At 49.6% G+C, this 57,438-nt stretch carries 52 protein-coding genes, 1 tRNA gene and 1 pseudogene (1 of these 54 only partly in view); 39 read left to right on the top strand and 15 right to left on the bottom strand.

The features are described 5' to 3' along the window. The 8 genes from rimI to E6Q52_RS04255 all read left to right on the top strand — a co-directional run. Nucleotides 1-413 carry the 3' portion of a ribosomal protein S18-alanine N-acetyltransferase gene (gene rimI / locus E6Q52_RS04290; protein ID WP_292818920.1) on the top strand. The gene continues 49 nt to the left of window position 1, outside the view, so 413 of the gene's 462 nt are visible here — the last part of the coding sequence; its start codon lies beyond the left edge, outside the window; it ends in the stop codon at nucleotides 411-413. 13 nt (nucleotides 414-426) lie between these two features. After that, nucleotides 427-1,086 carry a hypothetical protein gene (locus E6Q52_RS04285; RefSeq protein WP_292818917.1) on the top strand — a complete coding sequence of 220 codons (660 nt, stop codon included), beginning with the start codon at nucleotides 427-429 and terminating at the stop codon, nucleotides 1,084-1,086. A 77-nt stretch (nucleotides 1,087-1,163) separates the two neighbouring features. Then, nucleotides 1,164-1,760 (top strand): LemA family protein, encoded by a 597-nt coding sequence (locus E6Q52_RS04280; protein ID WP_292818914.1) that lies wholly within the window; start codon nucleotides 1,164-1,166, stop codon nucleotides 1,758-1,760. A gap of 9 nt (nucleotides 1,761-1,769) precedes the next feature. After that, nucleotides 1,770-2,639, top strand: a complete 870-nt coding sequence (locus tag E6Q52_RS04275; protein WP_292818911.1) for a YgcG family protein — start codon at nucleotides 1,770-1,772, stop codon at nucleotides 2,637-2,639. Between the two features lie 17 nt (nucleotides 2,640-2,656). Beyond that, a complete protein-coding gene (locus E6Q52_RS04270) occupies nucleotides 2,657-3,166 on the top strand; it encodes a TPM domain-containing protein (RefSeq protein WP_292818909.1) in 510 nt (169 codons plus the stop codon). Continuing rightward, the gene (locus E6Q52_RS04265; RefSeq protein WP_292818907.1) at nucleotides 3,135-3,806 is read left to right on the top strand and encodes a hypothetical protein; all 672 of its coding nucleotides are present in this window, start codon (nucleotides 3,135-3,137) and stop codon (nucleotides 3,804-3,806) included. The genes E6Q52_RS04270 and E6Q52_RS04265 overlap by 32 nt, the downstream gene beginning before the upstream one ends. Nucleotides 3,807-3,874: 68 nt before the next feature. Continuing rightward, the gene (locus tag E6Q52_RS04260) at nucleotides 3,875-5,581 is read left to right on the top strand and encodes a proline--tRNA ligase (protein ID WP_292818905.1); all 1,707 of its coding nucleotides are present in this window, start codon (nucleotides 3,875-3,877) and stop codon (nucleotides 5,579-5,581) included. Between the two features lie 214 nt (nucleotides 5,582-5,795). Then, nucleotides 5,796-6,437: a lytic transglycosylase domain-containing protein gene (locus E6Q52_RS04255; RefSeq protein ID WP_292818903.1), complete on the top strand. Its 642-nt coding sequence runs from the start codon at nucleotides 5,796-5,798 to the stop codon at nucleotides 6,435-6,437. 72 nt (nucleotides 6,438-6,509) lie between these two features. Here the strand turns inward: E6Q52_RS04255 and E6Q52_RS04250 are convergent, their stop codons facing one another. Both E6Q52_RS04250 and queA read right to left on the bottom strand, forming a co-directional pair. Next, complete coding sequence (locus tag E6Q52_RS04250; RefSeq protein WP_292818901.1) at nucleotides 6,510-7,382, bottom strand: hypothetical protein; 873 nt, start codon at nucleotides 7,380-7,382, stop codon at nucleotides 6,510-6,512. Nucleotides 7,383-7,439: 57 nt separating this feature from the next. Continuing rightward, a complete protein-coding gene (gene queA, locus E6Q52_RS04245) occupies nucleotides 7,440-8,480 on the bottom strand; it encodes a tRNA preQ1(34) S-adenosylmethionine ribosyltransferase-isomerase QueA (RefSeq protein ID WP_292818899.1) in 1,041 nt (346 codons plus the stop codon). A gap of 56 nt (nucleotides 8,481-8,536) precedes the next feature. On the opposite strand from queA, the gene E6Q52_RS04240 reads away from it, so the two are divergent. Then, nucleotides 8,537-8,621 (top strand) — tRNA-Leu (locus tag E6Q52_RS04240). Nucleotides 8,622-8,789: 168 nt separating this feature from the next. On the opposite strand, the pseudogene E6Q52_RS04235 reads toward E6Q52_RS04240, so the two are convergent. The 7 genes and pseudogenes from E6Q52_RS04235 to dnaA all read right to left on the bottom strand — a co-directional run bounded on the left by E6Q52_RS04235 (nucleotide 8,790) and on the right by dnaA (nucleotide 17,260). Continuing rightward, a pseudogene (locus tag E6Q52_RS04235) lies at nucleotides 8,790-9,931 on the bottom strand (IS3 family transposase). Nucleotides 9,932-9,969: 38 nt separating this feature from the next. Continuing rightward, nucleotides 9,970-10,827, bottom strand: coding sequence for an N-6 DNA methylase (locus E6Q52_RS04230; RefSeq protein WP_292818897.1), 858 nt, complete (start codon nucleotides 10,825-10,827; stop codon nucleotides 9,970-9,972). Between the two features lie 8 nt (nucleotides 10,828-10,835). Beyond that, the gene (locus tag E6Q52_RS04225) at nucleotides 10,836-11,699 is read right to left on the bottom strand and encodes a hypothetical protein (protein WP_292818895.1); all 864 of its coding nucleotides are present in this window, start codon (nucleotides 11,697-11,699) and stop codon (nucleotides 10,836-10,838) included. Next, nucleotides 11,686-11,841, bottom strand: a complete 156-nt coding sequence (locus E6Q52_RS04220; protein ID WP_292818893.1) for a hypothetical protein — start codon at nucleotides 11,839-11,841, stop codon at nucleotides 11,686-11,688. Before E6Q52_RS04220 ends, E6Q52_RS04225 begins: the two co-directional genes overlap by 14 nt. Nucleotides 11,842-12,009: 168 nt before the next feature. After that, entirely contained in the window at nucleotides 12,010-14,415 is a 2,406-nt protein-coding gene (gyrB, locus tag E6Q52_RS04215) for a DNA topoisomerase (ATP-hydrolyzing) subunit B (RefSeq protein WP_292818891.1), read from the bottom strand. Nucleotides 14,416-14,484: 69 nt separating this feature from the next. Beyond that, the gene (dnaN, locus tag E6Q52_RS04210; RefSeq protein ID WP_292818889.1) at nucleotides 14,485-15,588 is read right to left on the bottom strand and encodes a DNA polymerase III subunit beta; all 1,104 of its coding nucleotides are present in this window, start codon (nucleotides 15,586-15,588) and stop codon (nucleotides 14,485-14,487) included. 256 nt (nucleotides 15,589-15,844) lie between these two features. Continuing rightward, nucleotides 15,845-17,260 carry a chromosomal replication initiator protein DnaA gene (dnaA, locus tag E6Q52_RS04205; RefSeq protein ID WP_292818887.1) on the bottom strand — a complete coding sequence of 472 codons (1,416 nt, stop codon included), beginning with the start codon at nucleotides 17,258-17,260 and terminating at the stop codon, nucleotides 15,845-15,847. A gap of 326 nt (nucleotides 17,261-17,586) precedes the next feature. On the opposite strand from dnaA, the gene rpmH reads away from it, so the two are divergent. From rpmH to mnmE, 5 genes are read left to right on the top strand one after another with little or no spacing between them, the layout of a single operon-like run. Beyond that, nucleotides 17,587-17,721: a 50S ribosomal protein L34 gene (rpmH, locus tag E6Q52_RS04200; protein WP_018987191.1), complete on the top strand. Its 135-nt coding sequence runs from the start codon at nucleotides 17,587-17,589 to the stop codon at nucleotides 17,719-17,721. 32 nt (nucleotides 17,722-17,753) lie between these two features. After that, nucleotides 17,754-18,098, top strand: a complete 345-nt coding sequence (gene rnpA, locus E6Q52_RS04195) for a ribonuclease P protein component (RefSeq protein WP_292818885.1) — start codon at nucleotides 17,754-17,756, stop codon at nucleotides 18,096-18,098. Between the two features lie 8 nt (nucleotides 18,099-18,106). Further along, nucleotides 18,107-18,316: a membrane protein insertion efficiency factor YidD gene (gene yidD / locus E6Q52_RS04190; protein WP_292818883.1), complete on the top strand. Its 210-nt coding sequence runs from the start codon at nucleotides 18,107-18,109 to the stop codon at nucleotides 18,314-18,316. A gap of 19 nt (nucleotides 18,317-18,335) precedes the next feature. After that, nucleotides 18,336-19,934 (top strand): membrane protein insertase YidC, encoded by a 1,599-nt coding sequence (gene yidC, locus E6Q52_RS04185; protein ID WP_292818881.1) that lies wholly within the window; start codon nucleotides 18,336-18,338, stop codon nucleotides 19,932-19,934. Next, the gene (gene mnmE, locus E6Q52_RS04180) at nucleotides 19,924-21,279 is read left to right on the top strand and encodes a tRNA uridine-5-carboxymethylaminomethyl(34) synthesis GTPase MnmE (RefSeq protein ID WP_292818880.1); all 1,356 of its coding nucleotides are present in this window, start codon (nucleotides 19,924-19,926) and stop codon (nucleotides 21,277-21,279) included. The genes yidC and mnmE overlap by 11 nt, the downstream gene beginning before the upstream one ends. A 10-nt stretch (nucleotides 21,280-21,289) precedes the next feature. Here the strand turns inward: mnmE and E6Q52_RS04175 are convergent, their stop codons facing one another. Together E6Q52_RS04175 and cycA are read right to left on the bottom strand one after the other, a co-directional pair. Beyond that, nucleotides 21,290-21,874, bottom strand: coding sequence for a cytochrome b/b6 domain-containing protein (locus E6Q52_RS04175; protein ID WP_292818879.1), 585 nt, complete (start codon nucleotides 21,872-21,874; stop codon nucleotides 21,290-21,292). Between the two features lie 5 nt (nucleotides 21,875-21,879). Continuing rightward, on the bottom strand, nucleotides 21,880-22,314 hold the full coding sequence (cycA, locus tag E6Q52_RS04170) for a cytochrome c'' (protein ID WP_292818877.1): 435 nt from the start codon (nucleotides 22,312-22,314) through the stop codon (nucleotides 21,880-21,882). A 210-nt stretch (nucleotides 22,315-22,524) separates the two neighbouring features. Here cycA and mnmG point away from each other — a divergent pair, with 210 nt between their 5' ends. From mnmG to glmS, 15 genes are all read left to right on the top strand, one after another. Beyond that, a complete protein-coding gene (gene mnmG, locus E6Q52_RS04165) occupies nucleotides 22,525-24,456 on the top strand; it encodes a tRNA uridine-5-carboxymethylaminomethyl(34) synthesis enzyme MnmG (protein ID WP_292819026.1) in 1,932 nt (643 codons plus the stop codon). Next, nucleotides 24,453-25,079, top strand: a complete 627-nt coding sequence (rsmG, locus tag E6Q52_RS04160) for a 16S rRNA (guanine(527)-N(7))-methyltransferase RsmG (protein ID WP_292818875.1) — start codon at nucleotides 24,453-24,455, stop codon at nucleotides 25,077-25,079. The genes mnmG and rsmG overlap by 4 nt, the downstream gene beginning before the upstream one ends. Then, nucleotides 25,079-25,840 carry an AAA family ATPase gene (locus tag E6Q52_RS04155; protein WP_292818873.1) on the top strand — a complete coding sequence of 254 codons (762 nt, stop codon included), beginning with the start codon at nucleotides 25,079-25,081 and terminating at the stop codon, nucleotides 25,838-25,840. Before rsmG ends, E6Q52_RS04155 begins: the two co-directional genes overlap by 1 nt. Before the next feature lie 47 nt (nucleotides 25,841-25,887). Then, complete coding sequence (locus tag E6Q52_RS04150) at nucleotides 25,888-26,748, top strand: ParB/RepB/Spo0J family partition protein (protein WP_292818872.1); 861 nt, start codon at nucleotides 25,888-25,890, stop codon at nucleotides 26,746-26,748. A gap of 147 nt (nucleotides 26,749-26,895) precedes the next feature. After that, nucleotides 26,896-27,288 carry an ATP synthase subunit I gene (locus tag E6Q52_RS04145; protein ID WP_292818870.1) on the top strand — a complete coding sequence of 131 codons (393 nt, stop codon included), beginning with the start codon at nucleotides 26,896-26,898 and terminating at the stop codon, nucleotides 27,286-27,288. A 29-nt stretch (nucleotides 27,289-27,317) separates the two neighbouring features. Further along, nucleotides 27,318-28,154 carry a F0F1 ATP synthase subunit A gene (gene atpB, locus E6Q52_RS04140; RefSeq protein WP_292818868.1) on the top strand — a complete coding sequence of 279 codons (837 nt, stop codon included), beginning with the start codon at nucleotides 27,318-27,320 and terminating at the stop codon, nucleotides 28,152-28,154. Between the two features lie 47 nt (nucleotides 28,155-28,201). After that, nucleotides 28,202-28,468: a F0F1 ATP synthase subunit C gene (gene atpE / locus E6Q52_RS04135; protein WP_018987204.1), complete on the top strand. Its 267-nt coding sequence runs from the start codon at nucleotides 28,202-28,204 to the stop codon at nucleotides 28,466-28,468. A gap of 78 nt (nucleotides 28,469-28,546) precedes the next feature. Then, nucleotides 28,547-29,017 (top strand): F0F1 ATP synthase subunit B, encoded by a 471-nt coding sequence (locus tag E6Q52_RS04130; RefSeq protein WP_292818865.1) that lies wholly within the window; start codon nucleotides 28,547-28,549, stop codon nucleotides 29,015-29,017. A gap of 17 nt (nucleotides 29,018-29,034) precedes the next feature. After that, nucleotides 29,035-29,571, top strand: coding sequence for a F0F1 ATP synthase subunit delta (locus tag E6Q52_RS04125; protein ID WP_292818862.1), 537 nt, complete (start codon nucleotides 29,035-29,037; stop codon nucleotides 29,569-29,571). A gap of 16 nt (nucleotides 29,572-29,587) precedes the next feature. Next, nucleotides 29,588-31,129, top strand: a complete 1,542-nt coding sequence (gene atpA, locus E6Q52_RS04120) for a F0F1 ATP synthase subunit alpha (RefSeq protein ID WP_024930194.1) — start codon at nucleotides 29,588-29,590, stop codon at nucleotides 31,127-31,129. Between the two features lie 29 nt (nucleotides 31,130-31,158). Continuing rightward, entirely contained in the window at nucleotides 31,159-32,028 is an 870-nt protein-coding gene (gene atpG, locus E6Q52_RS04115) for a F0F1 ATP synthase subunit gamma (protein WP_292818859.1), read from the top strand. Between the two features lie 80 nt (nucleotides 32,029-32,108). Then, nucleotides 32,109-33,545 carry a F0F1 ATP synthase subunit beta gene (gene atpD, locus E6Q52_RS04110; protein WP_292818856.1) on the top strand — a complete coding sequence of 479 codons (1,437 nt, stop codon included), beginning with the start codon at nucleotides 32,109-32,111 and terminating at the stop codon, nucleotides 33,543-33,545. A 72-nt stretch (nucleotides 33,546-33,617) separates the two neighbouring features. Beyond that, on the top strand, nucleotides 33,618-34,043 hold the full coding sequence (locus E6Q52_RS04105) for a F0F1 ATP synthase subunit epsilon (RefSeq protein WP_292818853.1): 426 nt from the start codon (nucleotides 33,618-33,620) through the stop codon (nucleotides 34,041-34,043). Nucleotides 34,044-34,116: 73 nt separating this feature from the next. After that, complete coding sequence (glmU, locus tag E6Q52_RS04100) at nucleotides 34,117-35,487, top strand: bifunctional UDP-N-acetylglucosamine diphosphorylase/glucosamine-1-phosphate N-acetyltransferase GlmU (RefSeq protein ID WP_292818850.1); 1,371 nt, start codon at nucleotides 34,117-34,119, stop codon at nucleotides 35,485-35,487. A gap of 4 nt (nucleotides 35,488-35,491) precedes the next feature. Beyond that, nucleotides 35,492-37,327, top strand: coding sequence for a glutamine--fructose-6-phosphate transaminase (isomerizing) (glmS, locus tag E6Q52_RS04095; protein ID WP_292818847.1), 1,836 nt, complete (start codon nucleotides 35,492-35,494; stop codon nucleotides 37,325-37,327). Between the two features lie 37 nt (nucleotides 37,328-37,364). Here glmS and E6Q52_RS04090 read toward each other — a convergent pair whose 3' ends face one another. Further along, on the bottom strand, nucleotides 37,365-43,853 hold the full coding sequence (locus tag E6Q52_RS04090; protein WP_292818844.1) for a filamentous hemagglutinin N-terminal domain-containing protein: 6,489 nt from the start codon (nucleotides 43,851-43,853) through the stop codon (nucleotides 37,365-37,367). Nucleotides 43,854-44,290: 437 nt separating this feature from the next. On the opposite strand from E6Q52_RS04090, the gene E6Q52_RS04085 reads away from it, so the two are divergent. From E6Q52_RS04085 to E6Q52_RS04070, 4 genes are all read left to right on the top strand, one after another. Beyond that, nucleotides 44,291-45,511: an EAL domain-containing protein gene (locus tag E6Q52_RS04085; RefSeq protein WP_292818841.1), complete on the top strand. Its 1,221-nt coding sequence runs from the start codon at nucleotides 44,291-44,293 to the stop codon at nucleotides 45,509-45,511. A 114-nt stretch (nucleotides 45,512-45,625) separates the two neighbouring features. Beyond that, entirely contained in the window at nucleotides 45,626-46,090 is a 465-nt protein-coding gene (locus E6Q52_RS04080; RefSeq protein ID WP_292818838.1) for an Hsp20 family protein, read from the top strand. A gap of 310 nt (nucleotides 46,091-46,400) precedes the next feature. After that, nucleotides 46,401-48,065, top strand: coding sequence for an energy-dependent translational throttle protein EttA (gene ettA / locus E6Q52_RS04075; protein WP_292818835.1), 1,665 nt, complete (start codon nucleotides 46,401-46,403; stop codon nucleotides 48,063-48,065). 189 nt (nucleotides 48,066-48,254) lie between these two features. Then, nucleotides 48,255-48,590, top strand: coding sequence for a YegP family protein (locus E6Q52_RS04070; RefSeq protein WP_292818832.1), 336 nt, complete (start codon nucleotides 48,255-48,257; stop codon nucleotides 48,588-48,590). A gap of 17 nt (nucleotides 48,591-48,607) precedes the next feature. On the opposite strand, the gene E6Q52_RS04065 is transcribed toward E6Q52_RS04070, so the two are convergent. Further along, nucleotides 48,608-49,426, bottom strand: a complete 819-nt coding sequence (locus tag E6Q52_RS04065) for an SDR family oxidoreductase (RefSeq protein WP_292818829.1) — start codon at nucleotides 49,424-49,426, stop codon at nucleotides 48,608-48,610. A gap of 58 nt (nucleotides 49,427-49,484) precedes the next feature. Here E6Q52_RS04065 and E6Q52_RS04060 point away from each other — a divergent pair, with 58 nt between their 5' ends. After that, on the top strand, nucleotides 49,485-49,859 hold the full coding sequence (locus tag E6Q52_RS04060) for a DUF6394 family protein (RefSeq protein ID WP_292818826.1): 375 nt from the start codon (nucleotides 49,485-49,487) through the stop codon (nucleotides 49,857-49,859). Nucleotides 49,860-49,917: 58 nt separating this feature from the next. Next, nucleotides 49,918-51,576 (top strand): TrkA family potassium uptake protein, encoded by a 1,659-nt coding sequence (locus E6Q52_RS04055; RefSeq protein ID WP_292819023.1) that lies wholly within the window; start codon nucleotides 49,918-49,920, stop codon nucleotides 51,574-51,576. Between the two features lie 712 nt (nucleotides 51,577-52,288). On the opposite strand, the gene folB is transcribed toward E6Q52_RS04055, so the two are convergent. Then, entirely contained in the window at nucleotides 52,289-52,639 is a 351-nt protein-coding gene (gene folB / locus E6Q52_RS04050; RefSeq protein ID WP_292818824.1) for a dihydroneopterin aldolase, read from the bottom strand. A 110-nt stretch (nucleotides 52,640-52,749) separates the two neighbouring features. Here folB and plsY point away from each other — a divergent pair, with 110 nt between their 5' ends. After that, on the top strand, nucleotides 52,750-53,361 hold the full coding sequence (plsY, locus tag E6Q52_RS04045) for a glycerol-3-phosphate 1-O-acyltransferase PlsY (protein ID WP_292818822.1): 612 nt from the start codon (nucleotides 52,750-52,752) through the stop codon (nucleotides 53,359-53,361). A 12-nt stretch (nucleotides 53,362-53,373) separates the two neighbouring features. Here plsY and tsaD read toward each other — a convergent pair whose 3' ends face one another. Continuing rightward, entirely contained in the window at nucleotides 53,374-54,396 is a 1,023-nt protein-coding gene (tsaD, locus tag E6Q52_RS04040; RefSeq protein ID WP_292818820.1) for a tRNA (adenosine(37)-N6)-threonylcarbamoyltransferase complex transferase subunit TsaD, read from the bottom strand. 138 nt (nucleotides 54,397-54,534) lie between these two features. On the opposite strand from tsaD, the gene rpsU reads away from it, so the two are divergent. From rpsU to dnaG, 3 genes are all read left to right on the top strand, one after another. Continuing rightward, nucleotides 54,535-54,747 (top strand): 30S ribosomal protein S21, encoded by a 213-nt coding sequence (gene rpsU, locus E6Q52_RS04035; protein WP_018987466.1) that lies wholly within the window; start codon nucleotides 54,535-54,537, stop codon nucleotides 54,745-54,747. Nucleotides 54,748-54,864: 117 nt separating this feature from the next. Continuing rightward, complete coding sequence (locus tag E6Q52_RS04030) at nucleotides 54,865-55,308, top strand: GatB/YqeY domain-containing protein (protein WP_287033878.1); 444 nt, start codon at nucleotides 54,865-54,867, stop codon at nucleotides 55,306-55,308. Between the two features lie 79 nt (nucleotides 55,309-55,387). Continuing rightward, entirely contained in the window at nucleotides 55,388-57,127 is a 1,740-nt protein-coding gene (gene dnaG / locus E6Q52_RS04025) for a DNA primase (RefSeq protein ID WP_287033877.1), read from the top strand. The last annotated feature ends 311 nt before the right edge of the window (nucleotides 57,128-57,438 follow it).

Genomic DNA, 57,438 nt, shown 5'->3' with positions numbered 1-57,438 from the left:
ACGATCTGGCTGCGATCAGCCGCATCGAGCCGACGATTTATAGCCACCCGTGGACATTGGGCAATTTTAACGATTCACTCAATGCGGGGCATAGTGCCTGGGTGATGGAGATTGCCGGAGAGCTGGTGGGGTACGCCTTGGTGATGATGGTACTGGATGAAGCGCACCTGTTGAACCTGAGTGTGGCCAAGCCGTTTCAGGGGCAGGGCCTTGGGCGCACCTTGCTGGCGCAGATGGTCGATGTTTCGCAGCGCCATCAAGCCGCCAATATGTTTCTTGAAGTCCGCGTCAGCAATACGAAGGCGATTGCCTTGTATGAGTCTATGGGCTTTTGTGAGATGGGTGTACGCCGCAATTATTACCCGACCAAGACTGGCCGCGAGGATGCGGTATTGATGGGGTTGGCATTATGAACAGGAGTGCCTGGTGAGTTTAGGTCGTGAAGACATCTTGCGCGAATTGGAGTTGCTGCCCGTGTGGCGGGTGCGGTCGCCAGCGCCTGCTAGTCTGTCGCCAGTGACGATTACGGCGCCGGTGTCTGTGGTAGAGGCTGAGGTTGAGGTTGTCATTGAGGCTACCACGGCCATTGTTGAGCCTGTGGTCGAAACGGTGTCAGAACCGATGGAGATGGCAGCGCCGATCGTAATGACGCAGCAAACGCCATCAGAGGTGCTGCCAGAATTTGAAGCTGATTCGCCTGCGGTTGCAGTCGAGCCGCTGGTGCAAACACCGTGGCTGCTTTATTGCCCCCAAGCCGATGATGCGCAGAGCCAGCAGTTACTGCAAAACATGATGCGCGCGTTGCAATTACCGCTTGAGGAAGTATCGCTGTATCAACAGCCATTGCAGCTGACGCAAGTAAACACTCGCTTTTGCGTATTGTTTGGTCTGGCACAGGCAAATCAATTTTTAGCGACTGAATATGCGCAAATGGCCGCTGTTCGCGGCCAGATTCTCCCGTATGGCGACATGATGGTCGTCATTACCCATCATCCACAGGCGATGCTCGAAAACCCATTATTAAAGCGCGAAGTCTGGCAAGACTTGTGTTTGTTACTGGCGAAAAATACCGACGTGGCAACTTGAATACGCGTCCGTTCGCCCGCATCTATTGCCTGAATAAAGTAGTATTTGAATTTAATGTTTTTTGACTGGAGTCTGACATGCGTCGATTATTAAATATGCTTTTACTGGTAGCTACCCTGAGCCTTTCTGGCTGTGGTTACAACCAGTTTCAAAGCCTGGATGAAGAAACCAAGGCCAACTGGTCTGAAGTACTTAACCAGTATCAGCGCCGTGCAGATTTGGTGCCTAACCTGGTCTCTACCGTGAAAGGCTATGCCAGCCACGAAGAAAAAGTACTAACTGAAGTGACAGCGGCGCGTGCCAAAGTGGGCAGCATGCAGGTGACGCCTGAGTTGCTCAATGACCCGGATGCCTTTGCTAAATTTCAGGCAGCGCAAGGCCAACTCACCAGCGCGTTGTCACGCTTGATGGTGGTGTCTGAAAACTATCCTAACCTGAAAGCCGATGCCAGCTTCCGTGATTTGCAGGCGCAGCTTGAAGGCACTGAAAACCGTGTGACGGTGGCACGTAACCGCTATATTGAGTCGGTCAAACAATACAATGTGGCCGTGCGTAGTTTCCCGAACAATTTAACTGCCATGATGTTTGGTTATCAGCCCAAACCTTCATTCTCGGTTGAAAACGAAAAAGCGATTTCTACTGCGCCTAAAGTCGATTTTGGTGATAGCAAGTAATTGCTAACTATGGCTGTTCGCTGGAAATCTTTATTGCTTGCCGGGTGCTTGCTGTTTGGCATTGCATCCAGCCAGGCAGCCGATGGTCTGGTCGATATTCCGCCACTGCAAACTGCGGTGACGGATTTGACGCAGACCTTGTCTGCTGAAGAGCAAACCGCACTTAACCAAAAGCTGAGCCAGTTTTCGCAGCAGGCTGGCTCGCAAGTGGCGGTGCTGTTATTGCCTAGCACGCAGCCAGAAGACATTGCACAGTTTGGTATCCGTTTAGCCGACGTCTGGAAAATCGGCCGCGCTAAAGAAGATGACGGCGTGATTATTATCGTCGCCAAAAACGACAGAAAAATGCGTATTGAGGTCGGTTACGGCCTCGAAGGCGCGATCCCCGATGCGATTGCCAAACGGATTATCAGCGAGCAGATCGCGCCTGCTTTCAAGCAAGGACAGTTTTACCAGGGCCTCAACCTGGCGACAGATTCCCTGATTAAACTGATTCAAGGCGAGCAGTTACCAGCCCCCACTAAGCAGGCGCGTCAGGCACATGCTGACGACTGGATGAGCATGCTACCTATTTTAATGTTTGCGGCGATTATCGGCGGCGCGATCTTTAAGGGCATGCTGGGCGATCTTCCGGGGAGTCTGGTCACCGGCGGATTGCTGGGCGGCCTAGCTGGCTGGCTGGGCGCGACAGCATTGATCATGGGTCTGATTGGCCTGGCGGCCTTTGTGTTTACACTGGCCATGGGCGGGCGTGGCGGTGGATCGTATGGGGCTTATCCTGGCGGCTTTGGTGGTTACTCAGGCGGTAGCCGTGGTCCGGACATTTTTAGTGGCGGCGGTGGTGGTTTTGGTGGTGGCGGTGCTTCTGGTGACTGGTAAAAAGGCTTAAACATCGTATGAAACCTGTGCATCCTGTCAAACGCTGGTTCAAACATGCCTGGAGTCATCCACGGCATGTCAAAGCCTTGTTTCCTCAACATTCACTCAAGCAAATCGAACTCACCATCGCGCAGAGCGAACGCCATCATGCCGGTGAGATCCGTGTGGTAATCGAGTCAGGCTTGCCCACCTATGCTATCCTGCGCGGATTGACGCCAAGGCAGCGTGCGATCCATTTATTCGGCCATTTCAATATCTGGGATACCGAACACAACAATGGCGTGCTGATTTATTTGCTGCTGGCTGACCATGATGTTGAAATCGTGGCCGACCGTGGCATACACCGACACGTGGGAGACGCTGGCTGGCAGCAGATCTGCCAGCAAATGGAAGGGATGTTCAGAAGTGAGCAGTTTGAAGCAGGTGTGGTATACGGCATACAAGCGATTGGCGAACAACTGGCTGCGCACTTTCCGCCAGAAGCCGTACCTCGTAATGAACTTTCCAATCGCGTCCTCATTCTCTAGCGCTTGCATACTCAGCTTGTACGCGTGCCTGTTCGTGGGCACGCCAGCACACGCTGACCTGAATGATATCTATCGTATTTACCACACCAAGCCTGCGCTGGCTGCCTTTGAGATTTGCCAGGGAGGTGGCTGTGTACAGTCCGATATCCTGCAACTGACTGAGGCCGAGTGGGACAATGTGGTGCGGATATTTTCGCCGCTGCCAGCCAATGCAGAAGCCGAGCGTGAGGCGATTTCAAAGGCCATCGGTGCGCTCGAAGATATGGTTGGCACCAAAATCGGTACTGCTGCTGACCGCGCTGGCACCTTCAACAATAGCGACTACCTGCATCAGCAAGACTGCAACGACGAAGCCATCAATAGCACCACCTATATGCGCCTGATGCAACAAGCCGGTTTGATCCGTTTTCACGAAATTCTGGATACCCGTACCCGCAAATTCTTTTTTACAGGCTGGCCACACAGTACGGCTGCCATCCGCGAACAAGCCACCAAGGCTGAATACGCCGTTGATAGCTGGTTTTACGATAACGGCTTACCCGCCACAGTCTTACCCATGGCGACATGGAAAGAGGGCTATATCCCGACCGATAGCCCTATCCTGCTACGTCCACAGCAAAAAGAACCCGCCACAGACTAGGCGCGAGTGACGCCGCCCGCGAATAAGGCTAAAATCGCGCTTTCAGATTTTAATTAAAAGTTATTCTTATGCGCGCCTCACAATTTTTCATTGCTACCCAAAAAGAAGCCCCTTCAGACGCTGAGTTGATCAGCCACAAACTGATGGTGCGTGCCGGGCTGATTAAAAAGCTGGGCAGTGGTTTGTATAGCTGGATGCCGTTGGGTTTGCGTGTGTTGCGCAAGGTTGAAAACATTGTGCGCGACGAAATGAACAAAGCAGGTGCGCTGGAATTGCTGATGCCTGCGGTGCAGCCAAAAGAGCTGTGGGAAGAGACTGGCCGCTGGGCGGTGTTTGGCCCACAAATGCTCAAGATTCAAGACCGTCACGAGCGTGATTTCTGTTTTGGCCCCACGCATGAAGAAGTGATTACTGACATCGCACGCAAAGAAATCAGCAGTTACAAACAATTGCCACTCAATTTTTACCAGATTCAGACCAAGTTCCGTGACGAGATTCGCCCGCGTTTTGGCGTGATGCGTGCGCGTGAGTTTTTGATGAAAGATGCGTACTCTTTTCATACCAGTGCCGATTGTCTGGTGAATACCTACAACACCATGCACACGGCTTACAGCAATGTGTTTACGCGTTTGGGTTTGAAGTTTCGCGCAGTGAAGGCTGACTCTGGCGCGATTGGTGGCGATGGCTCGCAAGAGTTTCACGTGCTGGCAGACAGCGGTGAAGACGCACTGGCTTATTGCGAGCAGTCTGATTACGCGGCCAACGTTGAGCTGGCCGAAGCAGTTGCTACGGGTAGCCGTGCGGCAGCGACTGAAACGATGCGCGAAGTGGATACGCCCAAGCAAACCACCTGTGAAGACGTCGCCAAGTTGCTGGAGGTGCCTGTCAGCAAGACCGTAAAATCCGTCGCACTGATGGTGGATGATGTGTTTACGCTGGCCTTGTTGCGTGGCGACCATCAACTCAATGAAGTGAAGTTTGGCAAGGTCGATGGCGTCACTGAGTTCCGCCTGGCGACCGAAGAAGAAATTCGCGCTAACTTGAGCTGCCCACCTGGCTTTATTGGCCCGGTTGGCGTCAACGCTAACGTGCGCGTGGTGGCAGATAGAACCGTTGCCCTCATGAGTGATTTTGTTTGTGGCGCCAATAAGCCTAAGTTTCACCTGGCAGGGGTCAATTTTGGCCGCGATTTGCCAGAGCCAGCCGTGGTGGCCGATATCCGCAATGTGGTGACTGGCGATGCTAGCCCGGACGGCAAAGGCACCTTGAATTTATGCCGCGGCATTGAAGTGGGTCATATTTTCCAATTGCGTACCAAATACTCCGAGGCCATGCAGGCGACTTACCTGGACGAAAATGGTCAGACGCAAGTGATGGAAATGGGCTGTTATGGCATAGGCGTGTCACGGATTGTCGGCGCGGCCATTGAGCAGGGCAATGACGAAAAAGGCATTGTGTTCCCACTAAGCATGGCGCCATTTGCCGTGGTGATTTGCCCGATTGGCCTCGATAAGAGTGAGGCTGTGAAGCAGGCGGCGTTTGATCTCTACGCCCAGTTGCAGCAGGCAGGCGTTGATGTGTTGCTGGATGACCGTGGCGAACGCCCGGGTGTGATGTTTGCTGAAAGCGACCTCATGGGTATTCCACACCGTGTAGTGATTGGCGACCGTGGCTTGGCTGAGGGTAAAGTGGAATACAAAGGCCGCACCGATGCGGAGGCACAAAACTTGCAAGTGACTGAATGTGTGGCGTTTTTGCGTGACAAACTTGTGTAAACTCGAAATAAGTGCGCGAGCGGGATAAGGTGCAAAGCGCCCGGAACGCAAGCGCCGAGACAGTACAAATAGTACGGCGACGCCCTGAGTATTGCGCAACACAGCAATTTGCCCGCGCAGCCACTTAGTCTGGTTTTCATTTGTCAGTAATTAGGGGGATTTCATCCCTTTATTTGGCGCCTTTGGCGGGATGAATTTAACTACAATAGACGCAATGAAAAAAGCATTCTTCTTTTTGTTTGCATTCTTGCTGGCTGGCCTGTGTGCCTGGTCAGCGCCGTCTTTTGCTGGCAACCAAAAAGAAGAGCCCTTGGCCAATAGCGTCAAGGCGCTGATGCAAAAGTCTGTCAGCGATCTCGCCGCGCCGCGCCTGTTATTTGATAACGAGCTCTCAGCACAACAATGGTTGCAGGAGATGTCCGCCCGTTTGGCTAAGCGCATACCTGACGCACAATACCGTGAAGACTTTTTGAAGTCTGTGCACTATGAGGCAACGCGTGCTGGCTTGGATCCACAATTGGTGCTTGGCCTGATTCACGTCGAAAGCGGCTTTAAAAAATATGCAGTGTCTAGCGTCGGTGCCCGTGGTTATATGCAGGTGATGCCGTTTTGGGTAAAGTCTATCGGCACCAACGAGCATAATTTATTTGATATGCGCTTAAACCTGCGTTATGGCTGCACGATTTTGCGTCATTATCTGGATATTGAGCGGGGCGATTATTACCGTGCCCTAGGCCGTTATAACGGCAGTCTGGGCAAGCCTGATTACCCTAACCTGGTAGTGGGTGCCTGGCGCAATCACTGGCATTATGACCCGCTTGCTGCGTCACCCAAACTGAATGTTGCCAGCCAGTAATGGTTGAAATGCAATAAAAAACCGCGCAATCGCGCGGTTTTTTATTATCTGTGACTTATCCAGCGAGTGTCCTTATTTGACCACTTTAAAGCCGTAATAGGTGCCAAACTCACCTTCTGGCTCATGGTAGATAAACATCATGCCGTTGGTATAGCCCAAGCCATTAAAGTGGTTTTGTGAGCGTAGCTTCATGGTCGCAGGCAGCGCGCTTTTGCCGACAAACTGGCCATTCAGGTCAAAAATCAAGACGGCTTTGTGGTCCACGTCCAGCAAGGCCAACTCGTTGCCAGCCACGCCAGTGAACGCAATATAGTGATCGCTGACGTCGTCATGCGCGACTTGGGCTTTGGCAAAGTCGAGTTTGATTTCACGCAGTTTTTCGCGCTGTTTTGCATCGACCACAAATACCAGGTTGCCTCTGTCCTGCTTGGCATAATAATGCTTGCTCACGGGGTCGTAGCTGGGCATGGTGCCTGCATCACCAAACGCAGGGTTAAACTGCGCCACATCCCCCGAGGTCTCCAGCAGCTCGCCTTTGTCACCTACATCCAGACTGTAAATGCCAGTGTTGGGTGAAAAACCTACCGCGCTGGAGATGTTGTAAGTAATGGTTTCCAGCTTGCCGGAGTTTGGGTTGTAATACAGCGAGCGATTGTCGTAGCCAGGTTTGGCCGAGTTGACATAGCTACCGTCTGCGGTAAAAGCGTGCACCTCAGACTTTGAAATTGGCGCCTCGAATTCGCTGCCCATCGGCGCCAGGCCGCCATCGGCAATGTAATAGTGTTGGTTGCTGGGCAAATAAGCCACGGCCATAGGGCGTGTGGTTGGTTTTTTAACCAGGGGGATTTTCACGCCGACTTCTGCCTCAGGCAAAATCTCAGCCTGGGCTGATAACGCCAGGCAAGAAAGTGCCAGTACGCTCAATATTTTTGGGGTGAATTGCATAGCTCCGTCATCCTGTTTTTATGGGTGTTTAATAGACTGTATTTTAACGCGCAAGTTTTAAGATTTCGAGGATGGTGCACGCGTGATTAGCATCGCGTCACCATAACTGAAAAAACGGTAAGACTGATCAATCGCATGCGCATAGGCCTGGCGCAACAAATCATAGCCGCCAAACGCAGAAACCAGCATCATCAAGGTGCTTTTCGGCAGGTGAAAGTTCGTGATCAGTCGATCGACCAACTTGAACTCAAAACCTGGCGTAATAAAAATATCGGTGTCGCCATGATGCGCAAACAGCTTGCCCGCATGTGCAGCGCTTTCCAGCGTGCGTAGCGAAGTCGTGCCTACAGCCGTCACGCGTTTGCCATTGGCGCGGGCATTCAAAATCGTACTAATCGTCTCTTCAGGCAAATGGTAAACCTCGCTATGCATATGGTGCTCGGCAATATTGTCGACTTTCACCGGTTGAAACGTCCCCGCGCCCACATGCAATGTCACGTAGCGCACATGAACGCCTTTATTAATGAGCGCCTGTAACAAGGCTTCATCAAAATGCAGGCCCGCCGTCGGTGCCGCCACCGCGCCTGCGTGTTTGGCAAATACGGTTTGGTAACGCGTGTCATCTGCCGCATCGGCTGTGTGTTCAATGTAAGGTGGCAACGGCAACTGGCCATATTGTTCCAGAAAGTCATACCAGGACTCATCACCCAGCAGGCGGATATGAAACATATCAGCATGCCTGCCTAACACCTCAGCCTGATAGTCGCCGGATAAATGCAGCAAACTGCCTGCTTTGGGCGAGCGCGAAGACTTGATTTGCGCATAAGCCTCTTGCGACGAAAGCACGCGGTCTATCATCACCTCAATCTGGCCGCCGGTAGCCTTTTGCCCAAACAGCCTGGCTTTGATCACCTTAGTGTCATTAAGGACCAGCACATCACCAGCCTCAAAGTGATCGGCAATCTGGCGGAAATAATTATCCCGGATGCTTTGCGCTATTGCATTGACTTCAAGCAGGCGGCTTTCTGAACGGTTGGGCAGCGGATGTTGTGCAATTAAGTGGGCGGGAAGGTAAAAATCGAAATCTAGAGTTTTCATAAATCAAAATTATGGTTATAATAGCTGTCTTTGAGATGTCCAACATTATATCCCATGCCGGGATGGCGGAACTGGTAGACGCACTGGACTCAAAATCCAGCGCCGCAAGGCGTGCCGGTTCGATTCCGGCTCCCGGCACCATGTAATAGTACAAAGAAGTAAGATTAAACCCGTAAATCAATGACTTACGGGTTTTTTTATGTCCAAAATTGTCCAAAGTCGTCGTTTGACATCCAACATTTTTGTGAGTAACGTTGTGAGTAATATAACTTACTCACATTGGACTTCACCCGCTTTACTAGACGATTATCAGGTTCCAATCTGTAACTTTTCAAACTCCATTGGACTCAGCTGATTGAGATGGCTGTGACGCCGTTTTCGATTGTAAAACACTTCGATATATTCAAATATCTCTGATTTAGCTTCCTCTCTTGATGCATAGATTTTTCGCTTCACTCGTTCCTTCTTTAAGCTACTAAAAAAGGATTCTGCCACGGCGTTGTCATAGCAATTACCACGACGGCTCATGCTGGGAATAAGCCGATTGTCTTTGCACCAGCGGGCAAAGTCATCGCTACCAAACTGGCTACCCTGGTCTGAATGAATGATGACCGGTTGTTTTGGTTTACGTCGCCATACAGCCATCAACAAAGCATCCAAGACGATTTCAGTCGCCATTGTTGGCTTCATCGACCAACCCACTACAGTGCGGGAGTAGAGATCTATCACCACAGCAAGATACAGCCAGCCCTCATATGTGCGAATATAGGTAATATCCGTGACCCAGGCTGCATCTGGCTGATTGAATCTAAACTGCTGTTGCAACCTGTTAGGAGAAGCTATCGATGGTTTACCTGAGACATGTCGAGGACGACGGTAGCCACGTATGGATTTAATGTTGGCTTGGCTCATCAAGCGAGCCACTCGCTTTACTCCACAACGAATACCAGCCTCCCGTAAGTCTCGATGAATGCGCGGGCTCCCTTAAATGCCATAACTCTCATCATAGGACTGCTTAATCTCTATCAGTAGCTTTTGGTCATCAATGGCTCGCTGAGATAAAGGGGAAGCTTTCCATGCGTAATAACCACTGCGGTGTACTTTGAGCACACGACACATGCTGCTGACCTTAAATTGGGATTGGTGCTGGTCAATAAATGTGTACTTCACTCGGGCTGGCTGGCAAAGTACACGGCGGCCTTTTTTAGGATATCCCGCTCTTCAGTAGCCCTTTTGAGCGCAGCATTCAACCTAGCAACTTCTTGTTTTAGTGCGACAACATCTGCGCTCACTCCAGGGCGCTTTTGAAGCTCAATTTCATGCCGCCATTTGTAAAGGCTCTTTGTTGATACGCCAAGGCGTTGAGCAACATCCGCGACATCATGACCGCGTTCTGTGATTTGCTTTACAGCTTCGAACTTAAACTCGTCCGTGTATCTGATACCCTTCATGTAACTTACTCCGTTCTGTTTTAGACATTATGATTTGTCTAGCAGAGCGGGTGAAGTCCAGTCTCAACCTTCAAATGCTTATAGGCAAGAGCAATTTGTTCAAATTTTGTTTTTTTATCAATAGTTGTTAGATACCTATAAGCTGTGCCACTTTGGAAAATAATACCTTCTGGTACGATAATGCCTGCCCGTCCTGTAGGTGTTAAGTGCTCATGTATGTAATCAACAAAAAGCACCTCTGAACGCGATGCCGCAATTGAAAACTTCTTGTGAGGTTTGATACCGCCTTTTGGTGACATAAAGGGTGGGTTTGCCAAAATGACATCGTAGTGTTCATTCCATTTGTCTTCTGATGTCAGAGTGTCGTACTCATCAATATGTGGGTCTGTGAAGCCATGCAGGTACATATTAGCGCGTGATAGTCGCACCATGTCTGGTGAAATATCGTAACCATGAATATTGGAGGCCAGTTTTGCTCTTTCTTCTGGTTTAAGTTTGTCGCCTGCTTTATTAGTTTTGTTGTTTTCGAGAATATATTTCCAAGCTGAAATCAGAAAACCCGCCGTGCCACAGGCTGGGTCTAAAATTGACTCTTGTTTTTGTGGGTTAATCACTTTAACAATAAAATCAATAATGTGGCGTGGCGTTCTGAATTGGCCAGCATCGCCTTGGCTACCCAACACAGATAACAAATACTCAAAAGCATCGCCCAATCGTTCTGAGTGGTCGTAGCTAAAGGTATTAATCTCTTTGAGAAATGCACGTAGTGTTTCTGGGTCGCGATAGGGTAAATAGGCATTTTTGAAAATATCCCTGAATAGCACTGGCAAATGGGTATTCTCGGTCATTTTGGTAATGGCTTCTGAATATAAATTAAGCGTGTCTTGTCCGCCCATTTCAGGGGCTAGTAATTTGCTCCATCGTAGTTAAACTTTTCTTCAAAGTATTCGCAGACTGCAAAGAAATCGAATAATTTGAATTGTTTTTTGTCTGGTTCGGTAATCAGTGGTTTGATTGATTCATCAAATAGTTGCTCTAAAAAGTGATGTTTGCGTGTGCCACGACCTTTGATTTGCACAAAATCTGAGGGTGAAAAGATTGGGCGCATCATCGCCAAATTTAATATATCTGGGCAGTCATAACCCGTGGTCATCATACCAACTGTCACACAGACTCTGGCTTTGCTAGTTTTGTAATGCGGATTGAAGTTGGCTGAACCAAGCAAGTTGTTATTGGTAAAGTTGATGGTGAATTGCTGTGCCTCTGGAATACTTGAAGTCACCTGTACGGCAAAGTCTGATTGATATTTACCTGGCCATACTTTATCTGCAAGCGTGTTTAATAATTGCGTGATTTTCTCTGCATGTTTTTGGCTCACTGCAAAGACTATTCCCTTACCAAACTCTTGTGTTACTGGGTCTCGCAGACCGTTTTTAATAAATGTCTCGCAGAAGATAGTGTTTGTAGACTCTGAGAAAAATTTCTTCTCAAAATCTTTTGAAACATAGCTTTGTTCTTGCTGACCATTATCACCGTTGGTGATGGTGACTGCATAACCCTGTTCTGAGATTAACTTGGTTGTTATTTCTGTTCTGGCATCCACCACAATTGGGTTAATCAGAAATCCATCGCGAACACCATCAAGTAATGAATATCTGAATGTTGGCTCACCTGAATCACAGCCAAACGTTTGATAGGTATCCAATAACAAACGTCTTTCTTGTTCTCTAGGGTCTCTTGTGGTTGGCTTGTCTTTAGTAAAAGTCATCTATTTGTGTTTTGGTAAGTTTTACATTCGGCTCTAGAACTACATTTGCCTTGATGTTTTGATCATCAAAGAAGCGCCAACCTGACTCTATGAGTAAGCTGTTAATTTTTATTCTGGCTTGTGCTTCGTTGGTTTTTGACATGGTTTTATGACTTTTCTTACATTTTACCTTGATGAGCATTCTTTCTCACGGATTGATTTTTTTCAATCCACTTGCTTGATTTAATCGAAATAAAAAAGGGCCCTAACGGACCCTTTATGAAGAAAAATGAGAAAAATGAAGTTTTAGGTGAGAACCTACAACAATTCGTTAAATATCAAGTGAGCTGACGCTGAGTGCATTGCTTTCGATAAATGCACGGCGTGGTTCCACGTTATCGCCCATTAATGTGGTGAAGATTTCATCGGCGCCGATGGCATCTTCAATTTGCACTTTGAGTAAGCGACGTACGGTAGGGTCCATGGTGGTTTCCCACAATTGTTCCGGGTTCATCTCGCCCAGGCCTTTATAACGCTGAATATTCAGGTTATGTTTGGCTTCGCCCAGCAACCAGTCCAGCGCCTGTTTAAAGGTGCTGACTTTTTGCTCTTTTTCGCCGCGCTTGATCAATGCGCCTTCGCCTAACAGGTTGTTAACCATGTTTGAGGTGCGGTTGATTTGGCGATAATCGCCACTGCTTAAGAATGCAGCATCAATCACGCAACTTTCGAGGTTACCGTGCACGTATTTGTTCACTTCGAGGCGGTAAGCACTGGTTTCAGTGTCTTGTGCAACGATGACTTCAGAACCGACGGCACCAAGGATAGGACGCAGTTTTTCAGCGGCTGCATTGGCAGCAGACTCTGTGCTCAAATCGAGGTCACCCAAATCTTGAATCGCGCGTAACACGCTTTCATCATAAAGGTTGGCAATACGGCGGATCACGGCTTCTGTCAGCACCATTTGTTTGGCGATACTGGTCAGGGCGTCATCTTTTAGAATGTCGCCGCCTTCTTTAGTCACCAGCACGGCATCACGCAAGGCAGAGTTGAGCAGGTATTCGTCCAGCTCGTGTTCGTCTTTGAGGTAGCGCTCATCGCGGCCTTGTTTGACTTTATAGAGCGGTGGTTGCGCAATGTAGATATGGCCGTTTTCGACCAACTCTGGCATTTGGCGATAAAAAAACGTCAGCAACAAGGTACGGATGTGCGCACCGTCGACGTCCGCATCTGTCATGATGATGATACGGTGATAACGCAGTTTTTCTAGGTTAAAGTCATCTTTGCCAATGCCGGTACCCATGGCTGTGATCAGCGTGGCGATTTCTTGTGAGCCCAGCAGTTTGTCAAAACGTGCTTTTTCTACGTTGAGAATCTTACCCTTGAGCGGCAAAATCGCCTGGAACTTACGGTCACGGCCTTGTTTGGCTGAACCACCCGCTGAGTCACCCTCGACCAGGTAGAGTTCAGACAAGGCTGGATTTTTTTCCTGGCAATCAGCCAGTTTGCCTGGCAGACCCATAGTATCCATCACGCCTTTACGACGTGTAATTTCACGCGCCTTACGCGCAGCTTCTCGTGCACGCGCGGCTTCTACGATCTTGCCGCAAACAATTTTGGCATCGACCGGATTTTCTTCTAAAAACTCAGCCAGTTTAGCTGCCACAATCTCAGACACCACTGGCTGCACTTCGCTAGACACCAGTTTATCTTTGGTTTGTGAGGAGAATTTAGGATCAGGCACCTTGACTGACAACACGCAGGTAATGCCTTCGCGCATATCGTCGCCTGTGGTTTCAACCTTGGCTTTTTTAGCAAATTCGTTTTGCTCGATATACTGGTTCAGCGTGCGTGTCATCGCTGTACGCAAGCCGGTCAAGTGTGTGCCACCATCGCGTTGCGGAATATTATTGGTAAAACACTGTACGGTTTCAGAGTAGCTATCGTTCCATTGCATCGCTACTTCTACCGTCATATTGTCTTTTTCGCTGATGGCGTAAAACACTTTTGGATGCAGCACGGTTTTTGTGCGGTTCATGTACTCGACAAAACCTTTGATGCCTCCGCTAAAGGCAAAGTTTTCAGACTTGCCGGTGCGTTGATCAATCAGCTCAATTTTGACGCCATTATTCAAAAAAGATAATTCGCGGATCCGCTTGGCCAGAATTTCAAAGTGATATTCAACCAGCACAAATGTTTCCACCGAGGCCAGAAAGTGCACTTCTGTGCCTTTTTTGTCTGTGGTGCCGGTGATCGCTAATGGCGCTTGTGGCACACCGCGATGAAATTCCATCTGGTGCACTTTGCCTTTGCGATAAATTTTCAGTTTTAGCCAGTCTGACAAGGCATTGACCACAGACACACCGACGCCATGCAATCCGCCAGAGACTTTGTAAGAGTTTTGGTCAAACTTACCACCGGCATGTAATTCGGTCATGACGATTTCAGCCGCAGAGCGTTTAGGCTCATGTTTGTCGTCGTCTTTAATATCGGTAGGAATACCGCGGCCGTTATCAGAAATACTGATCGAGTTATCCGGGTGGATAATCACTTTAATGTCGTCACAGTGGCCTGCCAGCGCTTCGTCAATCGCATTATCGAGCACTTCGAATACCATATGGTGCAAACCAGAACCATCTGACGTGTCACCAATGTACATGCCGGGACGCTTACGTACGGCGTCCAAACCTTCCAAAATCTTGATACTGTCTGAGTTATATTCTTGTGGCTCTGCCATAACAAAAGTTTCTTTAATTGAGATTAAAAGTCACTGCAGCGTGTTTCACGTGAAACACGAGTGCGTGCATTATATGCGCATTGGCATCACAACGTATTTATAGTTGCTATCGCTGGCAGCAGTAATCAGACAACTGCTATTGGCATCGGCAAAGGCAAACTCAATTTGCTCATCACTTAGGTTATTCAGCACATCGATCAGATACGTCACATTAAAGCCAATATCCAAAGGAACTTGACTGTAGTCGATTTCCACTTCTTCTTCGGCTTCTTCTTGCTCAGTGTTAGTACTAATCAACTTGAGTAAGCCTGCTGTAATCACCATACGAATACTGCGATATTTTTCGTTGGACAAAATTGAAGCACGTTGCAACGCACTTAAAATCGCCACCCGGTTCACCATAAACGTATTTTGGTGACCGGTTGGAATCACGCGGTTGTAGTCCGGAAACTTGCCATCAATCACTTTGCTGATGAGCTGGATATCCCCAAACTCAAAACTCACCTGGCCATTAAGTAAATCAATCACCACCGGAGCTTCTGATTGCTCATCGAGTAACTTGGTCAGTTCCAGCACTGTTTTGCGCGGCAAAATGACCTCTGTTTTTTCAAAGCTTTGGTCGAGTGTAGTGTTGGTGTAACTCAAACGATGGCCATCCGTGCCTACCACGTGTAGCTGGTTGCCATTTACTTCGAGCAACAAACCGTTCAGGTAATAACGGATATCCTGTTGCGCCATGGCGAACTCCACCTGCTTGAGCAAGCGTTTAAGCTCTGATTGCGCCAGGCTAAAACTAATGTTCTGGCCGCTGGCTTTACTCATCAAAGGATAATCAGCCGCAGGCAAGGTTTGCAGGTTAAACCGGCTTTTACCTGCTTTGAGTGTGATGCGATTATCCTGGTTATTCATTTCAATAGACGCGCTATCTGGCAATGAACGACAGATATCCAGCAACTTTTTAGCAGAAATCGTCGTACTCAATTCGCCTTCAATGCCGCTGTTGACCTTGAGTGAAATTTGCATTTCCAGATCAGTGGCTGTCAGATGCATTTCTTGCTGCTTGATGTTCACCAGCAGGTTAGAAAGGATGGGCAGCGTATGTCTGCGCTCTACGATGCCAGTGACACTATTGAGGGGTTTAAGCAAAACCTCACGGTTGATTTTGATTTGCATGGCCTGACCTGATTAATAACTTTATTTCAATATATAAAAGATAAGACTAATAGTAATGTACGACTTTTTTGTGGGTAACTCTAAAAATTAATTTAATTCAAAGACTTACAAACATTTTAGCTTGTGCATAAATTGCGGTTTAAACATGCATGGTTTGTGGCTGATATTGTAAACTGATTTTATCTTGTCTATACGCAATATTTAACCACACCTCATTCTCAACTTATCCACAGCTTGTCTTGCTAAATTTTTTTAGCTAATCGCGAATGACCTGCGTTAGCAAACCGATGTCTCTTGCTAATGTTTGGTCATTTAGGCGTAATTGTTCAATTTCTTCACAGGCGTGCATCACCGTAGTGTGGTGACGACCGCCAAAGGCTTCACCGATCTCCGGGAAGCTATGATTGGTTAATTCACGCGCCAAAGACATAGCCACTTGACGTGGCCTGGCGACATTACGAGAACGTTTTTTGCTAAACATGTCGCTGACTTTAATCTTGTAGTAGTCAGCCACGGTTTTCTGGATGTTTTCAATGGTAATCTGGCGGCCGCGTACCGCAATCAGGTCGCGTAAAGCGTCTTTGGCCAGATGCACATCAATGGCATGGCCGGTAAAGTTGGCCATGGCGATAATACGGTTTAAAGCACCTTCAAGCTCACGGACGCTAGAGCGGATTTGCTTGGCGACAAAAAAAGCCACATCTTCATGCAGGTTTATTTTGAGGTTTTCGGCTTTTTTGCGCAAAATGGCCACACGCATTTCCAGTTCCGGCGGTTCAACCGCCACTGTCAGGCCCCAGCTAAAGCGCGTTCGCAAGCGCTCATCCATGTCAACGATCTCTTTAGGATACGTATCGCATGTGATGACAATCTGTTTTTTTTCTTCAATCAGGCTGTTAAAGGCGTAAAAAAACTCTTCTTGGGTGCGGGTCTTTTTAGCAAAGAACTGAATATCGTCAATCAGTAACAAGTCGAGTGAGTGATATTGTTGCTTAAATTCGTCAAATGCCTTGTTTTCGTAGGCTTTCACCACGTCAGAGACATAACGTTCCGCATGCAGATAACGTATATTGGCCTCTGGTTTGGCTTTTTTGAGTTCGTTGCCGATGGCTTGCAATAAATGGGTTTTACCCAGGCCGACGCCACCATAAATAAACAAGGGGTTATAAGCCTGACCAGGATTGCCTGCGACTTGAATTGCCGCGGCCCGCGCTAACTGGTTGGCACGGCCTGTCACATAGTTATCAAACAGAAAGCTATCATTAAGGCCACTGCTTTTTTCAGACCTGAGATGCTTGGCTGGCGCGCGGTTACTCACCGGTTTTTTATCAATGACTCTTGAAGATTGAGCTTGTGCTGCTGCGACTACTGCTTCTACTGGTGATTGAGGCGGTGCGGCTTTAATCGGGGCTGGGTTTGGTGCGGGTGCGGCTTGTTCACTAGTATCGACAATCAGTTCAACCACCGCACTGGGCGATAATTCGGTGGCGATGGTGGCAATGCGACTAAAAAATTTGCTTTTTACCCATTGCATGACAAATTTATTAGGCGCGACAATCTGCACCGCCTCACCATTGACGCGTGCTTTGAGGGGTTTAATCCAGGTATTGTATTGTTGTGCCGAGAGCTCTTTTTCGAACTTCAGCAAACAATAGGCCCAAAAATTTTCCATTGCTCCAGTGCTTTTTTAAAAGTGTCAGCAAAAACTCAGCCCGTTTCCGTGTTTCAGGCACTGTTTGCGTTTGTTCGTTATAATTGCCAGGAAGAGTGGCAGAAGACGTGGTCGTGTGGCGATAGTCGCCTTGACCTATGGCTGACATTCTAAACGTTTTAATCTGAGTTATCCACAGCCATGATCTATAATAAAATAAAAAAAATCATTGACATAAGGTCTCGATTTGCTGTTTAATTAAGGGTTTTTGGAATCGGCAAATATTCTCTGTTTAATCAGCGTTGCCGGACGACAGTTTAATTGCCACTATTGGCAGGAGTTTAATAATGAAACGTACCTATCAACCATCTAAAACCCGTCGTGCACGTACCCATGGCTTTCTGGTACGCATGAAAACCAAAGGTGGCCGCGCAGTGATTGCTGCTCGTCGCGCCAAAGGTCGTAAACGTCTGGGTCTGTAATCCTTGACGATGCATTGCTTGAAACTCAATGCATGACATTGTACAAGCTAAAAAAAACGGATGAATTTTCATCCGTTTTTAGTTTCAGGAAACGGTTTTATGGTGAGTGGCTGTTTGCCAACATCATGCCTAACCAGCAAGACCATCATCGTTATGGCCTGGTTGTGTCGAAAAAAGTCGCCAAGCTGGCGGTTAAACGCAATTATATGAAGCGCGTCTTGCGTGAATTGTTGCGGGCACAACCCTCTCTGGTCGACCATGGCTTTGATGTCGTGCTACAAGTGCGCAAGGCTTTTCAGCATGATGATTTTCCGGCCATACAACGTGATTTGTCACAATTACTGGCTAGACTAAAAAAAATCGCACCCGTTTCCTAACAATTCTGATGAAAACGATACTGATTACATTAGTAAAATGTTACCAGTGGGGGTTAAGCCCCTGGCTGGGCCGTCAATGTCGTTTCCATCCAACCTGTTCACACTACGCCATTGAGGCATTACAGCACTACGGTGCCTGGCATGGTAGCCTGTTAGCTTTGCGCCGCATTGGCCGCTGCCATCCATGGCATCCCGGTGGTGTGGATCCCCTTCCTTAGACTTGTAAAACGAAACCTTATGGATACTCGCCGTTTAATACTGTTCGTGATTTTCTCCTTTTCAATTATGTTGTTGTGGGATGCGTGGCAACAACAGCATACGCCTGCGCCAGCTGTGCAACAGGCGGCGGTGCAAACCTCGCCTGCGGACAAACCACAAGAAAATGGCTTTAAATTAAGTCAAGGGACACGTATTGCGGTTAAAACAGACCGCTATGCGGCGGTGATTGATACGGTTGGTGGTGATTTGCGTCAGTTATCTTTGCTGGAACATCAGGCCGACGATAATTCAGGCCCTTATGAGCTGATGAGTGACGCCAGTGCAGATAAATTATATGTGGCGCAAACCGGTCTTAAAGGTGATGGTTTGCCTACCCATTATGTGATGTTCACTTCGGCTGAGACTAATTACACCTTGCAAGAAGGCCAGGACACATTAGAAGTGCGTCTAACTGCGCCAGAAACCAATGGCGTGGCTGTGGATAAGGTATATCGCTTTCACCGTGGTCAATATTTGATCGATGTTGTTTACGAGATCAAAAACAATAGCGATAAAGCGATCTCACCTTCTGTGTATTATCAGATTATTCATGATAATGAGTCCAACCAGGGCTCTAAAATGATGCCAACTTTTACTGGCGGTGCTTATTTCACCGAGGCAGACAAATACAATAAGGTCAAATTTGATGAAATGGCCAAAAAAGATGTGTCGATTAATGCCAAAGATGGCTGGGTAGGCTTGGTACAACATTATTTTGTCAGTGCCTGGGTGCCGCAATCGTCGGCTGAGCGCAAGTTCTACACCACTAAATTGAGTGAACATGATTTCTCGATTGGTACTATCTTACCTGTGGGTGAAATCGCCGCCGGAAGCAGCAAAACGGTCGATGCCAAACTGTTTAGTGGTCCGCAAGTGCAAGATGACTTAGCGGCTGCTGCCCCTGGTTTGGAGTATGTGGTTGATTACGGGATTCTGACCGTGATTGCCAAACCGTTAATGTGGTTGTTGACCCATATTCACGACCTGGTAAAAAACTGGGGCATTGCCATCATTGTGCTCACTATTCTGATCAAGGCCGCTTTCTTTAAATTGTCTGCTTCTGGCTACCGTAATATGGCGCATCTGCGTGAAATCGCGCCGCGTATGCAAGCGCTGAAAGACAAATTTGGTGATGATAAGCAAAAGCTGCAGCAAGCCATGATGGAAATGTATCGCACAGAGAAGATCAACCCGATGGGCGGCTGCTTGCCTATCTTGGTGCAGATTCCTGTGTTTATTTCATTGTATTGGGTATTGCTGGGCTCTGTTGAGTTGCGCCATGCGCCGTTCTTTGGCTGGATTCAAGATTTGTCAGCGACAGACCCCTACTTTGTCTTGCCGGTGCTCATGGGTGCGACCATGATTATTCAAACCTTTTTGAATCCGCCACCAACCGACCCGATTCAAGCCAAAGTGATGAAAATCATGCCAGTGGCTTTCAGTATTTTCTTCTTCTTCTTCCCGGCTGGCCTAGTGTTATATTGGCTGGTGAACAACATTCTGTCTATCTGGCAGCAATGGGCGATTAACCGCATGATTCATGCCGAAGCTGTGGCAAAAAAAGGACATGGCAAATAATCAGCCAGCTTTAACAGACACCATTGCCGCCATCGCCACCGCACCAGGTGCGGGCGGCATTGGGGTGGTTAGGGTGTCTGGCCCGTTAGCAGCAGAAATTGCTGCGCAAATTTTAGGCCACTGCCCTGCCCCACGCCATGCGGCTTATCTGCCGTTTTTGCAAGCCGATGCCACGCTCATTGACCGTGGCATTGCCATCTATTTCCCCAACCCACACTCTTACACCGGCGAAGATGTACTGGAGCTGCAGGCACACGGTGGCACAGCGCTGATGCAAATGTTGCTCGCGCGTTGCATCGAATGCGGTGCGCGTCATGCACAAGCTGGCGAGTTTACCCAGCGCGCCTACTTAAACGATAAGCTCGACCTGGCACAGGCAGAAGCTGTTGCTGACCTCATTAATGCCGCCACGGTAGAAGCTGCACGCAGCGCGGTAAGATCGCTCTCGGGTGAGTTTTCACAAGCGATACAGGCCTTGCTGCAACAGTTGGTCGATTTGCGTATGTATGTTGAAGCGTGTCTGGATTTTCCTGAAGAAGAAATTGATTTCATCACACAGGGGCGCGTGCGCGAAAAATTGCAGGCGAACCAAGCAACGTTACAGCATATCTTTGACCAGGCCAAGCAAGGTGTCTTATTACGCGAAGGGATTAATGTTGTATTAATAGGTCAGCCTAATGTAGGTAAGTCTAGTTTGCTGAATGCATTATCTGGCGAAGAGGTGGCGATTGTGACACCGATTGCAGGCACCACACGGGATACGATTAAAAGTGTTATCCAGATTGAAGGTGTGCCGCTGCATGTGATTGATACCGCTGGTCTGCGAGAGACCGAAGATACGGTAGAACAAGTGGGTATTGCGCGCACCTGGAAGGCGATTGAAACCGCGCATGTGGCTTTGTTGTTGGTAGATAGCCAACATGGGGTTGGCGCGCAAGAAACGGCAATTTTGCAAAAGTTGCCGTCAGAGATCAAAAAAGTCTGGGTACATAACAAGATAGATGTTTCACGTGAAACATCGCGCATTGAAAAACGCGAAAATGAGCAACACGTGTTTTTATCGGCCAAGACAGGCGATGGTATTGCCAACCTGAAAAAAACGCTGCTAGAGATTGTGGGATATCAGCCTGGTGGCGAGGGTGTGTTCATGGCGAGGGCGCGACATTTGCAAGCATTGCAAGAAGTTGAGCAACATTTGCATCACGCCATGTTGCAAATGCATGCCGCAGAATTAGTAGCCGAAGAATTGCGTTGCGCACAAGAGGCGCTGGGGTCTATTACTGGTGAATTCACGCCAGATGATTTGTTGGGTGAAATTTTTAGCCGCTTTTGTATTGGCAAATAAAAAACCCGCACTAGCGGGTTTTTTTTCGCGGGAATGGCGTATCACGCTGGTTAAATCGCTCATCAATACTACACACCCGTTTACAGCCGGTAATCATGGCCCAGATCAGATTGTCGTGATTAATAAAGCTTTCAAAAATCACGCCCAATACATGCACGACCACCACTGCTAACCAGGCCCAGGTGACGTAATGGTGTAGTACCTTACTCATTTCATCATCAATCATACCCCAGCCGTTGTTGAACACAATGCAACCAGAGCCAACTGTAATGATGCCGAGACCCAGCATGGCATAAATGGCAATAGAACCGGTTGGGTTATGCCCAATATAATGCCTAGCGGTGCCCTTGAGCAATTTAAAAAGATGTTTCACCGCCCATACCGGGTTCAACGGAAAGCTGTGAAAGCTGGCGTAGCCTGTAGCAATCAGCCCCCATATAATACGAGCGACAATCAATGACCCTGCGACATAACCAGCATACGCATGATGCAATTGCTCCCACATGGAGGCGTGTGTATAGAAAGCATACCCAAACGCCGCCACTAAGGACCAATGAAAGATCCTGATAAAGGGATCCCAAACATACCGTAGCATTTTTATTATTTGCTAGGCTTGGTTTCTGTCAGCAGATAAGCAATAAAGTTGGCTTTTTCTGAAGGTGAGCAATCAGCACCCAGGATGTCATTGCAGTGCTTGGTGAACTCGTCTTCTACTTTATCGATATCAGTAAAGCGCTTGGTATTGACGCGAGGTGCCAATGGTGGAATCTCTTTACCTGTCACCATGTTTTTACCTGCGTTTGCAGGGTTATTAGTGTGGCATGAGGCACAAGCCGCTTCTTTACCGCTAGGTGTTTTGAATTTGCGGTTAAAGAAAATTTTACCGTCTGTAATAGATGGTGCTTCGTACATTGGGTTAGCAGAGTGTGCAATGTTGGTGTATTTGTAGACGAGTTTTTCGGCATTCGTTACATCAGCCGCTGCGTGTACAGAAAATAAAACCCCGAATGCAGCAATCATTGTTTTTAATTTCATGGGTAAGGCTCCTTGGTTGTTATCAAAAAAATTCTATTCTTCTTATGTTAAGTAAATATGGCCTGCTTGTAATTGATTTGTATTAAACCGTAATAAATGTGTATTAAAACATGAAACAAATGAATCAAAGTAGTGAATTAAATGACCATTTGATTAGTTTACGCTAAAATCACAATTCTTTTTAAATCAAACAGTTCAAGATTATTTATGATGGACTTTCCTGATCGATTCGATGTCATTGTGGTGGGTGGTGGCCATGCCGGTACTGAGGCTGCGCTGGCGTCTGCCCGCATGGGGCAGAAAACACTGTTGTTGAGCCACAACATTGAAACCTTGGGGCAAATGTCCTGTAACCCTTCTATTGGCGGTATTGGTAAAGGTCATCTGGTTAAAGAAGTGGATGCACTTGGCGGCGCCATGGCTGCCGCAACCGATGAAGGTGGCATACAATTTCGTATCTTGAACTCAAGCAAAGGCCCTGCTGTACGTGCAACACGTGCACAGGCTGATCGCATCCTCTATAAGGCTGCTATTCGTCACCGCTTGGAAAACCAGCCTAACCTGTGGCTTTTTCAGCAAGCAGTGGATGACATTATTCTGCAAGGCGACAAGGCTGCAGGTGTTGTCACTCAAATTGGTCTGCGTTTTTATGCTAAATCCGTGGTGCTAACTGCAGGCACGTTTTTGGGTGGCTTGGTGCATGTGGGTTTGCAAAATTACAGCGCAGGTCGCGCCGGAGATCCGCCAGCAATCTCGTTGGCTGCGCGCTTACGTGAAATTGGCCTCCCGGCTGGGCGTCTAAAAACCGGCACCCCACCCCGGATCGATGGTCGCACGATTGATTATAGTGTGATGACTGAGCAGCCTGGTGATACGCCAGTGCCGGTGTTTTCATTTTTGGGTAATGTCGCGCAACATCCACAGCAATTGCCTTGCTGGATTACCCATACCAATCAGCAAACGCACGACATTATCAGAAGTGGCCTTGACCGCTCGCCCATGTACACGGGTGTCATCGAGGGGGTTGGGCCGCGCTATTGTCCTTCGGTGGAAGATAAGATTCATCGCTTTGCAGATAAAGAATCACACCAAGTGTTTCTGGAGCCTGAAGGCTTAACCACCCACGAGATTTACCCTAACGGTATTTCGACTAGTTTGCCATTTGATATTCAGTTGGGCTTGGTACGTTCGATTCGTGGTTTGGAGAATGCGCACATTTTGCGCCCCGGATATGCCATTGAATATGACTACTATGACCCAAGAGGCTTGAAGTCGACTCTCGAAACCAAGACCGTCCGTGGCTTGTTTTTTGCTGGACAGATCAATGGCACAACCGGTTATGAAGAGGCTGCAGCGCAGGGCTTGCTGGCGGGGGCAAATGCAGCTTTGTTTGCGCAAGACAAAGAAGGCTGGTGCCCTTCCCGCGAACAAGCCTATCTTGGCGTGTTGGTGGATGACCTGATTACAACGGGAGTGAATGAGCCCTACCGTATGTTTACCAGTCGCGCGGAGTACCGTTTGCAATTACGTGAAGATAATGCAGACATGCGCCTGACTCAAAAAGGTCGTGAGCTGGGATTGGTCGATGATGTACGTTGGGAGGCTTTCTGTAAAAAGCAGGAAGCGGTTGCGCGTGAGCAGGCTCGCTTGAAGCGTACTTTTTTGCAACCGGACAACGATCAGCCCGCAGGTCAACATCCCATTGTTTCACGTGAAACACAGGTGGCCATTTTTGGTAAGCCGTTGGAGCATGAGTATTCATTGTTTGAATTATTGCGTCGACCAGAAATTGCTTATCAATCACTGTTGAATCTTGTGCCTGCGCCGGAAGTGTTGGCGGAAGATGTATTGGAACAAGTGGAAATTGCCGCCAAGTATCAGGGCTATATTGACCGGCAAAATGAAGAGATTGCCCGCCAGAAAAATAGCGAAAGCATCAAGCTGGGTGATGCCATTGATTACAATGATGTGCATGGGCTAAGTAATGAAGCGCGACAAAAGTTGTTAGCGCAACAACCAGAAACGATTGGGCAGGCAAGCCGTATACAAGGCATTACTCCAGCCACGATTTCTTTGTTACTGGTTTATCTGAAACGTAAACACAAAAAACAAAGCCAATCAGGCGATATTGCAGCAGCATGATACATTTGTTGCCGCAATTAACCGCCGGTATAGAGGCGCTTGGTTTACAATCTGTGGTAACTACAGAGATGCAAGAGCAATGCCTTGCATATTTGGCGTTGCTAGAAAAGTGGAATAAGGTTTATAACCTGACCGCGGTGCGTGACCCGCAAGACATGCTGGTATTGCACTTGCTCGATAGCTTGAGTGTGTTGCCTTATATTCAGTCGGGCAGTTTGCTCGATGTGGGCAGTGGTGGTGGCTTACCTGGCTTAGTGGTGGCGATCACGCGACCAGATGTGCAGGTGACTACCATTGATACGGTGCAGAAAAAAGCAATTTTTATGCGCCAGGTAAAGGCGGAGTTGGGTTTGTCAAATGCACAGGTGGTGCACGGCCGCGTGGAGGCTTATCAACCACCCTCGCCTTTTACGCAGGTGATCTCGCGTGCTTTTTCCGATATTGCTTTGTTTAAGCAGTTGACTACGCATTTGATCGCGCCGCATGGCCGCTGGTTGGCAATGAAGGGGGTGGTGCCAACCGATGAGTTACAGCAAGCGGGCGTGTTTCCTAAAGAGGTCATCCGTTTGCAGGTGCCACACCTGCAGGCAGAACGGCATTTAATTGTGTTTGAGAATACATAATGAAAATAATCGCAATCACCAACCAAAAAGGTGGCGTTGGCAAAACGACTACTTGCGTCAATCTGGCGGCTAGCCTGGCCGAACACGGCAAAAAAGTGTTGTTGGTAGATTTGGATCCGCAGGGCAACGCCAGCACCGGTAGTGGCATTGATAAGACACATTTAAAAGACAGTATTTACCAAGTGCTGATTGGTAATAAAACCATGCAAGAGGTGGTGATACATGCGGAGGCGGCCAAGTTTGATGTTGCGCCGTCTAACCGTGACCTGGCCGGCGCTGAGGTGGAGTTGGTGAACGAGATGGCACGTGAAACGCGTTTGAAAAATGCCATTCTCAAGCTGGGGGATGATGCCTATGACTATGTGTTATTGGATTGCCCGCCTTCGCTCAACCTGGTGACAGTGAATGCGCTAACAGCCGCGCATTCGGTGATGATTCCCATGCAGTGTGAGTACTATGCACTCGAGGGGTTATCAGATCTGGTCAATACTGTGAAGAAAGTGCGCGCTCACTTAAACCCGGTGCTTGAGATAGAAGGCTTGCTGCGGACCATGTTTGATAATCGCAATATGCTGGCACAGCAGGTATCGGCACAACTGGTGAGCCATTTTGGCAAAAAGGTGTATCAAACCATCGTGCCGCGCAATGTGCGGCTGGCAGAAGCGCCCAGTTATGGCATGCCGGTATTGTTATACGATCGCTCGTCCAAGGGTGCGCAAGCTTACCTCGAGTTGGCACAAGAAATTATCCAGAAAAATTAATCGTCGAAAATCGACACTTTTAAGACTCATTACAAGGAAGTAGCAGTATGGTGAAGCCCAAAGGACTTGGACGCGGACTAGACGCATTGTTATCAGGCGATACGGAAACGATCACCCAATCAGATAGCTTGCGCACCCTCCCCGTTGGTCAGTTGCAGCCGGGTAAATATCAGCCACGCTCTTATATGAACGAAGAGGCACTGCAGACGCTGGCAGACTCGATCGCGGCACAAGGGATCATGCAGCCTATTCTGGTGCGCGAAATTGCGGCGGACAAATTTGAAATTATTGCCGGTGAACGTCGCTGGCGCGCCTCGCAAAAAGCCGGACTCACTGAGGTGCCGGTCTTAGTGCGCGAAATCGCCGATGAAGCCGCTTTGGCGATGGCCTTGATTGAAAACATCCAGCGTGAAGACCTCAACCCGTTAGAAGAAGCCATGGGCATCAAGCGTTTGATTGATGAGTTTGACATGACGCATGAAAAAGCCGCGGCAGCCGTTGGTCGCTCGCGGGTGGCGGTGTCTAACCTGTTGCGTTTATTAACGCTGACGCCGATGGTGCAAGACATGTTGCTGGATAACCAGATTGATATGGGGCATGCCAGGGCGTTGGTGGGTAGCGAACCCGCGCAGCAAATCTTGCTCGCCAACAAAGTCGTGCAAGAGGGTTTGTCGGTGCGTGAGGTTGAGCGTTTGATTCAATCTGAACCTGCGGCGGGTAAAAAGGCTAAGCAGGCGGTAAATCCCGATGTCGCTTCTTTACAGAATCAGCTGAGCGAGCAATTAGGGGCCGATGTTTCTATCAGCAGTAAAGCCAGTGGTGCTGGTGTGTTAAAGCTGAGCTTTTCAAACCTTGATCAACTTGATGATTGGATAGCGAAACTGACCGATAATCGCCTGAAATCGTAAGCGAAATCGATCAAAGCAACCAGAAACCAGATTTTTCCAGCACATTCAGTCAGTTAACGACTGTTTGGTGCTTGACTTCGGCGAGTGAATAATTCAAAATCTCGCGTCTTTGGTGTATTTTGTCTTGAATTTTAGCGGGTAAACCCCATGAGTGGTCAACAAAACACTGCGGCAGGCATGTCGCTCTATAGCAATATGTTGCGTTGGCAGGTGATGGCGACAACCGCTGTCACATTGATTGCTTATGCTGTAGGTGGTTTACCAGCGGCATTATCCGCTTTGATGGGTGGTGTTTCTGTGGTGATTGGTGCATGGTTTGCAACAAGAATCGCAGAAAAAGGCCGTGAAAAAACAGACCCGACAGCAGTTTTGCTCAATTTACTCAAGGCTGAAGCAGTAAAAATAGTCATCATCGCGATTATCCTGTTTGTGGTTTTCAAGCTGTATCAGGCATTGGTGCCTTTCGCACTGATCGCTGGCTTGGCAGCAGCGGCACTTTTTTCAGGCGCCGCACTGGCAAAATCACAAGTAGATGTGTAGACACGTTAATTTAAAATTAGTTTGAAAATATGACAACCGAACACGCACAAAACGTAGAACTCACCCCTTCTGAATATATCGCGCACCATTTGAGCTTTAATGCCCAGGGTGTGAACGGCAATACTGCCTCTGAAGGTTTCTGGGTGTTGCACTACGACACCTTGTTTACTTCTGTGGTGCTCGGCCTGCTGGTGATGGGCTTGATCTGGTGGGTGGCACGTGGTGCGACCGCAGGCGTGCCAACCAAGCGCCAGGCTTTTGTTGAGTTAGTATTTGGTTTTGTTGATGACCAAGTCAAAAACATTTTCCACGGTGACCGTCATTCATTTATCGCCCCGACTGCCCTGACTGTGTTTATCTGGGTGTTGGCCATGAACTCTATGGACTTCCTGCCAGTCGACTGGATCGCGGGTATCGTCTCATTCTTCGGTGGCGAGCACGCAAAATGGCGTATCGTCCCGACTTCTGATATCAACACCACCTTTGCTTTAGCATTGGCTGTGTGGTTCTTGATGATTTACTTTTCAATCAAAGCTAAAGGCTTGGGTGGCTGGATTCATGAACTGTTCTGTGCCCCATTCGGCAGCAATCCGCTGGTGTGGCCTGCCAACTTCCTGTTCAACCTGATTGAATACGTTTCAAAACCACTTTCTCACTCATTGCGTCTGTTCGGTAACATGTACGCCGGTGAAATCATCTTCTTGCTGTTGGGTATGTGGGCAGCCACCGGCCTGACCGGAACCGTGTTTGGTGCCATTCTGGGAGCTGGCTGGTCTATCTTCCACATCCTGATTGTGGCATTGCAAGCGTTTATTTTCATGATGCTGACTGTGGTGTATTTGGCCATGGCGCATGAGTCGCACTAGTTTTTAACTTTGTCGTTGTTTTAATTCTTTATAAGAGAGGGTATTAAATGGAAGCATTAGCATTGATTCAAGCCTACACAGGCGTTGGTATTGGTTTGATCATTGGTTTGGGTGCCGCTGGCGCTTGTATCGGTATTGGTATCATGTGTGCAAGTTTCCTGGAAGGCGCAGCTCGTCAACCAGAAATGATCCCAGCCCTGCAAGGTAAAGTGTTCCTGCTGTTGGGTCTGATCGACGCATCTTTCATTATCGGTGTTGGTCTGGCAATGATGTTTGCATTTGCAAACCCATTGTTGAGCGTTGTTGCTAAGTAATTTTTACTCGGTAATCTCCGCCCGGTAGGGTTTAAGTGTGACTTAAACCTTTCAACCAATCAGTATGATGGATCCAAAATGAATATTAATTTCACACTCATCGCGCAAGCTATCGCATTTGCAGTGTTGATCTGGTTCACGGTGAAATTCGTTTGGCCACCGCTGTTAAAAGCGATTGAAACACGCCAAAAGGAAATCGCAGATGGTTTGGCTGCTGCCCAAGAAGGGAAAAGTGCCCTGGAAGTGGCTGCCAAAAAATCTGAAACCACACTGAACGAGGCCAAACAAAAGGCAAGTGAGATCATTGGGCAAGCCGAAAAACGCGCCGCTCAAATCATTGATGAAGCCAAGGGTAACGCCAAAGCTGAAGGTGATCGCATTATTGCCGGTGCCAAAGCTGAAATCGATCAGGAAGTGAACCGTGCCAAAGAAGGTCTGCGTGCACAGGTTTCGACATTGGCCGTGGCCGGTGCAGAAAAAATCCTGCGTAAAGAGATTGACGCCAAAGCACACAGCGAAATGTTGGCTAAACTCGCTGCGGAACTATAAGGTAAAAGGGATAAAACATGGCTGAACTCTCAACCATTGCAAGGCCTTATGCTGTCGCTGCTTACAAGCTCGGCAAAGAAAACAAGGCTTTAGCAGCATGGTCTGAAATGTTGGCATTGGCTGCGGCAGTCGCGGCAAATGACCAAATGAAAACCCTGATTGATGACCCTAAACTGAATGCCGCTGATGTTGAAGCCGCATTCCTCAAGGTCTGTGGCGACAAGCTCAACGAACAAGGGCAAAATTTGATCAAAATTTTGGTTGAATATGGCCGTTTATCCTTATTGCCTGCCATTGCTGAAGCTTTTGAGGCTTTAAAAGCGCAAGACGAAGGCACCTTGGACGCTCAAATCATTGCAGCTGCCAAACTGACAGCGACACAAACTAAAGATTTGGTGAAACGTCTGGAAGCTAAGTTCGGCAAGAAAATTGAAGCAAGCGTTTCCGTAGATCCGGAAATCATCGGCGGCATCAAAATTATTGTTGGCGACACCGTTATCGACGCGTCTGTCCAAGGTCAGTTACAAAATTTAGCCTATACGCTCACAGCATAAGGCATAGGAGAATTAAATGCAGTTATCTACATCAGAGATTAGCGAGCTCATTAAGAGCCGTTTGGAAAACTTCTCTACTTCTGCGGAAGCCCGTACACAGGGTACCGTGATTTCCGTAACAGACGGCATTGTGCGTATCCATGGGCTGTCTAACGTGATGTCCGGCGAGATGATTGAGTTTCCAGGCAACACTTTCGGTCTGGCATTGAACCTGGAGCGTGACTCCGTCGGTGCTGTGGTTTTGGGTGACTACGAACACATTACAGAAGGCGATACCTGTAAATGTACCGGCCGTATTCTGGAAGTGCCAGTCGGTCCTGAACTGATTGGTCGCGTGGTGAACGCATTGGGTCAGCCTATCGATGGCAAAGGTCCAGTCAACGCCAAGCTGACAGACAAAATTGAAAAAATTGCGCCAGGTGTGATTGCACGTAAATCCGTGTCTCAACCTGTGCAAACTGGCCTGAAGTCTATCGACTCTATGGTACCGGTTGGCCGTGGTCAACGTGAGTTGATCATTGGTGACCGTCAAACGGGTAAAACGGCTGTAGCGGTTGATGCGATTATCAACCAAAAAGGTCAGAACATGACTTGTATCTACGTTGCGGTTGGCCAAAAGGCTTCTACCATTGCCAACGTAGTACGTAAGTTGGAAGAGCACGGCGCGATGGCTTACACCATTATCGTGGCTGCTTCAGCGTCTGATTCTGCTGCCCTGCAATTCCTGGCACCTTATGCCGGTTGTACCATGGGTGAATACTTCCGTGACCGTGGCCAAGATGCATTGATCGTTTACGATGACTTGTCCAAACAAGCGGTTGCTTACCGTCAGATTTCTCTGTTGCTGCGCCGCCCACCAGGCCGCGAAGCTTACCCAGGTGACGTGTTCTACATCCACTCACGTTTGTTAGAGCGTGCTGCTCGCGTGAACGAAGAGTATGTTGAAAAATTCACTAACGGTGAAGTGAAAGGTAAAACAGGTTCATTGACTGCATTGCCAGTGATTGAAACACAAGCCGGTGACGTGTCTGCATTCGTTCCAACCAACGTGATTTCGATTACCGATGGTCAGATCTTCTTGGAAACTGACTTGTTTAACGCGGGTGTACGTCCTGCGATTAACGCCGGTATTTCAGTATCACGCGTGGGTGGTGCTGCACAAACCAAAATCATCAAAAAACTGGGTGGTGGTGTACGTCTGGCTTTGGCGCAGTATCGTGAACTGGCTGCGTTTGCGCAGTTTGCTTCTGATCTGGACGAAGCGACCCGTAAACAACTGGACCGCGGTCGTATGTTTACCGAGTTGATGAAACAGGCACAATACGCGCCATTGAACGTGGCAAACATGGGCGTGAGCTTGTTTGCAGCTAACAAAGGTTTCTTTGATGACGTGCCAACCAACAAGGTATTGGCATTTGAAAATGCATTGCATGGTTTCTTGAACTCCAAGTACAAGAACATCATCGATGCTATCGAGTCCAGCAAAGATCTGAGCGGTGACAACGAGAAGGCATTGGAAGCTGCGATTCAAGATTTCAAAGCAACCAACGCTTATTAATCTCTGACACTTCGACTTAGGAACCTAATATGGCAGGTAGTAAAGAGATTAGAACCAAGATCAAGAGTGTAGAAAATACACGCAAGATCACCAAGGCGATGGAGATGGTGGCTGCTTCTAAAATGCGTAAAGCGCAGGACAGAATGCGTGCTTCCCGCCCCTATGCGGATAAAATCCGTAACGTGGCGGCTCACCTCTCCTTTGCACAATCAGAGTATCGTCATCCGTTTTTAATCAAACGTGACGTGGTGAAAAATGTGGGTCTGATTGTGGTCAGCTCAGACAAAGGCCTGTGCGGTGGTTTAAACACCAACGTATTGCGTTTGTCATTAAACCAGATGAAAGCCTGGGAAGCTGAAGGCAAAGGCATCAGCGTCAGCGCGATCGGTAACAAAGGCTACGGCTTTATGAACCGCATTGGCGCCAAGGTGCAATCACATATCACTGGTTTGGGCGATACTCCGCATCTGGAAAAGTTGATCGGCACCATCAAGGTCATGCTGGACGCGTACATTGCCGGTGAAATTGATCAGCTTTACATCTGCTATACCAAATTCATTAATACCATGAAGCAAGAACCGACCATGCAACAACTGTTGCCATTGACCGGTGAGCAACTGGGTAGCCCGAACGGCCATTGGGATTACATCTATGAGCCTGAAGCTAAACCAGTGGTGGATGAATTGATGACACGTTATATAGAGTCACTGATTTACAACGCAGTGGCTGAAAACATGGCGTCTGAGCAATCTGCCCGTATGGTAGCGATGAAATCTGCTTCCGATAACGCGAAGAGCGTCATTGGTGAGCTGAAATTGGTTTATAACAAAGCCCGTCAGGCGGCGATTACCAAAGAGATTTCAGAAATCGTCGGTGGCGCAGCAGCGGTTTCGTCCTAAGGCGAGCGTCTTAAAGCATATCGTTTAAGCGCTAGTGAAAGAATTCAATTAGATCTGACTCATACAGTTAGGAAAAGAAAATGGCAAAGGCAAATCAAGCAGTAACAGGTAAAGTAGTGCAGTGTATTGGCGCTGTGGTTGACGTGGAATTTCCACGCGATCAAATGCCTAAAGTATTCGATGCATTGATTATTGATGCAACAGACACCAATGCAGAAGCCGGTTTGACACTGGAAGTACAACAGCAATTGGGTGACGGCGTGGTCCGTACCATTGCCATGGGTTCTTCTGATGGTCTGGCACGTGGTACCGCATTCAGAAACACAGGCTCAGCGATTTCTGTGCCAGTGGGTGAAGGCACTTTGGGCCGTATCATGGACGTATTGGGTCGCCCAATCGATGAAGTCGGTCCTATCGACTCTACAGAATTCCGTTCTATCCACCAGAAAGCCCCTGCTTTCGAAGACTTGTCACCTTCTGTTGACCTGTTGGAAACTGGTATCAAGGTGATTGACCTGGTTTGCCCGTTTGCTAAAGGCGGTAAAGTTGGTTTGTTCGGCGGTGCGGGTGTAGGTAAAACCGTGAACATGCTGGAATTGATTAACAACATCGCTAAACAGCACTCTGGTTTGTCCGTGTTTGCTGGTGTGGGTGAGCGTACCCGTGAAGGTAACGACTTCTATCACGAAATGGCAGATGCAGGCGTAATCAAGCTGGACAACATGAAAGAGTCCAAAGTAGCGATGGTGTTCGGTCAGATGAACGAACCTCCAGGCAACCGTCTGCGCGTTGCACTGTCTGGCTTGACCATGGCAGAAAAATTCCGTGACGAAGGCCGTGACGTGTTGTTCTTCGTGGACAACATCTACCGTTACACTTTGGCTGGTACAGAAGTATCTGCGTTGCTGGGCCGTATGCCTTCAGCGGTGGGTTACCAACCTACTCTGGCTGATGAAATGGGCCGTCTGCAAGAGCGTATTACTTCGACTAAAGTGGGTTCTATTACATCTATCCAAGCCGTTTACGTACCAGCGGATGACTTGACTGACCCATCACCAGCAACGACTTTCCAACACTTGGACTCTACTGTTGTGTTGTCACGTGACATCGCCTCTTTGGGTATCTACCCAGCGGTTGACCCACTGGACTCTACTTCACGTCAGCTGGATCCATTGGTAGTTGGCGAAGAGCACTACGCCGTTGCACGCTCAGTACAACAAACGCTGCAACGTTATAAAGAGTTGCGTGACATTATCGCGATTCTGGGTATGGACGAACTGTCTCCAGAAGACAAGCTGGCCGTAGGCCGTGCACGTAAAATCCAACGTTTCCTGTCACAACCTTTCCACGTGGCTGAAGTGTTTACTGGCGCGCCAGGCAAATACGTGCCACTGAAAGAAACCATCAAAGGCTTTAAAGCGATTGTGGCTGGTGAATACGATCACTTGCCAGAACAAGCGTTCTACATGGTCGGTGGCATTGAAGAAGCCGTTGAAAAGGCTAAAACACTGAACTAATCGTGATGATGCGGGCATCGTTTTAACTTTGCCTGCATGATCAATTTTCAGTGACATAGAAAAGAGAACATTATGGCAAATACAGTGCATATCGATGTTGTGAGTGCCGAAGAGTCCATCTTCTCTGGTGAAGCCGAGTTTGTGGTTGCACCAGCTGGCGCAGGTGAAGTGGGTATTTATCCACATCACGCACCGATGATTACCACCATCAAGCCAGGCGCATTGCGTATCAAGCAAACTGCCCAGCAAGAAGAAACTGTGATTTATATTTCTGGCGGCATGCTGGAAGTACAACCAGGACTGGTGACAGTGCTGGCGGACACAGCGATTCGTGGCCAGGATCTTGATGAAGCAAAAGCCATCGCCGCGAAAGAAGCCGCAGAAGAAGCATTGCGTAACCGTTCTTCAGAGATCGATTACGCCGCTGCGCAGGCTGAATTGGCAGAAGCGATCGCACAAATCCAGGCAATCCAGAAATTGCGTAAATCTGTGCACTAGATTCCTGTGGAGTCTGGCAATAAAACAGGCGGCTTTCGAGCCGCCTTTTTTGTTTCTGCGCTAAAATAACAGCATGACTGATTTGAATATTGTAATTCTCGCAGCGGGTAAAGGCACACGCATGCGATCGGACCTGCCTAAGGTGTTGCATGCGGTGGGTGGCAAGCCTATTCTGCACCATGTGATTGCCGCGGCACGCCTGCTGAATCCACAAACCATCACCGTGGTATATGGTTTTGGGGGCGAACAAGTACAACAACAGACGCCGGGGGATGACTTGCAATGGGTATTGCAAGCGGAGCAACTCGGCACCGGACACGCGGTACAACAAGCCCTGCCTACCCTGCCCGATCAAGGTAAAACACTCATTCTGTTAGGCGATGTGCCATTGGTCGATGTGGCGGCTTGTCGCGAGATGCTGGCGCAGGCAGATCAGCATCTGGTGGTACAAACGTTTATCAAACAAGACCCAACGGGTTATGGCCGCATCGTGCGCAACGACCATAATGAAGTGGTGGCGATTGTCGAGCATAAAGATGCCAGCGCAGCCCAGCGCACCATACAAGAAGTGAATACCGGCATCATGGCGATGCCAAATGCGCAGCTCAAATCCTGGCTAGCCAAGATCAGCAACCAGAATGCCCAACAGGAATATTATTTAACCGATATTATCGCGCTATCAGTGAATGAAGGTAGTGCGGTGTTGCCTCATGTTGTCGCCGATGCCTGGTCGGTGACAGGGATTAATTCCAAGCTAGACTTACAACAGATCGAGCGTGAGTATCAGTTGCGACAGGCAACCGTGTTGATGACTCAAGGCGTGACTTTGCTGGATGCGCAGCGGATTGATATCCGCGGCACACTGACTTGTGGCCGCGATGTTTTGATCGATGTGAACTGCGTGTTTGAAGGCGATGTGACGCTGGAGGACGATGTAGAGATTGGCCCGCATTGTGTGATCAAAAATGCAGTGATTGCCAAAGGCACGCGCCTGGCGGCGTTTACGCATATTGATGATGCCAGGGTCGGCCCAGGCAGTAAAATCGGCCCGTTTGCACGTTTGCGCCCAGGCACCCAACTGGCGGCAGAGACGCACGTGGGTAATTTTGTTGAAATTAAAAATGCCACGCTTGGGCATGGCAGCAAGGTCAATCATTTAAGCTATGTGGGTGATGCCAGCATTGGCGCAAACGTGAATATCGGCGCAGGCACCATCACTTGTAATTATGATGGGGCGAACAAACATAAAACCATCATTGAAGATAATGTGTTTGTTGGCTCGGATACACAATTAGTGGCGCCATTGACTGTAGGCCGTGGTGCAACGATTGCCGCAGGCTCAACCATTACCAAAGATGTGCCGGCAGAGAGCTTAACGCTCTGCCGCGCACGCGAACAAAGGTCAATTCAAGGATGGAAACGTCCACAAAAGGTGAAAAAATAAGCGTATGTGCGGCATTGTCGGTGCGGTCTCCAACAGAAATATTGTTCCCCTCCTGATTGAGGGGTTAAGCAGGCTCGAATATCGCGGCTATGACTCGGCCGGGATTGCGGTGCTCAATCAAAGTATTGAGCGTGCACGCGCCGTTGGCCGCGTGTCAGAGTTGCAACTCAAAGCAGAAGGCATGCATAGCCAGGTTGGCATTGGCCATACACGTTGGGCCACGCACGGCGGCGTCACAGAGCAAAATGCGCACCCGCATGTGTCGCCGGCGCAGGACAATGCACAGATTGCAGTCGTGCATAACGGGATTATCGAAAACCACGACGAACAACGTGATCGCTTGAAAGCGCTCGGCTATCAGTTTTATTCACAAACCGATACCGAAGTCATTGCGCATCTGGTGCATTACTATTATCAGCAAAGCCGTGACTTGTTCACCGCAGTGAAACAAGCCATTGCAGAATTAACTGGCGCCTATGCCATCAGCGTGATTGCGCTGGATCAACCACAGCAAATGGTCGTTGCACGCCTCGGTTGTCCATTGCTGATTGGCCTGGGTGAAGGCGAAAATTTTGTCGCGTCTGATGTGTCAGCTGTGCTGTCTGCCACGCGTAAAGTGATCTACCTCGAAGATGGCGATGTGGCGACGCTGCAAACCGATGCCGTCGTCATCGTCGATAAGCAAGGTGAAGTCGCACAGCGTCAAGTGCATATGAGTGATGTGTCGCTGGCTTCGCTGGAACTCGGCCCTTACAGCCACTTTATGCAAAAAGAAATTCATGAGCAACCGCGCGCGATTAGCGATACGATTGAGGCGCTGATTGACGATGGCGCGTTCAGAAGCGAATTGTTTGGTCAATCTGCCGCGGCAGTCTTTGCGCAAGTGGATAGCGTGCTGATTCTGGCCGCAGGCACCAGTTACTATGCCGGGCTCACCGCCAAATACTGGCTGGAAAGCATCGCAAAAATTCCGACCTCGGTAGAAATCGCCAGTGAATACCGTTACCGTGAATCAGTACCCAATCCTAAGCAGCTGATTGTGACGATTTCACAATCGGGCGAAACGCTGGATACCATGGAAGCGCTCAAACATGCGCAGAAACTGGGGCATACCCATAGCCTGGCCATTTGCAACGTGCAGGAAAGTGCGATTCCACGCGCCTCATCCCTGATTTTCTATACCCGCGCTGGCGCTGAAATCGGTGTTGCCAGTACCAAGGCGTTCACTACACAATTGATTGCTCTGTTTGTGTTGGCGGTCACTCTGAGTAAAGCGCGTGGCCTGTTGAGTGAAGCGCAAGAGCAGCAATACTTATCCGACTTGCGCCAACTAACAGGTGGCGTGCAGATTGCCTTGAACCTCGAGCCACAAATCCGCGAATGGGCGCATCGCTTTGGGGATAAAGACCATGCCTTGTTCCTGGGCCGTGGCGTCCACTTCCCAATTGCGATGGAAGGGGCGCTCAAGCTCAAAGAAATCTCTTATATTCACGCCGAAGCCTATCCGGCTGGCGAGTTAAAGCATGGCCCATTGGCCCTGGTCGACAGCAACATGCCGGTGGTGGTGATTGCGCCTAACGATGCCCTGCTGGAAAAAGTAAAATCCAACATGCAGGAAGTCAAAGCGCGCGGCGGGGAATTATTTGTGTTTGCTGATGCTGACAGCCATTTTAAAGAATCTGAGGGCGTACATGTGATTCGTACGCCACGCCATGTCGGTGTGCTCTCGCCTATTTTGCATGCGATTCCGGTACAGTTGCTGGCTTATCACGCCGCCTTGCTCAAAGGCACCGATGTGGATAAACCACGTAATCTCGCCAAGAGCGTGACGGTGGAATAACCATTTTTGAAAATAAAGGCCGGGTAATCCCCGGCTTTTATTTTTCTTGCTGGCGCCAACGGCTTGTTAACCTGGTTAATTCGTCCTCATGATAGGAGAGACGGCCAGCAAAAAATGGCGGCTGCAGACTGTAGCCGCCACTGGCGCCATTTGCCGTAATGGTGCTAGTAAACCCGTGATGCAAGTAAGGGTTGATATAAAAGTCTGTGAGCGGCATGACGGTGGTTGGCTCAGCATGGTTGATTGGCGGAACAATGTCACCAGATAAGTGATTGAAAACGCTGTAACGATAGCCAAACACCGGTTTGCCAGTGTCCGTGACAAACCCCATCGGCGTATAGCTGAGCTCTACGACTTTTGAGCCGATAGTCGGGCTGTCGTAATGCACGTCCACCGTTGCTGATGTGATGCTATCGCCGTTAAAAATTCCTGTCGTCGTGTGCTGATACGGGGTGGCCGGTAATTGATTGTTGCCGTCATAGACTTTGTTGATATTGCCGGCAAAGGTCATCACGACTTCGGGCTGTTCGCTAAATATCAACCCATTTTGGTTGCTGCTCAGTGTGTCGCCTGGTGATTTTCCATAATCAATAAAATCATAACTGGCATTGATCGCACGCCCAAACTGCTGGTCTTGCCGATGGTCTGCATAGATTTTCCAATGGCCAGCATTGTCTGCCTGCAAGGCATGGTTGTCGATATTCTCAACGTTACCGCCAACCGTCAGTACGATCGCCGTCTCGCTGGCTGCATGGCTGATCACATCCCCTGCCAGCCGCAGGTCTTGCTGCGAGGTGGCATACCAGCTCAGAGCGCTCCCGGCGAGCGTGACATTTTGCTCGCCCGTTAACACCACATTGCCGCTGGCTGTCGCCTGGTAGTTCAAGTCCATGGCGGCGTGCACAGTGACCTCTTCAAGTGTGCTATTTAAAATCTGCGCTTGGCCCGCGCTATGTATGTCCAGCAGGCCAGACACCGTGGTGTCAGTCAGCGCGGTATCGCCAGTCGAGGTAATCGTCAGGCCTTGATGAAAAATCCCTTGTACCGCTGCGGTGCCGGTAGCATCGACGACGGCTGTACTTGCATACTCACCGGTCAGCTGGATATCTTTACCAGATAAAAGTAACGCGCTGGCAGCATCAGACACGCTACCTGACGCTGTCATATTGCCAGATTGTGCCGTCAGCTGTACGTTGCCACCTGCGGTAAAACTGGCGAGGCTGATGTTATTGGCGTAGGTCGCCACCAGCCCGCCCTGCGTACTGACGACGCCTTGCGATTGATACAGATTGGCGCCGCCGGCATTGATTTGGCCATTATCGGCCGAAACGTTGGCCGTGATGTGGGTATCGCCTACGCCATTCATCGGTGCCAACACTGGATCATAGTTAACGTCTGAGCGCAGGATAAGGTTGCTGCTGCCGTGCACCGAGACGGCATGGGCAATGTTCAAATCATTACCCGCATATAAACGCACGCTGCCACTGGTGGCGTTTGACGTAATCTCACCACTGGTTTGTAAATTACACGCTGCTATAACGGTTATCGCGTTAGCATTTCGTGCAGAAAAATTTAAATCGTTTTGATCATTGAGTGTGACTGTGCCCGCGTTGGTAAAATTAACCTCTTTAAAATCATTTTGTAGGTTGTTAGCAGTGAATGATCTGGCACCGACATTGGCATTGACCACAGTATTTTTTGCGTCGACCACACCGCTGACCGTGAAATGGTCAATCCCAAATGTACTTACCTCCACGGTAGGCGCGCTGAGGGTCAGGCCGCCATTTAAAGCCACTAACCCATCCACATAAAACGTCTCTCCACCGAGATTTAACATCGAACCTGTATTGGTCGTCAGTCTGTATATGGGGTCCAAATTGCCAATCGAGCCGTCAATATTGATGATGCCGCTGGTATTAAAAGCGAGTTGATAGTTATTTGCGTTAGCGGTGTTGATATCACCATGAATGCTAATCAGCCCAGCTGTCGCCGATATTGCGCCGGTGCCAGCATTGCTATTGATATCGGTATTGGAACTGATAAAAAAATCACCGTTGACAGTGATGTCACCGCCATTCCCCCCGGCGCCCGTGCCGGTGGCATTGCCACCGTAGGTCCTCATCGTGGTGCCGTAGATTTGCGCTGCAGACACCACAATACTCCCGCCCAGCCCGCCGTTGCCGTCAGCCCCATTCGCTTGACTACCGTTCGCCGACAGCGAGGATACGGTAATTTTATTGCCTGCGCTCAGCGTGATATTGCCACCACGCATGCCGCTGCCATCTGTCACGGTGGCACCTGCACTATTGATGCTGTTTGCGATGATAATGCCTGATGCCTGAATAGAGACATCGCCGCCAGCCGCGTTTTTCCCGCCGTAGGCGGTGGTTGCGCCTGTCAGGGTAATATCGCCTGCCGTATTCACTATAGACACATTGCCTGACCTGACTGCGGTGTAGTTGTTGGATGTACCTGTGCTATTGGCTGTATTGACAGTGCTCAGTGAGATAGCCCCTGTGCCATGATTGCTGATTGAGACATCGCCCCCATTTTGTGTGATTGACGAGAGGCCGTTTGCTGCGCCGCCGCCGCTGGTAATCGCCCCCAGGCTGACGCCATTGATGGCATTGATCGTCACTGCGCCGCCCTTGCCAACCGTGGAATTGTCAGAGGCGGTGTTGGCGCCCGCAGTATTGATTGCGCCAGTCACCACCATGCCCGTGGCATTGATGGTCACGTTGCCGCTGTCGCCCGCTTTAACACCAGCCAAGGTGGCTGATGATGTGTTGGACTTGGTTGTGATGGCGGCGAGATTGATATCTTGTGCGTCAATGTGGACGTGACCGCCGTCTGCAGAGACACCGGTTGTCGTGTCAAGTGTGCCTGAAGTGCTGATGCTGCCCAGAAAACTCACTTGGTTTTGGGCGACGATGCTGACATTGCCGCCATTGGTGGTGATGTTTCCGGCATTACGAATGAGGTTTGTACTGTTTAAATTGATAGACGAATTTTTATTGGCAATCAGGTTGGCTGCCAGCACGATATTGCCATTGCCGGAGGTTAAGCTGGTGTCAAAACTACTATTGATGGTACGAATATCGCCGATCACATTGAGGTCGTTGACCGTGTTGACACGAAAGTAGCCGTTAGCGGCGGCGGCACTGAGGCTGAGTGCGTTTTTATCGTATACATTGACATTGCCAGCCGTGGTGAAATTGATGCTATTAAAGTCGTTATTGGTATTGGTTGCGCTGAAGCTGCCTGCCTGGCTTGAGACCGTCAGTGTACCAGGCGAAGTGACCGTATTTGCAAAGGTGATTGCACCGCCTTGGGCTGAGGATATACTGGCATCGCCTGCAAAGATGACATTGTTGCCATAGGTTTGCGCTAACTGTGTTTTGATCGCTAACCCGTTCGCGATATAGGTCGTGCCCATGCTGCCGGTGTTCAGTGAGTAAAGCTGCGACACATTCCCCACCGCTGAGTTCAGGTATATGCCGCCCCCGACGTTAAAGTTAACCGTCACACAGCAGGCCGTGCTATTGGAGTTCAGGGTGCCATTGATAAAAACGTTGCCGTTGGCGGTGGTCCTGAAGGTCGGGCCCACGGTCTTTACTGTTAAGGCATCGTTGTAAGTTTGATCTTTTAAGGTCGTGACAAAGTTGACACCATTGACCTCGGTGCTGCCAAGTGCGTCTGTTGTTAAAGCGTTGAGTTGTTTGAGTGTGCCTACATTTTGGGTAAACACCGTTTTGCCGTTAGTATTTAAAGTGAGATCGCTGTAGTTTGCGGATGCCGAGTTCAGCGTGCCATTAAAAGTAATGGCACCCCCGGTCCCACTGCTGCCAGCGTTGCCACTCAAGGCGGTGATTGCGCTGCTCACACCATCGGCATAGGCACTGCCATTCAAGGTCACGGCGCCACCCGTGCCGCCTGTGGCCGTGAGCTGGGTGGTGGTGATGGCGCTGCCAGACAAGGTGATGGTGCCTGCGTTTTTCGGGCCTGCAATGTTCACTGCAGTGCCGCCGCTGGTATTGATGGTGGCGATATTGACCGCGCCCGTGGCGGTGACGGAGACATTGCCGCCGACCGTGTTGATATTGCCAGCAGTATTGATGGAGGTGACCGTGACATTGCCCACGGTATTAGAAACAGTCACACTGCCCGCACTCGGGCTGCCTGTGCTGGCGATGCCATTCGCACCTGCCTGATTGCTCACCGCGCCCAGCGAGACATTGCCAGCGGTGGTGTTGCTAATGGTCAGGCTAGCGGCGCTACCGCCAGCCAGGGTGTTTGAAGGCACTCCGCTGCTGGCCAATGCATTGCCCCCTAGCATAGAGATGCTGGAGGTTGTGATGCCGTTCGTCGCGCTGATGCTGATATTGCCGGCTTTGCCTGGCGCTGCGCCATAGGCATTGGAGCCATTTGCGCTCAAGTTACTCACAGATACACTGCCATTGGTCGCGGTTAAGGACAGATTGCCCGCGTTGCCGCCATTTTGTGTCACGGTATTGGTATTAGAGAGCGATCCCGAGGTGTTGATCGCGTTGACCACAATAGCCCCAGCATTAATGGTCACGCTGCCACCATGGTTCGCATTTGCCCCAGCGAGCACGCTAGTGATGGATCCACTACCAAGGTTAAAACTGCCGGTGCTTGCCGTCGTCGCCGAGAGTGCGCCTATGGTGCCGCCTTGCGTCAGATGAAATCCCGCCAGGATATTGGCGTTATTGGTACTTTTGATATTGGCTCCATACAAGGTCAAGGCGCCACTACCATATTTGATGTTGCCATTTATGATCAAGTCGCCCGCGCCATCATGCGTGTTTCCTGCGCTTGTGTCCGCCATTAAGGTCAGCGTGCCAGACGCAGAGGCATTCATACTTGCTCCAGGGGCGATGGTGATGTGATTGCCCGCGTACATTTCCAGGTTAACATTTGACTTGCCGGTGGCGGTATTGACATCAAATAGGGCATTGACGTTGATATTATTGGTTGCCTGCAGCACGATGGTGGAGCCTGCAGCAACTCCGGCGAAGCTACCACCAGCCGCGACATTAAACGTGGAATCGAGGCCAGAGTCATCGGTATACGCCTCGGTCTGGTCTACGCCAGCATTAAAGCCCGTGGTATTTGCGCTTGCACCGCTCACTAAATTGATATTGGTTGGATCGAGTAATAAGGTCCCTGCCTTACCATTGGTCGCGCCGACATCAACATGACCGGCAAAGTGCAGAGATTGCTTGCCGGAAACCTCGGCAAAGCCGCCAGCCCCTTGTAAATGGCCGCCGGTGGCGATGATGTTGCCGAAAAACTTTGTTGAGCCATCTGCCCACACCACCACCTGACCACCTGAACCGATGTCGCCCGCACTGGCATTCAATGTCACCTGCTCGCCAACAAACGTGGTGCGCGCATTGTACAAATCCGCTTGCTTTCCCTGGAAGCCACCGCCGATAAACAGATGGCCGCCCGCTTTTGTCCCTGAGACATCGATGTGCGTGCCATTGAACAACGCAACCTGTTCGCCGGTGACGGCGATTGTCCCGCCTTGCGCGCCGTTTGCATGCATTTCACCGCCAACGGCCACTTGTGCGTGGTCGCCGCCTTCCAGCACGATGCTGCCATCTCTTTCGGCCAAGCTATTCGCCTGAATAACACCCTGCATATTAATAGCAGCGGCACGTGCACTCGTCGCCAACTGCACATTGCCACCATCGGCTTGAATCGTCCCTGACTGATTGACCGCTGCATGCACCGCATCGCCCGTCAGCTTGGTCTTGACCAGGCCGTTACCAAAAAAGTCCAGATAGGCCTCATTGCCTGCCGCCAGCGCAACACTGCCCTGTTGCGCGGTCAGATGGCCGTCGTTGCTGACGGTATTGGCCAGCAAAACGATGTACCCTTCGTCTTGTGTTTTAATGATCCCCAGATTTTCAACGGCATGAGTACTTGTGCCACTAAAGCGATAGTTGGCATTTAAAAAGTCTGCATCATTGATATTCAGGGTAGAGGCGACAATACTGCCCACATCCACTTGGGCGTTGCGGCCAAAGTAAATACCATTTTGATTCACCAGAAATAAACTGCCGGTCGCGGACAATGAGCCCAGAATGCGCGAGGCATCCTGGCCAATGACGCGATACAAGGCGATGCCGCCCTGCGGCTGGATAATCGAGACATGTTCATTGGCATTAATATTAAAACTGTCCCAATTGACAATGGCTTTGTCAGAGCTTTGTTGCACCAAGGTGGTATTGCCGGATACCGACACTTCTGTTTGGCCATAAACTGAATGAAAGCCGCTTGGATTGGCGGCTAATGGCCTGGCGTAAAAGGCCAGTGTCAGCGCGCCCACCAGCAGGCTATATTTCAATAATTGATGGCTAGCGCTTGGTATGGCTTGAGAACAAACACGGCCTGATGAGCGCGATTTGCAAGCGCCTGACACGATCTCTGCGACCACGACAAACGCATTTAATGCGGTGCTCCACTTGACCTTGTAGCGGTGGTTGAACAATCTCATGTTTTCTCAGGATATTTGTAATAAGATAAATACATGGCAACGCCTGACCGTGACTAAATCGCCGCTTGCGGCATGTTTAGCGTTTGCGATCACGGTAATTGCCCGTTTATTTTTTCTCACATAAATTTCTATTATTAAATTTATGTATGTTTTATTTAAGATTTGCCTACGATAAAGGCTGTGGGGCGCAATCAATCGGCCGATGAGTTTGAGTATTGGTGGTTTGTTTTTGTAATTGAATCGAGGCGGCGTTGTTTTTAATGGCGGTCGCCAGACTACCGGCGCCGAAAGCGCAAGTGCCTGGCTCGCATCACGCGAGTAATGAAATTGTTAAGCCGTCAATTCTAGGGATACCGTATTATTTCTAGGGTTTTTCATGTGAATAACCGCGTGCTTTTCGCTTACACTGTTATTGGATGCTAATCAGGAATGTCGTCATGACCACGTCGCAACACAGTATTATCGGCCGCCAGCCGATTGTTAACAGCCAACAAGAAATCATTGGCTACGAGTTTTTTTTCAGGAACGATAATCCTGGCGGCAATGCGCCTTTTGAAGAGGATATTCAAACCTGCGCCAAAATCCTCTCGACCACCATTGATGAAATGCAGGACAACTGGCTGCTAGGGCAACAACTGGCTTTTATCAACGTCGACCATGTCATGCTCAATAGCGTGTTTCTGGAGTTGATGCCAGCAGAAAAAACAGTTTTAGAGGTGGTGCATACCGTCGATGTCACCCCGGAGATCATTACGCGTTGTCGTGAGCTCAAAACAAACAAATTTAAAATTGCGCTGGATAACCCGCAACATCACCCGCAACTCGAGGCGCTGATCCCTTACGCGGACTACATCAAGCTGGACATGCGTGAGGTAGAGATTGGGCAAGCCACGCTCTGGCTAAAAAAATACCAAAGCACCGGCTGCAAGCTGATTGCTGAAAAAGTCGAGCAAAACGCGCAATTTAGCAGTTTGCTAGAGGCTGGCTTTCAGTTTTTTCAAGGCTATTTTTACGCCAAACCTGAGAATCTCAATAGCAAAGTCATTAACCCCAGTTTTGACGGTGTGTTGCATTTACTCAATCTGGTCAGCCAGGAAGCCGACAATAAAACCATTGAAAATGGCTTTAAGCGCGACACCACGCTCAGCTACAAATTGCTGCGGTACATCAACTCTGTTGGTTTTGGACTGTCTTGCGAAGTGCAGTCAATTAATCATGCCTTGACCATTTTGGGCCGTAACCAGCTGTATCGCTGGTTAACCTTGCTGATGGTCACGGCAGGCAATAACAGCAGCTCGCCTGCCTTGATGAAAACCTCCATTATCCGTGGGCGTCTGACTGAGTTGCTAGGTGAGCCTTTCTTTGAAAAACGCGACCGGGATAATTTGTTTGTGGTGGGTGTATTTTCCTTGTTGGATGTCATGCTGAAAGTGCCCATGGAAAACGTGCTGGAGAAATTGCAGTTACCAGAGCCGATTGTCGATGCGCTGACCAAGCGTGAGGGTATTTTTGGGCCTTTCCTCAAATTGACCGAAGCTTGCGAAGACGCCAATAGTGAGGAGATAGTGCAGTTGGCGGCCATGCTGCAGTTAAACCCAGAAAAGGTTAACCAATGCCATGTGGATGCGCTGGCCTGGACGGAGGCCTTGGGTATTTAAGCGCATGTGTGGCTCTTGAAAAAATAAAGCGTATTCCCATATTAAACATACAGATGCTTGCAGTTTGAGGTCTGGCAATCATGTTAATCGCTTTATTTTTACAAGGATCAACCTATGCGTACTTATGACTTAAGCCCTTTCTACAGAACCGCGATTGGTTTTGACCGTTTAGCCAAAATGCTCAACGAAAATCAGCGTAGCGAAAACGACATCAGCTACCCGCCCTATAACATCGAACTGGTCGACGAAAACGCCTACAAAATTGTGATGGCCGTCGCTGGTTTCCAGCAGGATGAGCTGGAGATTGAAACTGAACACCAAGCCTTGCGCGTGACTGGCCGTAAAGCTAAAAAAGAGCAAGAAACCACCTTTTTGCACCGTGGTATCGCCACGCGTGACTTCGAGCATAAGTTCCAATTGGCCGATCATGTCAAAGTGACCGGCGCTCACCTCGAAAACGGCTTGCTCACCATTGCTTTGTTGCGTGAAATTCCCGAGGCATTAAAGCCGCGCAAAATTGAGATTGGCACCCAATCGCAAGCCAATCCTACATTGATTGAACAGCGCGTGGCCGCTTAAGCTGCCATGAAATCAAAAAGGGCCGTCAGGCCCTTTTTGTTTTTTAACCTCTTTGCCACCGATGCACGCGGATAAACGCAGATTTTGCCTGGTTGAGGTCGCTGCATAGAATTCATGGACGAATGGTTAATTTACGGCTTAACAAGTTTTCAGTCCATACAGCAGTCAACTTATTAGCGTAACCAATATCATCAGAAATATTTTTTATCTGCGTTTATACGCGTGCATCGGCGGCAAAAACAAAACCGTTTCTGAGCCGCGCTCTGGGTTAAAATACCCGCTTTGATCAAGACTCTGGAACCCATTTGTCATGGCCCAATATGTGATGTCCATGCTCCGCGTGAGCAAAATCGTGCCGCCCAAGCGGCAAATTATTAAAAATATCTCCTTGTCGTTTTTTCCTGGCGCCAAAATCGGCCTGCTGGGATTAAACGGTTCTGGTAAATCTACCGTGTTGCGCATCATGGCCGGTGCCGATAAAGAATACGAAGGCGAAGTGCAATGGCAGCCGAATCTGTCTATCGGCTATTTGCCGCAAGAGCCGCAGCTGGATCCTGACAAAACCGTGCGCCAGGAGGTCGAAGCAGGTCTGGGCGCGATTATGGAAGCCAAGCAAAAGCTCGAAGAAATCTATGCCGCCTATGCCGAGCCGGATGCCGATTTTGACAAGCTGGCAGAAGAGCAGGCCAAATACGAAAATATCCTCACCGCCAGTGGCAGTGATGTCGAGCAACAGCTGGAAATCGCTGCCGATGCGCTGCGTCTGCCGCCGTGGGATGCGATGATTGGTCCATTGTCTGGGGGTGAAAAACGCCGCGTAGCCTTATGCAAATTATTGTTGTCGCAGCCAGACATGCTGTTATTGGACGAGCCGACCAACCACCTGGATGCAGAGTCTGTCGAGTGGCTGGAGCAGTTCCTGGTGCGCTTCCCAGGCACTGTCGTGGCTGTCACCCACGACCGCTACTTCCTCGATAATGCGGCTGAGTGGATTCTGGAGCTGGACCGTGGCGAAGGCATTCCGTGGAAAGGCAATTACTCCAGCTGGCTGGAGCAAAAAGAAGACCGCTTAGCGCTGGAGCAAAAGCAGGAAGATGCCCACCGCAAAGCCATGAAGCAAGAGCTGGAATGGGTACGCCAGGGTGCAAAAGCGCGCCAAAGCAAGAGCAAAGCGCGTTTGGCCCGCTACGAAGAAATGTCCAGCGTCGAATACCAGCGCCGTAACGAAACCCAGGAAATCTTTATTCCGCCAGGTGAGCGTTTGGGCAACCAGGTCATTGAGTTTAACAATGTCTCCAAAGGTTTCGGTGACCGCCTGTTGATTGATAATTTATCGTTCAGCATCCCTCCTGGTGCCATCGTAGGTGTCATCGGCCCGAACGGTGCCGGTAAATCGACCCTGTTCCGCATGCTGCAAGGCCAAGAACAGCCAGATAGCGGTGAAATAATCACCGGCCCAACCGTTAAATTGGCCGCGGTAGACCAGACCCGTGATGGCCTCGATAACGATAAAACTGTCTTCGAAGCGATTTCTGGTGGTCTGGATATGTTGAGCGTAGGCAAATTTGAAATGCCTAGCCGCGCCTATATCGGCCGCTTTAACTTTAAAGGCGGCGATCAGCAAAAAGTGGTTGGTCAACTGTCAGGCGGTGAACGTGGCCGTTTGCACTTGGCCAAAACGCTGATTTCTGGCGCAAACGTCTTGCTGTTGGATGAACCCTCTAACGACCTCGACGTAGAAACCCTGCGAGCACTCGAAGACGCCCTGCTGGAGTTTGCCGGTTGCGTACTGGTCACCTCGCATGATCGCTGGTTCTTGGATCGTATCGCCACCCACATTTTGGCCGCAGAAGGCGATTCACAATGGACCTTCTTTAACGGTAACTATCAGGAATACGAAGCCGACAAGAAAAAACGGCTGGGTGAAGAAGGCGCGAAACCCAAACGTATACGCTACAAACCGATTACGCGTTAACTTAAAAGCCCATTCGATTGAGTGGGCTTTTTTATGATTGCTGATTGGTGATGTTGTAAATCATCCACACCACTGGTTTTAGAGCACCTTTAAAAAAGGCGATTCTTTACAAAAATGCACAAAAATCGCAAGATGAACTGGAATTTGTTGTAAAAATTTTTTATCGATAATAAAACAGAGGAGCGAGCAATGGCAGGTTGGTTTGAATTAACAAAAAGTGATGCGAACGGTCAATTCAGTTTTGCATTGAAGGCGGGTAATGGTGAGCAGATTCTTAAAAGTGAGCAATACACCACTAAAGCGGCGGCACAAAACGGCATTGAGTCTGTGCAGAAAAACAGCCCTTTGGATGAGCGCTATCAGAAGCTAACAGCTAAAGATGGCCGTCCTTATTTTAATTTGTTGGCAGGCAATAGCCAGGTGATTGGCACCAGCCAGATGTATTCTGCCGAAGCTGGGCGTGATAATGGCATTGCGTCGGTGAAAACCAATGGCGCTACCGAAACGATTAAAGACTTGACCTAATCTCTTCAGGGTTGTGATTAAAGCCTCGCTTTATGCGGGGCTTTTTTCGTGATGAAGTCCCACACGCATGCGGGCAATAAGCGCATCAGGCGGGCGACGAAGCCCATTTGCCACGGAATCACGGTAAAGCGTCGTTGGGCGGCAATCGCCCGCAAAGCTTTGCGGGCAAACACATCCGCGTCCATTAAAAATGGCATCGGATAGGTGTTGATATCGGTCATCGGCGTGCGGATATAACCGGGGGCGATGGTGGTGACGGCGATGCCGTATAACTGCATTTCGACGCGCAGGCTTTCCAAATAGGTGATGGCGGCGGCCTTGCTGGCGCTGTAGGCGCTGGAGCCTGGCAGGCCGCGGATACCGGCGACGCTGGCAATACCGACCAGTTGTGCTGGCTCGCCTTGGTTGGCCGCTGTTTTCATCGCTTCGATTAAGGGTTGAAAGGTGTGTACCAAGCCCATGACGTTGGTTTCAAACACGGCTTGAAATGCCGGAATGTCTTCGGCAAATTCGGTTAAGGTGCCGCGGCTGACACCGGCATTGCCGATGACAATATGCGGGGTGCCAAAGCGGTGTAAAAAGTCCTGGGCCATGGATTGCATGTGCGCGGCGACACGCACGTCGACGCAATAAGTCACGCAGGTGGCCTGATATTGCTGGTTTAAGCGAGCGGCCAAGGCTTGCAAAGCCGCCTCGTTTCTACCGCACAAGGCGAGCTGTAGCTGACTGCCGTATTGTGCCGCATAGGCCGTTGCCAGCGCGGCACCGAGGCCGCTGGAGGCACCGGTAATTAAAACGCGCATGGCAGGCACAGTAATTTTCGACATAAAAAACATCGCGGTAAACAAATTTTAATCGGGTAGAATGCCATAAAACAATGCGCGGGGAAACGTAATGAATCTGGAAAAAGTGATTTTTGGCTTTTTTATTATTCTGGCCATGACACTCAATTTCGGTTTTTTTGTCGGTGAAATTGATAATCCGCAACACCATTTGCATTACGAGTTATATGTGGCGATTGTGGTGAACTTAATTGCCACCGTGCTCAAATTTGGTGACCGTACCCAAATTGGCGCGATTCACCTGGCGACCAGTCTGGTGGCGGACATACAGCTGATTGCCGCCGCGATTATCTGGGTGGTGGCAGGTAGCAAGGGCGCCGAGCCCGAAGTGATTGTGGGCATTGTTTCTTTGTCTGGCGGTGCTTTTTTGGCCAATATCACCTCTGTGGTTTTGCTGATTTACGAAACCGTGACCTTGCGCCGCTAGTGTTGGCGCGGAGACAGTTGTGAGTCTCAATCAGATTATCTTCCTGATTTTGCGGCGCATGCGCGCGCCGTTGCTGATGGTCATCATCAGTTATGCCATCGCCATGATTGGTTTTGTGCTGATTCCTGGCGTGGATAATCATAGCCAGCCTTATCGCTACAATTTTTTTGATGCGTTTTATATTCTGAGCTACACCGCCACCACCATTGGTTTTGGTGAAATCCCCTACCCGTTCACCACGCAGCAGCGTTTGTGGATGACATTTTCGATTTACCTCACAGTCATCTCCTGGTTCTATGCCATCGGTGCCATTATTGCGCTATTGCAGGAGTCCGCCTTAAAACTGGCTTTTAAAAACGCCCTATTTCAGCGCGATGTGCGTAATCTGATGGAGCCGTTTTACCTGATTTGCGGCTATGGCGAGACCGGTGGCGAGCTGGTGCGGGCGCTGGATAAAAACGAATTACGCGTGGTGGTGCTCGAGATTTCGCCGGAGCGTATCAACGAACTGGAAATGACCGATTACCAATTTTATATCCCGCATTTGTGCGCAGATGCCAAGTTAGCCGAAGTGTTGCTGTATGCCGGCATTAAAAATCCGATGTGTCGTGGGGTGGCGGCGTTAACCGATGACGACCATGCCAATCTGGCGATTTCGGTGGCTGTGAAATTGATCAAACCCGAGTTGCCGGTGCTGGCCCGCGTACAAAATGATGTGATTGCCGCCAATATGGCCTCATTTGGCACCGACCGCATTATTAACCCCTACCATATTTTTGGTGAGCATTTGGCCATGCGCCTCAATGCACTCGGTACCTATTTGTTGCATGAGTGGCTGACCCGCGCCCCGGGCGATGCGATTGCCACGCCCGCCCCTGTACCGCAAGGGCATTGGATAGCCTGTGGCTTCGGCCGCTTTGGCAAGTCTGTGGTCAACAGTCTGCAAAATGACGGCATGCATGTCACCATTATTGAGGCAGACCCACAAGGCACACAATGTGACGACTGTATTATCGGCAGTGGGGTGGAGTCACATATTTTGCAGCAGGCCGGGGTAGAACATGCGGTGGCTATCGTGGCTGGGACCGACAATGATATTAACAATTTGTCTATCGTCATGACGGCGCTAGAACTGAATCCCAAGCTGTTCGTCATCATCCGCAAAAACAAACGGCATAACGATCCGCTGTTTCAGCACTTTAATGCCGATATCACCATGCAGCCCAGCGATGTCATTGCGCACACCTGTTTGTCTTATATGGTATCGCCGATGCTGGCCGACTTTTTAGTCACTGCCAGACAGCAAGGTAACGCCTGGGCCAATGCCGTGATTGCACAACTCGTTTCAAAACTGGGCGAGCAAGTGCCTGATACCTGGGATATTACAATTGCCGGCGACATGGCGGTGGCGGTATGCGCGCTGATGGAGCAAGGTATACAGCCTGCGCTCAAACATTTGATGATGCGCCCGGTCGGGCAGCAACGGCATGAAATGCCGGTGGTGCCACTGATGCTGGTGCGAGGTGAGCAAAAGATGCTACTACCTGAGTTGTCTGTGCCCTTGCAGGTGGGGGATACGATTTTGTGTTGCGGGTTGGACCAGGCGAAATCTATCCAGCGTTTTGTCATGCATGATATTAAAACTTTGCATTACCTAGTGACGGGGACGGAAATGCCGGAAACGTGGGTGGGGCGGTGGTTGAAGGCGGGGCGTTAAGGTCCTGGTTGGGATGGCTTGATAAAGTCATTGTTAGGTTTGTGCTTTAATAGGTGTTACTGCTTTTCGCCTTGTTGGCGAGTTACTTTTCTTTGCTTGCCCAAAGAAAAAGTAACCAAAAGAAAGTGCACCCCAGCTTCCGCTTGTTCCCTGTGCTACTCGGCTTGCCGGGCGGCCATCGAAACTCAACCTGGCAGCTCACACAAAGCGTGAGCGACTGCGGGATTCGAACAGCCGATGGCCGACAACGCCCGCCAAGCCTGCGTTGCTCGGCGCGTCAGATGGGGGCCAGAACACCATGCGAGCACCACCCTCATTGGAGTGAATAAAAGAATTGGTGTTTTCCAACCGTCCAAACTTCAACAGTGTGGCTTTGGCGAGATAAATCCCATCCCATCACGCTGAGTAGCGGAGACAAAGTAAGGGAGAAGGGAGCGACTGTCCGAATCCCGCAGCAGCTTATGATTTTTATAAGCTGCCAGGTTGAGTTTCGTGACCGGCTTATTTTGTTGATAACTAAGACTGCGAAGCAGTCTGTTACGGCGTAGGCTAACTTGCGCAGCAATGTTAAGCGTAGCGGCCGTAGCCAACAACGCAAGAGAGCCGTCAGGCCGTGATGGCTGGGTGCCCTCTTCTTTGGTTACTTTCTGTGGGGCAAGCAACAGAAAGTAACTCGCCGAGAGGCGAAAAAACTTTAAGCCTTAAGGGTGAATTAAGCGGTCCGAGAAATCACAATTCCTAGCGATTTCAACCCCGGCAATATTCCCGGTTTACTCACCTTCAACTTCACATTCTGCGCCTTAAATTCCTGCAAAATCAGCTGACAGACATGCTCACCTAGCGCCTCAACCAGTTTGAAACTATGCTCGGCTAATATCTCCCGTATGCGCGCGACCACCTGACCATAATCAATGGTGTCTCCAATCGCATCGCTCTGGCAGGCTTTACTAAAGTCATAGCCAATTTCAATATCCAGAATCACTGTTTGCGGCACGGTGCGCTCCCATTCAGGCACCCCCAGTTTGGTTTGCACCTTAACTTGTTCTAGAAAAATTGTGTCCATGAATCAGTGTCCTTTTATTTCCGCGCAGGCCGGAATCCAGTATGATTCGGCATCATACAACATCGTGCAGTGGCTGGCATAAGCGGCTGTACTTCAGTGGAATTAAACGCATGAACGAAATTGGTTTTGATATTGAAGCGCTGGTGTGGATTGTGGCAGCGTATCTCATCGGCTCGATTGCCTTTGGCATCATCATCAGCAAGCTGTATCGCCTGCCTGATCCGCGTACCGTGGGCAGCGGCAATATCGGTGCGACCAATGTGGCGCGTAGTGGTAAAAAATCCGCCGCGATTTTGACTTTGCTGGGGGATGCCTTTAAAGGTTGGCTACCGACCTGGTTGGCGCTGCAGGCTGGCATGCTCATGGATGTGGTGGCGCTGGTGGGGTTGGCGGTGTTTGTTGGCCACTTGTACCCGATTTACCATAAGTTTAAAGGCGGTAAAGGGGTGGCGACGGCGCTGGGGGTGATGATTGCCTTTTCGGGCTGGCTGGCGTTGAGTGTGGTTGCCGTCTGGCTAGCGGTGTTTTTAATCAGCCGTATTTCTTCCTTGTCTGCCCTGGTCGCTGCTGTATTGGCGCCTGTGGTTGCCTGGCAGTTCCTGTCACCTTACCCGGTATATGTAGCCGTTGTGGTGGTGATGTCTGCGTTTTTGATTATTCGCCATCAGTCCAATATTGAAAAATTGTTGGCAGGCACTGAAAGCCGATTTGGCAAGAAATAATCAGGCTAAGATTTAAGCAGGCACTTTGAGCTCAGCCAAGTCCCAGCGCGGCCGGATGCTAAAGCTGTAATCCTGCTTGCCTGGCTGCATGGCGTGCAGGCGCATGGCACCGGCAAAGGCAATCATGGCGCCGTTATCAGTGCAGAATTCCAGGCGTGGATAACTCACACTAAAGCCGCGTTTTGTAGCGGCTTCATTTAATCTGGTTCGCAGCCGTTTGTTGGCACCCACGCCACCCGAAACCACCAGACGTTTAAGTTTGGTTTGTTTGAGCGCCTTTATGCATTTATGCACCAATATCTCGGTGACTGACTCCTGAAATTCCCAGGCAATATCTTTAACTGTTTCATCATCTAGTTCAGGCTGGTTATTTACCAAGGTCAGCACTGCTGTTTTGAGGCCGCTAAAGCTGAAATTTAAATCTTTGCTGTTCAGCATGGGGCGGGGCAACTGAAAGTGTGACTTACCTTGATCGGCCAGTTTTGAGACTGCGGGGCCGCCGGGATAGCCAAGGCCCAACAGTTTGGCGGTCTTATCAAACGCTTCACCGGCAGCATCGTCCAGCGTGTCGCCGAGTAACTCGTATTGGCCAATGCCATCGACCCGCATGAGCTGGCTGTGACCACCCGAGACCAGCAAGGCAACAAACGGGAATGCTGGCGGATTTTCTTCCAGCATAGGCGCCAGTAAATGCCCTTCCAGGTGGTGCACACCTACAGAAGGCACGTTAAGGGCCATAGCGAGCGATTGCGCAATACTGGTGCCCACCAGCAAAGCGCCCGCCAGTCCGGGGCCCTGCGTGTAAGCGATGCCTTCGATGTCTTGTAGAGATTTATCCGCTTGCGACAATACTTGCTGTGTGAGTGGGAGTGCGCGGCGTATGTGGTCACGTGAGGCCAGTTCGGGTACGACGCCGCCATAGGCTGCATGCATGTCAATTTGTGAGTGCAGGGCGTGCGCCAGCAATCCGCGGCGCGTGTCGTATAACGCCACGCCGGTTTCGTCACAAGAGGATTCAATGCCCAATACCAACATCTAAGATAAGTCTCGCATACGTTTTTTTGCAGAAAGGATTGATAAATCCAAATAAGCGCGATAGAATACGCGGTTTTCAGTGCTGCATCAATCCGCAAGCACCATTGTCTAACCAATATTTGAAGGATAGGGATTTACATGACCGCTATTCGTGTGAAAGAGAACGAACCGTTTGACGTTGCAATGCGCCGTTTCAAGCGTTTGATTGAGAAAACCGGTTTGTTGAACGACTTGCGTGCTCGCGAGTTCTACGAGAAGCCAACTTGGGAGCGTAAGCGTAAAGCGGCTGCCGCGGTTAAGCGTCAATACCGCCGTCTGCGCAACCAACAGTTGCCAACAAAACTCTACTAATTTTTAGTGGAAGTGAACGGTTAACCGCATTTTGGTTAACCGATGATGCAAAGGTTGTGGGTTTCCGCAACCTTTAGCTATTTATACAGCCCACATTTATCCGGACCAAGTCACGATATGAGCCTGAAAGCACAAATCTCCGAAGACATGAAAATCGCCATGCGCGCAAAAGACATGCAAAAGCTGGGCGTGATCCGTTTGCTGCAAGCTGCGATTAAGCAGCGTGAGGTGGATGAACGTATTGAGCTCGATGATGATGCTGTGATTGCGGCCATTGAAAAAATGCTCAAACAGCGTCGTGACTCGATCGCTGCGTTTGAAGGGGCGAATCGCATGGACTTGGCGGATCAGGAAAAATTTGAAGTGACAGTGTTGCAGGCTTATTTGCCAGCGCAGTTGAGTGAAGAAGAAATCAGCGCCATCATTGCCAAGGTGGTGGCCGAGACTGGTGCCGCAGGTGCCAAGGATATGGGCAAGGTGGTGGGTGCAGTGAAACCATTGGTTGCGGGCAAGGCCGATATGGCAAAAGTGTCAGGCCTGATCAAGGCGGCGTTAGGATAATCTGCTCACGTAGGCATGAAGCAAGAGGGCGCATTGGCGCCCTTTGTTTTTTTAACCTGCATAAGCGATACTTGCATTTATGATCCCGGAAAGTTTTATTCAAGAACTGCTTAATCGCGTAGATATTGTCGAAGTCATCGACAAGGCAGTGCCACTGAAAAAAGCCGGGGCGAATTACTCGGCCTGTTGCCCTTTTCACAACGAAAAATCCCCCAGCTTTACCGTGAGCCCGACCAAGCAGTTTTACCATTGTTTTGGCTGTGGTGCGCATGGCTCGGCCTTGAGCTTTCTCATGGAGTATAACGGCCTGAGTTTTGTGGAGGCGATTCACGACCTGGCCAGGCAGGTCGGCATGATTGTGCCGCAAGAACAGCGCGACCCAAACCAGCCTGCGCCTGCCTCAAAAGCCGTGTTGTTAAGTTTGCAGGAGACTTTGCAGCAAGCGGCTAATTATTACAAGGCCGAACTTAAAAAATCACCGCGGGCGATTGATTACCTGAAAGCGCGTGGATTGAGTGGACAGGTGGCAGCCAAATTCCAGATCGGCTATGCTCCGGCCGGTTGGCAAAACTTGCAAACAGTCTTCCCTCAGTATGACGCAGAACCGTTGGAAACGGCAGGCCTGGTGGTGCAAAACGAGCAAGGCCGCCGTTACGACCGCTTCCGTGACCGTATCATGTTCCCCATTCACAACCAGAAAGGCGAAGTGATCGGGTTTGGCGGGCGCGTGATTAACCCTGAAGATAGCCCCAAGTATTACAACTCGCCAGAAACGCCGGTGTTTCAAAAGGGCCATGAATTGTATGGCCTGTTTATGGCGAGGCGTGCCATCCGTGATGCTGGCCGCGTGTTGGTGGTTGAAGGCTATATGGATGTCGTGGCCCTCGCGCAATATGGTATCGAATATGCGGTCGCCGCGTTAGGTACAGCAACCACGCCGTTTCATATTGCCAAGCTGATGCGTCAAACGGACGAGATTGTATTCAGTTTTGACGGCGACAAGGCCGGACGTACGGCGGCCTGGCGCGCAGTCATGAACGCTTTGCCAGCGATTAAAGATGGTGTGAAATTGCGCTTTTTATTTTTGCCTGCCGAGCATGACCCGGATAGCTTTGTACGTGAGTTTGGCAAAGAGGCGTTCGAGGCGGAAATGGATAAAGCCATGCCGCTATCGCAATATATTATCCAGCACTTAAGCGAACATAACCCACTGGCTTCGCAAGAGGATAAAGTGCAGTTTTTAAATGATGCCGAGCCTATCCTCAAACAGATTCAGGCGCCGCGTTATGCGATGCTGCTGCGCAAAAAAGTGGCCGAAATGACGGGGCTGGCTGGTGGCGAAATGCAGCGCATGCTCAAGCTGCCAAACCCGGCTAAAACGCAGCAGAAAGCCTTGCGTCAGCGTGCGCGTACGCCCCTGTCGCTTCACGTTAGGCTGGCTTTGATGTTGCTCATGCGGCCGCAATGGGCAAAACTGGAATTGCTGGACCAGATTACGGGCGAAAGTGACGAGGAGCAGATGTTGCGCGTGATGGTGAAAGCCGCCATGGCCAAGCCCGAATCCCGGCCCGTGGTCTTGCTGCAAATGATCACGCCGTATATTTCAGAGGGTTTGCGACACCAATTGCACCGCGAATTGTCTTTATTGGACGAGACACTGGACTTTACGCTTGAATTTGAGGGCGCATGCACCCAATTATCAGACATGGCGCTGATGGCGCGAGAAAAATCCCTACTGGGGCAGCTCACTGAAAAGCCTTTTTCTGCGCTGTCTGAGGCTGAGCGTGAGGCCTTGCGGCAATTAACCAGTAAACGCTAACCTGATGTCACCCGAAAAACCGTGAGAGTGTGCTTAAAAAACGTGCATAAATCTGGTAAAATAAAGGGTTTCCCGTAATGTTATATCGAATGATCTGTCTAGCAGTGTTGATCAGCATTCGACAACAACCATTTTAGAGGTGGAATCGGCCATGGCCAGACCCAAAGCAGATAAAAGTTTAGATAAAGAACTCGGAATCAACGAAGTCGAAACCCCTAAAGATCCCGCTACCCAGGCACTGGATGCCGAGGCACGCCGTACCCGCCTGAAAACCCTGATTGTCCTGGGTAAAGAGCGTGGCTACCTGACCT

Source organism: Methylophilus sp. (assembly GCF_008015755.1).
Taxonomy (GTDB): domain Bacteria; phylum Pseudomonadota; class Gammaproteobacteria; order Burkholderiales; family Methylophilaceae; genus Methylophilus.
Note: the sequence above shows the minus strand (reverse complement) of the source record. Positions and strands in the feature narration are given on the sequence as shown.

Coding starts and splice junctions, on each gene's coding strand:
- E6Q52_RS04280 (WP_292818914.1), top strand. CDS start 1,164: ATGCGTCGATTATTAAATATGCTTTTACTGGTAGCTACCCTGAGCCTT.
- E6Q52_RS04275 (WP_292818911.1), top strand. CDS start 1,770: ATGGCTGTTCGCTGGAAATCTTTATTGCTTGCCGGGTGCTTGCTGTTT.
- E6Q52_RS04270 (WP_292818909.1), top strand. CDS start 2,657: ATGAAACCTGTGCATCCTGTCAAACGCTGGTTCAAACATGCCTGGAGT.
- E6Q52_RS04265 (WP_292818907.1), top strand. CDS start 3,135: ATGAACTTTCCAATCGCGTCCTCATTCTCTAGCGCTTGCATACTCAGC.
- E6Q52_RS04260 (WP_292818905.1), top strand. CDS start 3,875: ATGCGCGCCTCACAATTTTTCATTGCTACCCAAAAAGAAGCCCCTTCA.
- E6Q52_RS04255 (WP_292818903.1), top strand. CDS start 5,796: ATGAAAAAAGCATTCTTCTTTTTGTTTGCATTCTTGCTGGCTGGCCTG.
- E6Q52_RS04250 (WP_292818901.1), bottom strand. CDS start 7,382: ATGCAATTCACCCCAAAAATATTGAGCGTACTGGCACTTTCTTGCCTG.
- queA (WP_292818899.1), bottom strand. CDS start 8,480: ATGAAAACTCTAGATTTCGATTTTTACCTTCCCGCCCACTTAATTGCA.
- E6Q52_RS04230 (WP_292818897.1), bottom strand. CDS start 10,827: ATGGGCGGACAAGACACGCTTAATTTATATTCAGAAGCCATTACCAAA.
- E6Q52_RS04225 (WP_292818895.1), bottom strand. CDS start 11,699: ATGACTTTTACTAAAGACAAGCCAACCACAAGAGACCCTAGAGAACAA.
- E6Q52_RS04220 (WP_292818893.1), bottom strand. CDS start 11,841: ATGTCAAAAACCAACGAAGCACAAGCCAGAATAAAAATTAACAGCTTA.
- gyrB (WP_292818891.1), bottom strand. CDS start 14,415: ATGGCAGAGCCACAAGAATATAACTCAGACAGTATCAAGATTTTGGAA.
- dnaN (WP_292818889.1), bottom strand. CDS start 15,588: ATGCAAATCAAAATCAACCGTGAGGTTTTGCTTAAACCCCTCAATAGT.
- dnaA (WP_292818887.1), bottom strand. CDS start 17,260: ATGGAAAATTTTTGGGCCTATTGTTTGCTGAAGTTCGAAAAAGAGCTC.
- rpmH (WP_018987191.1), top strand. CDS start 17,587: ATGAAACGTACCTATCAACCATCTAAAACCCGTCGTGCACGTACCCAT.
- rnpA (WP_292818885.1), top strand. CDS start 17,754: ATGACATTGTACAAGCTAAAAAAAACGGATGAATTTTCATCCGTTTTT.
- yidD (WP_292818883.1), top strand. CDS start 18,107: ATGAAAACGATACTGATTACATTAGTAAAATGTTACCAGTGGGGGTTA.
- yidC (WP_292818881.1), top strand. CDS start 18,336: ATGGATACTCGCCGTTTAATACTGTTCGTGATTTTCTCCTTTTCAATT.
- mnmE (WP_292818880.1), top strand. CDS start 19,924: ATGGCAAATAATCAGCCAGCTTTAACAGACACCATTGCCGCCATCGCC.
- E6Q52_RS04175 (WP_292818879.1), bottom strand. CDS start 21,874: ATGCTACGGTATGTTTGGGATCCCTTTATCAGGATCTTTCATTGGTCC.
- cycA (WP_292818877.1), bottom strand. CDS start 22,314: ATGAAATTAAAAACAATGATTGCTGCATTCGGGGTTTTATTTTCTGTA.
- mnmG (WP_292819026.1), top strand. CDS start 22,525: ATGGACTTTCCTGATCGATTCGATGTCATTGTGGTGGGTGGTGGCCAT.
- rsmG (WP_292818875.1), top strand. CDS start 24,453: ATGATACATTTGTTGCCGCAATTAACCGCCGGTATAGAGGCGCTTGGT.
- E6Q52_RS04155 (WP_292818873.1), top strand. CDS start 25,079: ATGAAAATAATCGCAATCACCAACCAAAAAGGTGGCGTTGGCAAAACG.
- E6Q52_RS04150 (WP_292818872.1), top strand. CDS start 25,888: ATGGTGAAGCCCAAAGGACTTGGACGCGGACTAGACGCATTGTTATCA.
- E6Q52_RS04145 (WP_292818870.1), top strand. CDS start 26,896: ATGAGTGGTCAACAAAACACTGCGGCAGGCATGTCGCTCTATAGCAAT.
- atpB (WP_292818868.1), top strand. CDS start 27,318: ATGACAACCGAACACGCACAAAACGTAGAACTCACCCCTTCTGAATAT.
- atpE (WP_018987204.1), top strand. CDS start 28,202: ATGGAAGCATTAGCATTGATTCAAGCCTACACAGGCGTTGGTATTGGT.
- E6Q52_RS04130 (WP_292818865.1), top strand. CDS start 28,547: ATGAATATTAATTTCACACTCATCGCGCAAGCTATCGCATTTGCAGTG.
- E6Q52_RS04125 (WP_292818862.1), top strand. CDS start 29,035: ATGGCTGAACTCTCAACCATTGCAAGGCCTTATGCTGTCGCTGCTTAC.
- atpA (WP_024930194.1), top strand. CDS start 29,588: ATGCAGTTATCTACATCAGAGATTAGCGAGCTCATTAAGAGCCGTTTG.
- atpG (WP_292818859.1), top strand. CDS start 31,159: ATGGCAGGTAGTAAAGAGATTAGAACCAAGATCAAGAGTGTAGAAAAT.
- atpD (WP_292818856.1), top strand. CDS start 32,109: ATGGCAAAGGCAAATCAAGCAGTAACAGGTAAAGTAGTGCAGTGTATT.
- E6Q52_RS04105 (WP_292818853.1), top strand. CDS start 33,618: ATGGCAAATACAGTGCATATCGATGTTGTGAGTGCCGAAGAGTCCATC.
- glmU (WP_292818850.1), top strand. CDS start 34,117: ATGACTGATTTGAATATTGTAATTCTCGCAGCGGGTAAAGGCACACGC.
- glmS (WP_292818847.1), top strand. CDS start 35,492: ATGTGCGGCATTGTCGGTGCGGTCTCCAACAGAAATATTGTTCCCCTC.
- E6Q52_RS04090 (WP_292818844.1), bottom strand. CDS start 43,853: ATGAGATTGTTCAACCACCGCTACAAGGTCAAGTGGAGCACCGCATTA.
- E6Q52_RS04085 (WP_292818841.1), top strand. CDS start 44,291: ATGACCACGTCGCAACACAGTATTATCGGCCGCCAGCCGATTGTTAAC.
- E6Q52_RS04080 (WP_292818838.1), top strand. CDS start 45,626: ATGCGTACTTATGACTTAAGCCCTTTCTACAGAACCGCGATTGGTTTT.
- ettA (WP_292818835.1), top strand. CDS start 46,401: ATGGCCCAATATGTGATGTCCATGCTCCGCGTGAGCAAAATCGTGCCG.
- E6Q52_RS04070 (WP_292818832.1), top strand. CDS start 48,255: ATGGCAGGTTGGTTTGAATTAACAAAAAGTGATGCGAACGGTCAATTC.
- E6Q52_RS04065 (WP_292818829.1), bottom strand. CDS start 49,426: ATGTTTTTTATGTCGAAAATTACTGTGCCTGCCATGCGCGTTTTAATT.
- E6Q52_RS04060 (WP_292818826.1), top strand. CDS start 49,485: ATGAATCTGGAAAAAGTGATTTTTGGCTTTTTTATTATTCTGGCCATG.
- E6Q52_RS04055 (WP_292819023.1), top strand. CDS start 49,918: ATGCGCGCGCCGTTGCTGATGGTCATCATCAGTTATGCCATCGCCATG.
- folB (WP_292818824.1), bottom strand. CDS start 52,639: ATGGACACAATTTTTCTAGAACAAGTTAAGGTGCAAACCAAACTGGGG.
- plsY (WP_292818822.1), top strand. CDS start 52,750: ATGAACGAAATTGGTTTTGATATTGAAGCGCTGGTGTGGATTGTGGCA.
- tsaD (WP_292818820.1), bottom strand. CDS start 54,396: ATGTTGGTATTGGGCATTGAATCCTCTTGTGACGAAACCGGCGTGGCG.
- rpsU (WP_018987466.1), top strand. CDS start 54,535: ATGACCGCTATTCGTGTGAAAGAGAACGAACCGTTTGACGTTGCAATG.
- E6Q52_RS04030 (WP_287033878.1), top strand. CDS start 54,865: ATGAGCCTGAAAGCACAAATCTCCGAAGACATGAAAATCGCCATGCGC.
- dnaG (WP_287033877.1), top strand. CDS start 55,388: ATGATCCCGGAAAGTTTTATTCAAGAACTGCTTAATCGCGTAGATATT.